A 57671-nucleotide genomic window follows, 5' to 3' on the forward strand; every position below is an offset into this window, starting at 1 on the left:
GCGACGCGCAACGCGGGATCGTCGCGAAAAGCCTTGAAGGTCTCGCCCATCAGCCGGCTGGTTGCGAGGTCAATCGCGTTCGCCTTGGGCCGATCCAGCGTAACCTCAAGGATCGCCCCGTCCCGGCGGGTCTTCACCACATCGCTCATTGATCTACTCCCTTGTCACCAGCAACGCGTCGGCGATCCAAGCGCCATCGCCTTCCGCGCATACGATCAGCGGGTTGATGTCCAGTTCCTCGATAAATGCCGCGTTATCGACCGCGAATGCGGCTATCCCGGCAACCGCATCCACGGCTGCGCCGAGATCCGCCTTCGCCCGCCCGCGATAGCCGTCGAGCAACGGAAAGAGTTTCAGGCCGCGTAGCGCCTGCTCGATCTCCGAGCGCGAGGCCGGCAGCAGCAGCGTCACCGAATCCTTCAGCAACTCCACCAACACTCCGCCAGTACCCACGGTCATCACCGGACCGAAAAGCGGGTCACGCGTTACGCCGACGATCAGCTCGCCGACACCGCCAGCAATCATACGCTCGACATAGACCTGGCCTGAGTGACGGAGCAGCTCGGCTGCAACCGTCTGCACCGAGCCGGAGTCGTTCAGGTTGAGCCGCACCGCACCATGTTCGCTCTTGTGCGCAAGCCCCAGAGCCTTCACCGCAACCGGATAGCCGATCTCGTTCGCGGCGGCGGAAGCTTCCTCCACTGTCGTGGCCGCCCGCCCGGCAGGCACCGGCAGTCCGCACGCGGCAAGCGCCGCCTTGGCTGCGGCTTCGTCGGGCTGTGATCCGGCAGGCGTTACCAACTGAGACGACGCAACCTTCGGTTCAACACTGCCAACCCTCGCCTGGTGAGTATGACAAATGGCCTGCGTGGTCGCGGGCGCAGGTATGTCGATGTGCAATCGCCCACCCCCAACAGGCGAATGCGCAGGCCGCCGCCATGCCTCCCCGATGAATGCGGCAGCCTCCGCCGCATCCAGCGCTTCGGCAATCCCCGAAAGCGGAACGATGCCGCGCGCGAGCAGCCCTGCGCAGTAGTCTTCCGGCAGGTTTTCCGGCAACGAGGCAACGATGGCGCCCGTTGCGCCGTTGGCCTTCAGTGCTGCCTCGAATGCGTTGACCGTTGGCCACCAGTCCGTGTCCGAGCAGCGGTCGACGCGCGGGAAGTCGAGCACCAGCATGTTGAGATCGAACCCACCGGCCACGAAAGCGGTGAACGCCGCCGACATGGCCGGTTCGTCGTTCCAGATGAAGGTGTGGTAGTCGAGCGGATTGGCGACCGCTACCAGCGGCCCCAGCGTGGCGCTGACTGCATCTTTATGCGCTGCCGACAACGGCGGAAACGAGATGGCACGGCCATGTGCGGCATCTGCCATGACCGAAGCTTCGCCGCCCGAGCAACTCATGGACGAGAGGCGGGGACCGGGAAGCGGCCCTGCCGCATGCAGCAGTTTCAGTGTTTCCAGGAAGGACGGGATCGTGTCGACCCGCGCGACCCCGAGCCGTTTCAGAAAGGCCTCGGACGCGGCATCCGACCCCGCAAGAGATGCCGTGTGCGACACCGTCGCCGCCCTTGCCTGTTCCGACCGGCCCACCTTCATCGCCACGATGGGCTTGCTGAGTTCGCGCGCTCGCGCCGCGAGCTCCTCGAAACCGGCAACCGAATCGAAGCCTTCGATGTGAAGGCCGAGCGCCGATACCCTGTCATCCTCGATGAGGCCCAGTGCAATTTCGGACAGGCCGGTCTGCGCCTGGTTTCCCGCCGTCATCAGATAGGCGATGGCCAGCCCCCGCCGCTGCATCGTCATGTTGATGGCGATGTTGGAAGACTGGGTGATGATCGCAACGCCACGCTCGCCATCTTCGAGCCTGCGTCCACCATGCTGGTCCGGCCACAAAGGCGCACCGTCGACGTAGTTGATGAGCCCGTAGCAATTGGGCCCGATCACCGGCATGTCGCCCGCCGCATCGATCAGCTCGCCATTGAGGCGCACGCCATCGGCATCGTCCGCCGATTCTTGAAGCCCGACGCGAAGCAGACCGCACCGCCGGCACCACGCAGGGCAAGTTCCTCCACCATCTCGACCGTCAGGTATCGGTTGACGCCGATGAACGCCGCATCGGGAGTGCCCGGCAGATCGGCAATCGAGCGATAGGCTACGATGCCGCCAACCTCGTCCTTGGAAGGATGGACCGGCCATATCGCGCCGGCGAAACCCATTTTCAGGCACTCGCGCACGACATTGGTGCCGAAGAAGCCGCCGCCGATCACGGCGATCGAAAGTGGCCGCAACAGGCGTGACAGATTTCGACTGCCAGCCCCCATCATGCCACCCCTTTCGCTTCTACTGCGCCCGCTTCCGGCAATTTCGAGGAAAGCCGTTCGATCTCCACCGCATAGGCGGTCAGCGCGCTGGAACCATTCGGGCTCAGCGCATAGATCCCGGTCTGGAGACGTTCGAACCATCCGTAGTGATTATCCGCCATCAGCCGTCGCGCATGGACGATGCCCGTCACCTGCGCGACTAACGCCGCCTTCGTCGGCCCCAGGCGATCGAGCAACGCGAGGCACAACAGCGCCTCCTGCCGGTAGGCGGTCACGAGATTGCGACGTGTCATACCGCCGGTGTTGGGGTCACCAACGAGCCGCGCGAACTCCCGCAGCAGGCGCGCCTTGCGTGGTTTCGACTGGCGCGGCCTGTAAGGTTCGGGATCGCAATGGACCTCGACGAACTCATCCTGCAGACGCACGGTGATAAGGCCCAGCCCCAGCCGGCGGCACAGTTTCCGGTTATCCGCTAACGCCTTCAGAAACGGGCGTCCGGACCCGCGCGGTACGGCGATATAGACGACATCCGTAATCGCCTGCCGCTCAATCGCCTGATGGAACAGCGAAAGAGAGAACCCCGCCTTGAGCTCGACGACGACCGGCTCCTCACCGTCGCGCATGGCGACCACATCGGCGGCGCCCACCTCACCCTTGACCGTATAACCCTGCCCTTCGAGCAGGCGCTTGACCGGCAGATAAAGGTCGCTCTCCCTGATGCCGCCTCGGGCCATTCCGTCTTTATCCCCCCACTTCGCGCAGCAGCGCCCGCGAAATGATGTGCCGCTGGATTTCGCTCGTACCTTCCCAGATACGTTCAACACGCGCATCGCGCCAGATACGCTCCAGCGGCAGCTCGTCCATAAGGCCCATGCCGCCATGGATCTGGATCGCCTCGTCGGCGACGAAAGCCAGCATCTCCGTCGCCTTTAGCTTGGCCATGGCCATGTCCTGATCGGTCACCGTACCTGCATCGTATTTCCAGCCTGCCTCAAACGTCAGCAGGTTCGCCGCCTTCAGCTCCAGCGCCATGTCGGCGAGCTTAAAGGAGACGCCTTGGAATTTGCCGATCTGCTGCCCGAATTGCTGGCGCTGCGCTGCATAGTCGATGGCGTGGCCAAGGGCCCGCTCCGCACGGCCGAGGCAGGTCGCAGCCACCTGGAGCCGCGTGGCGCCGAGCCAGGAGTTCGCGACATCGAAACCTTTGTGCACCTCACCGAGCACCTGGCTCGAGGGCAGCCGGCAATCGTCGAACTCAAGCACCGCGTTGGTATAGCCGCGATGCGAGACGTTGCGGTAGCCGTCGCGTACGGTGAAGCCGGGCGTGCCCTTGTCCACGAAAAACGCCGTGATCTTCTTGCGCTTGCCGCGTGGTGTGTCTTCCTCGCCGGTCGCCATGAACACGATGGCGAAACCGGCGATGTCGGCATGGGAGATGAAGTGCTTGGTGCCGTTGAGCACCCAGTCGTCGCCATCCTGCCGGGCCGTCGCCTTCATGCCCCGCAGGTCCGAGCCCGCGCCGGGCTCCGTCATGGCGAGACAGTCCCAAGTCTCGCCGCGCATGCATGGATAGAGGTATTTTTCGCGCTGCTCGGGCGTGCCGGCAAGCAGGATGTTGGACGGCCGCGCCACGCAGGTCCAGTGCAGCGCATAGTTGGCGCGCCCGAGCTCCTTCTCGTAGAGCAGCCACGTCAGCGTATCGAGCCCGGCACCGCCGACCTCCTCAGGCATGTTCGCGGCGTAGAGGCCGGCGCGAATAGCCTTTTCCTTGATCTCGTCGATCAGCTCTCGTCGCAGCACGCCGGTGCGTTCCACCTCGGCTTCATGCGGATAGAGTTCGTTTTCCACGAAGGCGCGCGTCGTCTCGACGATCGCGCGTTGTTCCTCGGTGAGGTCGAAATTCATGGCTTCACTTCTTCTTCGCCTTGTCGGCCTTTTTGGGCTTCGTGGCCTTGGCCTTCTCGGCCGCCTTCGAAGCCTTCGGCTTGCGGGCCAGCTTCGACAGCTTCCTCGTATAGTCGTTGTGGAGTTCGCCGGCGCCCCAGCCCTTGCCCTTGTTCTGCTTGCCGAGCGCTTCCATGATCGCGACCAGATTGTCGTCACGGATCTTTTCGAGCTCGCGGATCGACCAGCGGTCGGACTGATCGTCCGACTGAGTGGCAATCAGGTCGACCAGCTCGTCGTTGAATTCCGGCACATCCATCAGCTTCGTCCACGGCCAGGAGAGGCACGGTCCGAACTGTGCCATGAAGTGGCGCATGCCGGCCTCGCCACCGGCGATGCGATAGACCTGGAACATGCCCATCTGCGCCCAGCGGAGCCCGAACGAATAGCGCATGATGTCGTCCAGCTCCTCGACGGTGCAAATGCCGTCCTTGATGAGCCAGAGGGCCTCGCGCCACATCGCCTCCAGCAGCCGGTCGCCAACAAAGGCCTCGATCTCCTTGCGGATGACCACCGGCTTCATGCCGATCCCGGCATAGTGTTCGCGCGCGAGTTCGATCGCTTCCGGCCACGTCTGCTCGCCGCCGACGATCTCGACCAGTGGCAGCAGATAGACCGGATTGAACGGGTGCGCGACGACCAGCCGCTCTGGGTGCTTCTTCATCGCAACCGCCATATCGGTCGGCTTGATGCCCGAGGTGGACGACCCGACAATCGCCGATGACGGCGCATGCGCGTCGATTTCGGCCAGCACCCTGTGTTTCAGCTCCAGCCGCTCCGGCACGCTTTCCTGAACGAGACCGGCATCGGCGACCGCCTCCGCGATCGTCTTGGCGTAGGTGATTTTGCCTTCCTTCGGAAGCCCGTCGGGCAGCATCTTCCTGTAAGCCCGGCGCGCGCCTTTCAACACCTCGCCCACTTTGCGGTCGGCTTCGGGATCGGGATCGTAGATGGCGACGTCGATGCCGTTGAGCACCAGGCGGGCCACCCAGCCCGCGCCGATCACACCGCCGCCGATACATGCTGCCTTGTTGATGGTCATTTCATCGCTCCGAGCATCCAACGAACCATCAGGCGGCAACCGGCGCCCGCTTGGTGAGGTTCAGCTTCTCCCGCACTTCCTGCGGTCCGATCACGCGCGCGCCCATATTCTCGACCACGATCACGGCACGCTCGACAAGCTGCGCATTGGTCGCAAGCACGCCCTTGTCCAGCCAGAGATTGTCCTCAAGCCCTACGCGCACATTGCCGCCGGCCAGCACGGCGGCCGCTACATAGGCCATCTGATGACGGCCAAGCGCAAATGCCGAGAAGGTCCATCCCTTCGGAACGTTGTTCACCATCGCCATGAAGGTGTTGAGGTCGTCCGGCGCGCCCCAAGGCACGCCCATGCAAAGCTGCACCAGCGCATCGGGCTCGAGCACGCCTTCCTCGACAAGCTGCTTCGCGAACCAGAGGTGACCCGTGTCGAACGCCTCGATCTCTGGCTTGACGCCCATCTCCGTCATCATGCCGCCCATGGCGCGCAGCATGCCGGGCGTGTTCGTCATCACGTAGTCGGCCTCGGCAAAGTTCATCGTGCCGCAATCAAGCGTGCAGATTTCAGGCAGGCACTGGCGCACATGTTCCACGCGCTCCGAAGCGCCGGCCATGTCTGTACCGCCCGGCTTTAGCGGCAGCGGCTGCTCTGTCGAGCCGAAAACCATGTCGCCACCCATGCCGGCGGTGAGGTTGAGAACGACATCGACCTCGGCGTCCCGGATGCGCTCCGTCACCTCGCGGTAGAGCGCGATGTCGCGCCGCGGAGCGCCGGTCTCGGGATCGCGTACGTGGCAGTGCACGATTGCGGCACCCGCCTTCGCGGCATCGATTGCAGCATCGGCAATCTGCTTCGGCGATCGCGGCACATGCGGACTGCGGTCCTGCGTGCCGCCCGAGCCGGTCACGGCGCAGGTAATGAAGACGTCGCGGTTCATTGCCAGCGGCATTTGAGCCTCCCTTTTCGTTTCTCCACAGAATGCCCGACTTGCATCGAACCGCTTCACAATTTACGAAGTAAGATTGATGAAAAACGAACCGCAAACGATCTTTCAACCGGACACGCGCCCGCTGAAACTGACGTTCCTGATCTTTACGGGTTCGTCGATCATGTGCCTCGCATCCGCCATCGACCCGCTTCGCGCAGCCAACCGCATCGCGGGCGCGAGGCTGTTCGACTGGTCGATCGTCTCGGCCGATGGCGGAGCGCCGGTCACCACCGCCGGCTTGCCGGTCGCCGTCGAAGGCCGTTTCGACCCTGCCGCCAATTCTGATGTTATCGTGGTCATCGGGGTTTCGGTGCCCGCTTTCAGGCCAGCTCCACGCTCGTGGCCGCCCTCCGACGCGCCGCAGGCGCCGCGCGTGCAATCGGCGGGGTTGAGGCAGGCACATGGCTGCTCGGTCGCGCCGGCCTGCTGCAGGGTCGCGCCGCCACCACGCATTGGGAAGACCTGGAAGATTTCGCGGTCGCTTTTCCCGAATGCGATGTGCGGCCGGACCGCTATGTGATCGACGGTCCCATATTTACCGCCGGCGGAGCCTCGCCCGTTTTCGACCTGATGCTGCATCTCATCCGCACGCGCCTCGGCATCGCGGTAGCGCTCGATGTGGCGAGCGTCTTCATCTACGACCAGGCCCGCGCTGCGACCGATGCGCAGCCGCTGGTTTCGCTGGGCCGGCTAGACGGCTACGATCCGCGGCTCGCGCAGGCGATACGGCTGATGGAGGCCCATGTCGAGCGTCCGTTGACCGTGGCAGCCATAGCTAGGCGCGCAGGCGTCACAGCGCGAACGCTGGAGAAGGTTTTCGCAACCGCTATCGGCGAGACGCCTGGCGCCTACTATCTGCGGCTGCGTCTCAACGCCGCCCGGCGCCTCGTGCTCGATACGTCCGAGCCCATGACCGACATTGCCGCGCGTACCGGCTTCTCGAGCGCGGCCGCATTCAGCCGCGCTTTCTCGACCGCCTTCGGCAAGGCACCGAGTCGCATGCGCGCGGGCTAGTTGCCCGCGCTCGCCATGCGCCGGCCGCCGATCGCCTTCTCCAGCCAGCCAATTTCCATCTCGGGTACCGAGGAGAGCAGGAGGTCGGTATAATCGTCGAAAGGCGGCGCCAGCACCTCGCTCTTCGAGCCGTAGCGCACGACCTCACCGCGATACATCACCGCGATGGAATCGGCGATCGACTTCACCGTCGCCAGATCGTGGGTGATGAACAGGTAGGCGACGTCCTCCTCGGCCTGCAGGTCGAGCAGCAGCCGCAGGATGCCGTGCGCCACCAGCGGGTCGAGCGCGCTGGTCACCTCGTCGCAGATGATCAGCTTCGGCTTGGCGGCGAGCGCGCGGGCGATGCAGACACGCTGCTTCTGCCCGCCCGACAGTTCGGCCGGATAGCGGTCGGCGAACCCCTTGCCCATCTCGATCTTGTCGAGCAGTTCGGCCACCGCCGCGTCTCGCTCCCTGCCCCGCATGTTGAAGTAGAATTCCAGGGGCCTGCCGATGATCGTCGCCACGGTCTGGCGCGGGTTCATCGCCACGTCCGCCATCTGGTAGATCATCTGGAGTTCGCGCAGGTCGTCGCGGGTGCGCTCGCGCAGCGCGTTGGAAAGCGTGCGCCCGTTGAACGTGATCGACCCGTTCTTCGGAGGCAGCAGGCCGGTGATGGCACGGGCCAGCGTCGACTTGCCGGAGCCGGACTCGCCGACCACCGCCAGCGTCTGGCCGGGGTGGATGTCGACCGAAACGTTCTTGAGAACGTCCATCCCGCCGCCATAGCTCGCCGTCACGTTCTGCACCGAAAGTACCGGGCTGGCGCTCGGCGTCTTCTCCTGATGCTCGATCTCGTGCACCGACACCAGCTTGTTGGTATATTCCTGCCGCGGCTCCTTGATGATCTGGCGCGTATCGCCCCATTCGACCAGCTTGCCGTGGCGCAGCACCATGATCTGGTCGGCGACCTGCGCAACCACGGCAAGATCGTGCGTGATATAGAGCGCCGCCACGCCGGTATCGCGGATCGCGTCCTTGATCGCTGCCAGAACGTCGATCTGCGTCGTCACGTCAAGCGCGGTCGTCGGTTCGTCGAAGACGATGAGATCGGGTTCCGAACACAGCGCCATGGCGGTCATCACGCGCTGGAGCTGGCCGCCGGAAACCTGGTGCGGATAGCGATTGCCGATATTGTCCGGGTCGGGCAGGCTGAGCTTCCGGAACAGCGCACGGGCGCGCTTCTCGGCCTCCGCCCGCGTCGCCGTCCCATGTTCCACGGTCGCCTCGACCACCTGGTCCATCAGCTTGTGCGCCGGATTGAACGCGGCTGCGGCGGACTGCGCCACATAGCAGACCTCGCGCCCGCGTATCTTGCGGATGCCGCCTTTGCCGGCCTTGAGGATGTCGCGCCCATTGAGCACGACCTCGCCACCCGTGATCCGCACGCCGCCGCGCCATAGGCCATGGACGACAGCCCGATGGTCGACTTGCCGGCACCGGACTCGCCGATCAGCCCCAGTACCTTGCCACGCTCCAGCGTCAGGGAGACGCCGTGCACGATGGTCACGTCCTTGGGATCCTCGCCGGGCGGATAGACGGTCGCCTCGATCTTCAGATCGCGAATTTCGAGAAGCTTGCCGTCGTGCTGTTTCTTCACCGCTGCCTTGGCCATTATCCACGGCCTCCCTTGAGGCTCGTCGTACGGTTGAGCACCCAGTCGGCGACGAGGTTGACGGAGATGGCGAGCGCGGCGATCGCAGCCGCCGGGATCAGCGCGGCGGGAATGCCGAACACAATGCCCTCCTTGTTTTCCTTGACCATGCCGCCCCAATCGGCTTCCGGCGGCTGAACGCCGAGACCGAGGAAGGACAGCGCCGACAGGAACAGCACCGCGTAGATGAAGCGCAAGCCGAGTTCGGAGACCAGCGGCGACAGCGCATTCGGCAGGATCTCCCGGAAGATGATCCAGCCCATGCCCTCACCACGCAGTTTGGCGGCCTCAACGTAGTCCATGACATTGATATCGACGGCAACGGCGCGCGACAGGCGGTAGACGCGTGTAGAGTCCAGAACGCCCATGACGAGGATCAGTGTCAGAACCGTCGACGGCAGCACCGAAAGCACGACGAGACCGAAGATCAACGTGGGGATCGCCATCAGCAGGTCCACCAGACGCGACATGATCGTGTCGAACCAGCCGCCCGTCACCGCCGCCGCAAAGCCGAGGATGGCACCCAGCGAAAACGACAGCGCTGTCGCCATGGCCGCAATGAACACCGTGGTGCGCGCGCCGTAGATCATCCGCGAAAGCAGGTCGCGACCGAGATTGTCGGTGCCGAGCCAGTATTGCGACGACATCGGCTCCCACACGCCGCCGACGATCTGCGCCTTGCCGTAAGGCGCGATCCACGGCGCGAAGATCGCCGAGAAGACGAAGAGGCCGGTGACGATGAGACCGACCCATGCGCTCGGCGTGATATTCTTGAGATCAAACATGTCCGGCCCCGCTCACTTCGGATGCCGTAGGCGCGGATTGGCCACGATGGCCGCGATGTCGGCGATGATGTTGAGCCCGATATAGACGGCCGCGAAGATCAGCCCCACGGCCTGAACCACCGGCACGTCGCGCTTGGTGACGTGATCGACCAGATATTGACCCATGCCCGGATAGACGAAGATCACCTCGATCACGACGACGCCGACGACGAGAAACGCCAGATTGAGCATCACCACGTTCACAATCGGCGCGATCGCGTTCGGGAATGCGTGGCGGCGAATGATGTCGAGCTGCGACAGCCCCTTCAGTTCCGCAGTCTCGATATAGGCTGACTGCATGACGTTGAGGATCGCCGCACGCGTCATGCGCATCATGTGCGCGAGAACGACGAGGGTAAGCGCGGTTGCCGGAAGCGCGATCGCTTTCATCCTCTCCAGGAAGGGCATGCCGTCATAGACGGTCGAAATGCCAGGAAACCACTGCAGCTTAACCGCGAAGAAGAAGACCAGCAGGTAGCCGACGAAGAATTCCGGCAGCGAGGTCGAAGCCAGCGCGAAGCCGGAGATCGCCTTGTCGACCGGCCCGTTGCGATACCGAACCGCGAGCAGGCCGAGAATGATGGCCAGCGGCACCGAAACGGCCGCAGCCCAGAAGGCAAGGAACAGTGTATTCCAGAGCCGCCCTCCGATCGCCGTGGCGATATCCTGGCGACTGGTCATGGCCGTACCGAAGTCGCCGGTGACCACACCACCCAGCCACTGGAAATAGCGCACGATTGCCGGCTGGTTCAGCCCGAGCTCCTCGCGCAGGTTGGCGAGCGCTTCCGGCGTGGCCGACTGGCCGAGAATGGCCTGCGCCACATCGCCCGGCAGAATCTGCGTTCCGGCGAAGATCAGGACGGAAACGGCCAAGAGGAGAAGGATGCCCAGCGCGATGCGCTGGGCAATGAGTTTGAGAATGGGTGACCCCATGTGCCTGCCCCCGGTCAGGCCATCAGCCAGCACTTGGAAAGTGCATAACCACCCATCATTTCCTGGTTGCCGTCATTGACCCAGCCGCCGACCTTTTCGGACGTCGCGTCAATGAAGTCGTTGAACATCGGCACGATCACGCCGCCCTCTGCATTGAGCATGACGTTCATGTCACGGTAGATCGCCTTGCGCTTGGCTTCGTCGAGTTCCGAGCGCGCCGTGAACAGCATCTTGTCGAAATCGTCGCGGAAGAAGCGGGTGTCGTTCCAATCCGCGGTAGACAGATAGGCGGTCGTGAACATCTGGTCCTGCGTCGGCCGGCCACCCCAGTAGGATGCCGAGAACGGCTGGACGTTCCAAACTTCGGACCAGTAGCCATCACCCGGCTCGCGGCGGATGTCGATGGTGATGCCGGCGGCCGCAGCGCTCTGCTGATAGAGCTGCGCCGCGTCGACAGCGCCCGGGAACGCGACGTCCGAGGTCCGCAGCAGGACGGGACCCTCGTGACCCGACTTCTCGAAGTGGAACTTCGCCTTGTCCGGATCGTAGGTGCGCTGCTCGATATCGTCGGAGAACAGCGGATAGGACGAGTTGATCGGCGTGTCGTTGCCGATCGAGCCGTAGCCATGCAGGATCTTCTCGACCATCTCCTCGCGGTTGATGGCGTATTTCAGCGCCAGCCGCAGGTCGTTGTTGTCGAACGGTGCGGTGTTGCAGTGGGCGATGAACACGTAGTGCCCCTTGCCCGCCACGTTGCGGATTTCCACGCCGGGCACCCGGCTGATCATGCTGACGATGCGCGGCTCGACGCGGTTGATCATGTGCACCTGGCCGCCCTGAAGCGCGGAGGTGCGGGCCGTGGCGTCGTTGATTACGATGATCTCGATCTGGTCGGCAAAACCGCGATCCTCGCGCCAGTAGTTGGCGAACTTCTCGCCGACATGGCGCACGCCCGGCTCGTTCACGGCCACCTTGTATGGACCCGTGCCGACGCCTTCTGTCGGATTGTCCTTGCCGCCGTTCGGCTGGATCATCAGGTGGTAGTCGTCAAGCATGTACGGAAGGTCGGCATTGCCTTCCTTGAGTGTGATGATGACCTCGTTGCCGCTCGCGCGGACGTCCTCGATGCCGCGCATGATGCCGAGCGCACCGGACTGCGAGTCCTCGTTGGAATGCCGCTCGAGCGTGGCGACGACGTCTTCCGCCGTAACCGTCTTGCCGTTGTGGAACTCGACCCCCTGCCTGATCTTGAATGTCCACTGCTTGGCGTCATCGGAGGCGCCCCATTCCTCGGCGATGCAGGGCTCGACGGTGCCGTCGGGCGATAACTGCACCATCTGCTCGCCCCACTGGCGGCCGAACTTGTAGGGCACCTGGCTCTGCCAGGACGCGGGATCGAGGCTGTTGGTGGATTCGCCACCCTGCATGCCCGCCTTGAGCACACCGCCGCGAACCGGCTCCTGCGCATGCGCGGCGCTGGAAAGCAGCGAGCCGGCGAAGGCGGAGCTCACGCCCAGTGCGGCAGCACGCCCGAGGAAGTCACGACGGCTCAGCTTGCCGGCGGCAACCCTGCGGCTCAAATAGTCGAGTTCATTTGACATGTATTATGGTCCTCGCTCCTCTGGGGGTGTCGTTCTGATATCCGGGCATCACTGCACGTGCCCAGCTTTCGCCATAATGAGGGCAAGTCACGACATCCGACAAGACAATCTGCGACATTACTTGGCGCAATTGTTGCGCCATGACTGTCACAATGATGTGTGGGCATCAACCGAATCGATACCGGGCTGTTGGATCGCGCGGATTGGTTGCCGGGGTCAACCGCAAGGCACCAAAAGATATGAAAAGGGCCGCCGCGAAACGCGACGACCCCAACAAATTCAGCGGCTAAACTGCTTGTTTATCAGGCTTTTTCCAGAGCTACGGCAATGCCCTGCCCGACACCGATGCACATCGTTGCCAGCGCAAGTTTCCCGCCGCGCTCTGCGAGCTCGAGCGCAGCCGTACCCGATATGCGCGCGCCCGACATGCCGAGCGGATGGCCCAGCGCGATCGCCCCGCCATTCGGGTTTACGTGCTGCGCGTCCTCGGGGATACCGAGGTCGCGCAGCACGGCTATGCCTTGGGAGGCGAAGGCTTCGTTGAGTTCGATCACGTCGAAATCGGACGGCTTGATGCCGAGGCGGGCACACAGTTTCCTGGTCGCCGGCGCCGGGCCGATACCCATGATGCGAGGCTCCACACCGGCGGTCGCGCCCCCAGCACGCGCGCAATCGGCGTAAGTCCATACTTACGAATGGCAGCCTCGGAGGCGACGATCAGCGCCGCTGCCCCGTCATTGACGCCCGATGCATTGCCGGCCGTCACCGTGCCGCCCTCTTTCTTGAAAGGCGTCCCAAGCTTGGCCAGCGCCTCCACCGTGGTGCCGGCACGCGGATGCTCATCCTTGTCCACCACCACCGGGTCCCCCTTTCGCTGCGGGATCGTCACAGGCACGATCTCCTTCGCAAGCCGGCCGTTGGCCTGCGCGGCCACCGCTTTTTCCTGGCTGCGAACGGCGAATGCGTCCTGATCCGCCCGCGAGACACCAAACTGTTCGGCGACGTTTTCGCCCGTCTCGGGCATGGAATCGACGCCATACTGCTTTTTCATCAGCGGATTGACGAACCGCCAGCCGATCGTGGTGTCATAGATCTCGGCATTTCGCGAGAAGGCGGTGTCCGCCTTGGGCATGACAAAGGGCGCGCGGCTCATCGATTCTACGCCACCGGCGATCATCAATTCGGCCTCACCCGCTTTGATGGCACGAGCGCAGATCGTCAGCGCATCCATGCCGGACCCGCAAAGCCGGTTGACCGTCGAGCCGGGCACAGCTTGAGGCAGGCCCGCTAGCAGCAGCGCCATCCTTGCAACGTTGCGATTGTCCTCGCCGGCCTGATTGGCGCAGCCATAGATCACGTCGTCGACGGCTTCCCAGTCGATGCCGGCATTGCGCTCCATCAGCGCACGGAGAGGCACCGCGCCGAGATCGTCGGTGCGCACCGACGAAAGCGACCCGCCGAAACGGCCGATCGGAGTACGCACATAATCGCAGATATAGGCTTCGCTCATCTCACACCTCCGGAACGACAAGATCTTTGACTGTGCCTTCGACCGACAGGTCCGCCTCGGTCAAGGCCTGAAGTTCATCGAGGCTCATGCCTGGCAGCTTTTCGCGCAATACGAAGCAACCATCCCTGATGTCTACGACGGCAAGGCTGGTATAGACCGTCGTCACGCAGGCAACGCCGGTCAGCGGCAGGCGGCATTGCTTGAGCAGCTTGGGCGCGCCCTTCTTGGTCACATGGTCGGTGACGACCCACACCTGCTTGGCGCCGTGGACCAGGTCCATCGCGCCACCCACGGCCGGCACCGAACCGGGTCCCGTGCTCCAGTTGGCGAGGTCGCCGTTCTCGGAAATCTCGTAGGCGCCAAGCACGGCCACATCGAGATGGCCGCCGCGCACCATGGCAAACGAGTCGGCGTGGTGGAAGAACGATGCGCCGTCGTTGAGCGTAATCGCCTTCTTGCCGGCATTGATGAGGTCCCAGTCTTCCTGACCGGCCGGAGGCGCTTCGCCAAAATCGAGCACGCCGTTTTCGGTGTGATAGATGACCTCGCGCCCCTTTGGCTTGAACTTGGCGATCATCTCCGGAAAGCCGATGCCGAGATTGACATAGGCGCCGTCGGGCAGGTCCTGCGCCGCCCTCCATGCGATCTGGGCGTTGGAAAGCTTTGTCGTCATCAGTTCGCTCCCTCGCGCAGCATGGCCTCTTCCTGTTGGGGATTTGCCACCTCGACAACGCGGTTAACGAAAATTCCCGGTGTGACGATGTGCTCGGGGTCAATTTCGCCCGGCTCGACGATGCGGCTTGCCTGCACGATCGTCGTCTTCGCCGCCATCGCCATCAGCGGCGAGAAATTGCGCGCGGCCTTGCGGTAGGTCAGGTTGCCCTTGCGATCGGCCAGTTCCGCCTTGATCAACGCCACGTCGGCCTTGAGCCAGCGTTCCTGCACGTAGCTGCGCCCCTCGAATTCGGCCACCGGCTTGCCTTCGGCAACATCAGTACCGAAGCTCGACGGCGTGTAGAAGGCGGGAATGCCGGCACCACCTGCGCGAATGCGCTCGGCCAGCGTGCCTTGCGGCACCAGTTCGAGCCCGATCTCTCCGGCGAGATATTTGTCCGTGAAGGCCTTGGGATCGGACGAACGCGGAAACGAACAGACCATCTTGGCTACCATGCCGGCATAAATCATCGCCGCGATGCCGACAGCGCCGTTACCCGCATTGTTGTTGATCACGGTGAGCGAGCCCGGCGAGCCGGTCTTCTTGTAGATATCCACCAGCGCGTGAATGAGTTCGATCGGCGCGCCGGCACCGCCGAAGCCGCCGATCATGACGGCCATGCCGTCTTCTATCCCGGCCAGAGCATCGTCGATGCTCGGACTAATCTTGTTCATACCTGATCCTGCCCTTCGTCGGGCGCCGCTCCCCTGGATACGGTCACCAAGGTTCCCGCCAGATCCCGGAAGCACCGCCTGCCTCCAACAAAGTTCGCGTTGCGAACAAATGTTCTTTATGCGATACATCGATAGATGAAGCACGATGGTAAGTCAATCGAACGGGAAGCGGGGCGCGACATCGTCGGGTCCTTCGCGCGCGGTCTGGGCGTGATGGAGATACTCGCTGCCCACCCTGCAGGCCTGACGTTGACCGAGATGGCGGAACGGGCCGAATTGACGCGTGCCGGCGCGCGCCGGTTCCTGCTGACCATGGTGGCTGCCGGATACGCCATCCAGGACGGCCGAAAGTTTCTGCTTTCGCCGCGCCTGATCTCGGTTGCGCGGAGTTGGCTCTCCGGCTCGTCCCTGTGGACCTTCGCCGAGCCATACATGCGCACCGTTTCGCACGCGCTGAACGAATCGTGCTCGGCTGCCATTCTGGTCGACGAGGATGTCGTCTACGTCGCGCGTGTCGCCGGCAGGCGCATCGTTTCGGTCGGCCTTCATGTCGGCACGCGTCTGCCCGCCCATTGCACATCGATGGGCCGCATCCTGCTTTCGGGCCTGTCGCCGACGGAACTCGATGCCTTCATCGGCAAGGCGGCGATCCGCGCCAATACACCCAAGACCGTGACGGACCGCGCAGAACTTGCGCGGCTTATCCGGCAGGCGGGCGAAGACGGATACGCCGCAATCGATGAGGAACTGGAAATCGGCCTGCGCTCCATCGCCGTGCCGATCCGCGACCGGTCCGGCCGCGTCGTCGCTGCCATAAACGTCTCGACGCAGTCCGCCCGCACGCCCATGGAGGAGATGGAGGGCACCTTCCTGACGCACCTGCGGGAAGCAGCCGCCCGCATCGAGGACTTCTTCGTCGTCGAATAAGTTGCGACCGGTCCTGTCAGGAGAAACGGTCCCGGTAACGATTCGGGGTGGCGTCGAGGCCGCCTCCGTGCCAACCCTTCAGCGGTTTCCAGACGGCAAGGAATGACGATGACCCCCGATGCGGCAGAAATCTTCGTTCGCAGTTTCGAGGCAGCGTGGGCAAAGCGCGACGGCGAAGCGATGCGAGAGCTCTGGCACCCCGACGGCCTGCTGTTCACGCCAGTGGTCGACCGGCCTGTATCACCGCACGAGCTGCCGAAGCTCGTCGCGGCACAAATCCGTATCGCGCCGGACCTTGCCTGGCACCTGCTCGATTGGGCAGCGCGGAGATCACTCGTCTATGTGGAATGGCGCGTAACCCAGACAATTGCCGGCACACCGACTGAATGGCGCGGCATGGACCGTTTCCTGTTGGAGAACGGCAGGATCCGCGAGGAGCACGTCTTTGCCGACACGACGCCGATGCGGCTGATGGCGGCGCCAGATGCCGACCGCAACCGCTTGGCGGCCGCAAGCAAGTCAAGCGTGTCGCCCACACCGATGATCCGGCTCTAGATCTTCGAGAGTATTCCGGCTTACGCCGCGTCGCGCGTGGCGCTGTCTCGACCAGCTATGGTCGCCCGCATCTTGTGCGCGAGTGCTGCCTGGAAGCCACCGCTCATGGCGCGCCGCACCCTGTCCGGCTCGTTGCCGTTAGCCGCCTCATCGGCGAGCGCAAGCAACGCGTCGACGAACGAGCCGCCGGGGGCGACCAGCGCCTCGACAAGGGCGTCTTCGCGACCGTTTCCGGCGCTATGTGCTTCGATGCGTTCCATGGGCGCGAAAATACCGCGCCGCCCATGACGGAACGAAGACACGAAAAAGGCAATGTCGGGGCCGTTTGGAGACGTTTCTTCCTGGCTCCGACAATTTGGTAAACAGCGCTTCCAGCAGCCCGTCAGACGTAGCGGTTGACCACGTTTTCCAGCCACTCCTGCCGGCCGGAGCCCGGCTGCGGTTCGATGCCCTCGGACAGCACGCGCGCCGAGATGTCCTCCAGCGTCCGCTTGCCCGACAGCATCGCCTGGGCCTCTGCGTTGTCCCAACCTGCATAACGGTCGGCCAGTGGGCCGGACAGCGCCTTGTCCTCGATCATCCGCGCCGCCGCCTTGAGGCCGCGCGCGCAGCAGTCGATGCCACCGATATGGGCGACCAGCAGATCTTCCGGATCGAGCGACTGGCGGCGCAGCTTGGCGTCGAAATTCGTGCCGCCCGTGGTGAATCCGCCGGCAAGCAGGATCTGGTAATAGGCCAGCGCCATCTCCGGCACGTTGTTGGGAAACTGGTCGGTATCCCAACCGGACTGGTAGTCGTTCCGGTTCATGTCTATCGAGCCGAAGATGCCGAGCGCATTTGCAAGCGCCAGCTCGTGCTCGAAGGAGTGGCCGGCGAGGATCGCGTGCCCCTGCTCGATGTTGACCTTGACTTCGTTCTCCAGCCCATACCGCTTCAGGAAGCCGTAGACGGTGGCGACGTCGAAATCATACTGGTGCTTGGTCGGCTCCTGCGGCTTCGGTTCGATCAGGATCGCGCCCTTGAAACCGATACGGTGCTTGTAGTCGACCACCATCGACAGGAAGCGCCCCATCTGGTCGAGCTCGCGGCTCAGGTCGGTGTTCAGCAGCGTTTCGTAGCCCTCACGCCCGCCCCAGAGCACATAGTTTTCGCCGCTCAGCCGTTTGGTGACATCGATGCAGCTTTTCACCGTGGCTGCTGCATAGGCAAAGACGTCCGGGTCGGGGTTGGTCGCAGCACCTGCCATGTAGCGGCGGTTGGAGAACAGGTTTGCCGTACCCCAAAGCAGCTTGGTGCCGGTCTTCTCCATCTTACCGACAAAGTAGTCGGCAATCTCGTCGAGCCGCGCGATGCTCTCCTTGAGCGTATCGCCTTCAGGCCGCACGTCGGCATCATGGAAGCAGTAATAGGGGGTGCCGAGAGCCGAAAACATCTCGAAAGCAACGTCGGCCTTATGCTTCGCGAGTTCCATCGTGTCGCCGAACCAAGGGCGTTCGAAGGTCTGACCACCGAACGGATCACCACCCGGCCAGGTGAAGGAGTGCCAGTAGGCGACGGCGAAGCGCAGATGGTCCTCCAGCCGCTTGCCGAGCACCATTTCGTCGGGATCGTAATGGCGGTAGGCGAGAGGGTTGGTGGATTCCGGCCCCTCATATTTCACCCTGGCGATGTCGCCGAAAAATCCGGTGCTCACGATGAAACTCCTCTGATAGCAGGATAAAGCGCGCGGTAGCGCCGATACGCATCCTCATAGGCCTGCGACAGCCCCGCATCCGGCTCGATGGTCTCGGCCGTCGCGGGCGGCACGCAGACCGAAAGCGGGTCCGCCTTCTCCGCCGCGATCAGCCCGAGCCGGGCCGCGCCGAATGCAGCGCCGAAATCGCCGTCGGCGGGAATGTCGACAGGAATACCAAGCGCAGTCGCGATTGCCTTGAGCCAGTAACGCGAGCGCGAGCCGCCGCCGATCGCAGTCACCCGCGAGAGATAGGTGCCCGCGGCGTGGAGCGCTTCGAGGCTGTCGCGAAACGCGAAGGCCACACCTTCCACCATCGCCTGCGTGAGCGCCGAACGGCCAGACTGATGCGAGAGACCGGAAAAGGCGCCACGGATCGTGGCGTCGTTGTGCGGCGTGCGCTCGCCCGAAAGATAGGGCAGGAAGGTGACGCCGCTGGGCGCATGCAACTGCTCGCCGAGTTCGTCGGTCAGCTCCTTTGCGCTGCGGCCGGTGATGTCCTCCAGCCAGTTCAGCGAGTCTGTCGCGGACAGGATGACGCCCATCTGGTGCCAGGTTTCCGGCAGTGCGTGGCAGAACGCATGTACGGCGCTTTCCGGGTTCGGCAGATAGCGCGCATTGGCCGCAAACAGCACACCCGACGTGCCGAGCGACACGAATGCCTGGTTGCCGCGCACCGCGCCCATGCCGCAGGCCGAGGCCGCATTGTCACCTGCTCCGCCCGCGACGACCACATTGCCGCCCATACCCCAGCGCGCAGCAAGCGAGGCCTTCAGCGTTCCGGCCGGATCCGTGCCCTCCACGAGCGCCGGCATATGGCTTTCATCGAGATCGGTGGCGGCTAGCAGGTCGGCCGACCATGCGCGCGCGCCAACATCCAGCCATGAGGTTCCGGCCGAATCCGACATCTCGGAGATGAACTCGCCGGTCAGCCACAGTCTCAGATAGTCCTTGGGAAGAAGCACCTTGGCGACCCGGGCAAAAACATCCGGTTCGTTGTCCTTCACCCAGGCGAGCTTGGGTGCCGTAAACCCCGGAAAGACGATGTTGCCAGTGATCGCACGAAAGCGCGGATCGGAATCGAGCCGCGCGGCTTGTTGATAGCTGCGCGTATCGTTCCACAGGATGCAGGGACGCAGCACGGCGCCTGCTGCATCCAGCGGTGTCGCCCCATGCATCTGACCGGAAAGTCCGATACCCTTGGTGGCCGCAAGCTCGGCCGAATGCGAAGCCTTCAGCTTGCCCACCGCCTTTTCCGTTGCGCGAATCCATTCGGCCGGATCCTGTTCCGACCAGCCGTCATGCGGCCGCGACACGTCGAGCGCGGCAGTGGCCGAAGCGACGACCGCCTGATCACCATCTATCAGAAGCGCCTTGACGCCGGACGTGCCGAGGTCGAGCCCGAGATACATTGGAATGGTCCTCCCCGGTGGACTTCTTCATGGTCCGCCGAGTGGCACCATAGCGCGGAACCGATTTATTTCGCAATCCGCAAAAAATCGGTTCCCAACGCGATCAGGCCGCAATTAGCCCTGCGCGGCGGGCGAAGAGCTGCGACAACGGGCTATCGGGCCGGGCGTCACGGCGCTCTGCCGCAAGCGCTGCCGACAGCGCCTGGTTCCCGGCTCGAAACGCCGCCTCGATCAGCGTCAGATCAATCACGTCGCGCTGGGCGTGGCTGCCACCGAAGCGGTGGGCAATGCGGCGTATGGGCTTGAGAAGGCGCACCGTCTCGCCATAGTCGCCGTCGCCGAAGGCAAGAATGGCGCGCGTCACCGGCTGACCGACATCGCGGGTGAAGGCGGCGTTGTCGCCCTCCTCTCCGATCGCGGCATCCTGGGCCGCCAGCAGCCGCCGGGCGAGGTCGGACCGGCTGGCGCCCACGAAGGCCATCATCGCATGGGCGTCGTTGAAGGCGTAGTTGGCCGAGCCCGCATGCGGCTCCCAATTTGTCGCCAGTGCAGCCCACCGACCGCCTACATCGACGCTGACGAGATGAAGTCGCCACAGCAGCGCTGAGGCGTCTACCATGTTCAGCGCGATGGTCGATTGCGCGCCGAAGATCGGGCCGTCATAGAGCGATAGCACCTGATCGGCCTCGCCCAGTTCGAAATGATAAAGCGCCAGGTGCCACCAGTTATGCACTTGGAGGAAGCTGTCCTTCGTCCAGTTGTCGGTGTTGGTGCGCATCCAGGCGATGCCGTCGCGCTGCCGGCACTGCATTTCCATAACATGCGCCACCGCATGCTGCGCCCAGCCGTCGCGTGGTTCCAGATCCACCGCGCGGCGTCCCTGCGCTTCGGCCCTTGCATAGTCGGCTGTTTCCTCCAGCCCGAACGCATGCATGCCGAGCATGGCGTGATAGCCGGGCATCGTCTCGTCCCAGACGGGTAGAGCCCGCGCGATGCGGTCGCGCAGCATGCGCGCATTGCCGGTGAAGAAGTCGATCTGGTGTCCGGCCTGTAGCGCCAGCGCGTCGCGCGGCTCGTCAATCGTCAAATCCTCGAGCAGTTGCGAGGCCTTGTGCCAGCGCCCTGCCGACAACTCGCCGAGCGCGGCCACATGGCGCCGCTCCCGCTCGGTCGCCGGCAACGCACGCGCGGCCTCGAAACAGCCTTGCGTAACCGGCTGGGCGGCCCGCTCGGTCGACAGGCCGTAGAGATAACCCTTCAACACATGCGCCATGACGAAATCCGGATCGCTCGACAGCGCCCGGTCGAGCGCTGCGATCGGATCGCCGATGAAGCATTGAAGACCGCGCAGCGCCTCGTGATACGGCTCTAGGCTGGCAGCGCTCGCTCCGCTGAGGGAAAGGCCGAGATTATCCGTGATCGGCAAGGCATGCACTCCGGCTGATTGGCCAAGCACACTAGCCGAACATCCCGGTAGCGACCAAGTAGGTTCCGGAGCGTCGGCTGCGGTCACGCCGCAGCTAGCGGCACTCGACCCTGACGCGACCGGTCGCGGTTGCCATCGGTCCGCAGCTCACCGTGGAGGCCAATGGTTCAACCTGTGCCATCGACGACGTCGTCGTCCGCCGTGCGGCCCGATAAACGGGCGGCGGATTGAACGCTTCCGGCGGCGGTTCAGGCGAAGGCGCCGGCCTGTATCGCAGCGTATCGCTTGGCTGGTGCCGAACCGGCTCGAACATGACGACCGGCACCGGCCCTGCCCGGCCGATCGTCGGTGCGTAGCCCGGCTGGATACTACCGTCGGATGTCCGCACACAGCCGGTAGTCGCTGTCGCGAGCATCGCGGCACAAATGGGAGTCGTGAACCACAGCTTCATCTGCATTACCTGAACTGCAATCCCGCCCCACCGCCGTATCTGCGGCGGGAAAGTGGCGAGATTGTGCAAGCTGCAACGCTCGACTGCGGCTGCCATTTCGGATCATCAGGATAGTTGCAGAAGGCACACACTAGCGCAGAGCGAGGAGGCTACTGCTTGAATTTCGGAGATGGAAAATCTGGTACGCCCAAGGGGAATCGAACCCCTGTTTGCGCCGTGAGAGGGCGCCGTCCTGACCGCTAGACGATGGGCGCTTGCCAGAACCGGCGATATAGAGGGGAATTTTGGCGAATGCAACCTCGCCAAGTCCATTTCCTGTTGCAGCCGCTGATTTTTCGGTCGGGCGCTATTCCTTGGTCGCGGCTGCCGTGCGTGGCTCGATCAAGTCGAAGAGATTGCCGTAGAGATCGGCAAAGACGGCCACGGTGCCGTAAGGCTCGTGACGCGGTTCTTCCTTGAAAACAATGCCCTGGGCGATCATGCGGGCATGGTCGCGCGCAAAATCGTCGGTCTCGAAAAAGAAGCCCACACGCCCGCCGGTCTGGTTGCCGATACGGCTCTGCTGCACCTCGCCCGACGCCTTCGCAAGCAGGATGCGCGCGCCGGCGCCCGATGACGGCGCGACAACCACCCAGCGCTTGCCTTCGCCCATGTCGGTGTCTTCGACCACATCGAGGCCGAGCCGGTCGCGGTACCAGGCGACCGCTTCGTCATAATCGCGCACGACGATTGCGACGGTGGCGAGCCGGCCGAGCATAGGCCTACCGGCCCTTATGCTGCCGGCGCTCATTCCGCCTCGCGAACCGCAAAGCGGCCGACGGGTTCGCCACGGACCGTGTCGTAGAGCAGGATCGAGCGCCCTCCGTCGGGCAGCTCAAGCTGCAGGCTCAGCACACTGCCCGAAAGCGCGTGGCTGACGATGCGCGCGCCGCGCGGCAGCGCGATCTCGCCTTCGAGTACGGTGCCGTCCGCCGGCATCGGCAGTTCCGAGACGGCGGCGGATGCAGGCCCCTCAACGCGGCTGGCGCGGTAGACAATGGCGACCACCACCGCCATAAGGGCGAGAAACAGGAGCCCCAGATTGATCGCGACGAACCGCACAAGCTTGCGCCGGACCCTTTCGACCGCGGGTCGAGCGGCTTTTCCTGTTCGTCGTCTAGGGGGCGGCCATGGGCATGTCGGGTCCGGTTGATCGATGAGCGATCCTGATAACGAAGCCGAAGCCGCATTGAAAGAGTTCGTCGCCGATACAAGCGGCGAGCGCATCGATCAGTGGCTCGCCGCGCGCCTCGGCCCGGACCTTTCGCGCAGCCGCATCCAGGCGCTGATCCGCGAAGGTGCGGTCAGCGTCAACGATGCGCCCGTGGCCGAGCCCAAGCGTAAGCTGGCGATGGGCGACCGCGTCGTGCTGGCGATGCCCGAGCCGGAACCTGCCGCCCCCGAAGGCGAGGACATACCGCTCGACATCCTGTTCGAGGACGACGACCTTGTGGTCGTCAACAAGCCCGCGGGTCTTGTCGTCCACCCCGGAGCGGGCAACTGGACGGGCACGCTGGTCAATGCGCTCATCCACCACTGCGGCGCATCGCTGTCCGGTATTGGCGGCGTTCGCCGGCCGGGTATTGTGCACCGGCTGGATAAGGATACGAGCGGCGTGCTCGTCGTCGCCAAGAACGACCGAACCCACCGGGCACTGTCGGAGGCATTCGCCGACCACGGCCGCACCGGCGACCTCGAACGCGCCTATGACGCGCTGGTCTGGGGCTCGCCTGCGCGCGTCACCGGGACGGTCGATGCGCCGCTGGGTCGATCGGGAACGGATCGCACCCGACAGGCCGTGGTTCGCGAGACGGCACCCGACGCGCGCCATGCCGTCACCCATTTCACCATTCAGGAACGCTTCGGCGAGAAACCGGATGCCACCGCCATGGCGTCGCTGGTGGAATGCCGGCTCGAAACGGGGCGCACCCACCAAATTCGCGTTCACATGGCCCATATCGGCCACCCGCTGCTGGGCGATCAAGAATACGGCAAAGCCTTCTTCACCAAGGCCAACAAGCTGGAAGAGCCGCTCGGCAGCCTTGTCCGCGCCTTCCCACGGCAGGCACTTCATGCGCGACTGCTCGCCTTCCGTCACCCAACCACGGATGCGTTGATGCGTTTCGAGGCACCCCACCCGGTCGATCTCGCGGAACTCCTCGACGCTTTTCGCCGTTGGGACTTGAAGACCAAGGGTGGCAATACCTAAATCACGAGGGTTGCCCCGGCTGTTCAAGCCCGGGTGACACACTGTTTCCTGTGTTCACAGACCCTGATTTTGCCGCAAACACACCTATATTGAAGGTCTAACGGCGTTGTGCGCCAGAATGCGGCTGCGCCGGATGCCCGCCATACTTGGGGGCAGAACACGCAAGATGAGGGAGGGCGCTTCATGGCCCAGTCACTACCCAGTATCGTTTCCGGAGAAGGCGGACTTTCCCGCTATCTCGAGGAAATCAGACGTTTTCCCATGCTCCAGCCGCAGGAAGAGTACATGCTCGCCAAGCGGTACCATGAGCATGAAGACACCGGCGCCGCTCACAAGCTGGTGACAAGCCATCTGCGCCTCGTGGCCAAGATCGCCATGGGCTATCGCGGCTATGGGCTGCCGATCGGCGAGGTCATTTCGGAAGGCAATGTCGGCCTCATGCAGGCCGTCAAGAAGTTCGAGCCCGAGCGCGGCTTCCGCCTCGCGACCTATGCCATGTGGTGGATCAAGGCATCGATCCAGGAGTATATCCTGCGCTCGTGGAGCCTCGTGAAGATGGGCACCACCGCCAACCAGAAGCGGCTGTTCTTCAACCTGCGTAAGGTGAAGGGCAAGATTCAGGCGCTCGACGAGGGCGATCTTAAGCCGGAGCAGATCACCGAGATCGCCACCCGCCTCAACGTTTCCGAGGAAGAGGTCGTCTCGATGAACCGCCGCCTCTCGGGCGATGCGTCGCTTAATGCCCCGATCCGGGCATCCGAAGGCGAATCTGGCGAGTGGCAGGACTGGCTCGTGGACGATCACGAAAGCCAGGAAGCCATGTTGATCGAGCAGGACGAACTGGACAATCGCCGCGACATGCTGGCCGGCGCCATGTCTGTGCTGAACGACCGTGAGCGCCGCATCTTTGAGGCTCGTCGTCTCTCGGAAGAGCCGATGACGCTTGAAGAGCTGTCGTCCGAGTTCGACATCAGCCGCGAACGCGTGCGCCAGATCGAGGTTCGTGCCTTCGAGAAGGTTCAGGACGCGGTCAAGGCCGCGGCGCGCCGTCAGGCCCAGTCGCTGCGCACCATTGATGCGGAGCCTGCCCACTGACGGTGGCGCGGTAGCGTGACAATCAAAAGCCGCCGGGTCGCAAGATCCGGCGGCTTTTCTTTGGTTCAAACTGAAAACAGAAGGTTCAGCCGCTGCTGGCCTCATCCCACGCGCGCAGGACGTCCTGGAAGACGCGGTCGCCCGGAATGCCCTTTTCAAGTGAAAGCAGCGCGCGGCGACCGGACTGGTACACGATCGGAATATCGACCCAGCTCTGCCGACGCAGCAGCGTCGTGTTGGCCTCGACCTCGGCGGGCGCATCCCCGAGCGCGATCAGGAAAAAGCCGTCGGCGATCTTTGCCGGAATGCCGATCAGCGGATTACCCGGCGCCTGTTCCGTTTCCTTGAAGGCGATGCGCGAGACATTCGAGATCGCGCCGCCCTCGAAACCTTCCGGGGTCAGGAAAATCATCTCGATGATATGGCTTGCCGGCAACGTTTGGTCGCCATTGCGGCGGATCGTCATGCGAAGCTGGATGTCCTTGCCGGGGATCGTCGCTTCAGCGCGGATGGCCGGCTCCGGCGGCAGATCCCCGCCGGGCGATTCCTGCACCGTCGACCAGACGATCGATCCGGCCTCTGCCGAGCCCTGTGCCGCGCTGGTGCGTTCCTCATAGAAGATCGCCCGCTGGCCGACGGCGACCGAGGGCTGCGCGGACTGCTCGCCGCCTTGTTCGCTGGACTCGGCTGCGGTCTGATTTTCACCAGCCTGTGCCGGCTCGGAAGGACCGGCCTCCGGCTGGGCCACCGATGCAATGGACGTTCCCTCGCCGACAGTCGGCTCGCCACCGGCCGGACCTTCATCGACTTCGCTGCCATCGGGCATCAGACGCTGGGTGAACTTCTCCGGCTCGCTGTCTGTCGTCGGCTGCTCGGCCGGTGCCGGTGATGTCTCCGGCTCCTCCGCAGCAGGAAGATTCGCGACGTCTTCTTCGGCAGCGGGTTCTTCAGGCGGTGTCTGGTTGAGTTCCTCTGGGGTCTCCGCACCTTCAGGCGCGGCTGCCTGCTGCTCGTCCTGGCCCGCATCCGTGCTGACTACCGTCGACAGGTCGTCACGGTTCATCCACACGGCATAGCCAGCGCCCGCAACCAACAGCAGAAGGACCAATGCTCCAATCATCAGGCCCGTGCGGTTTCTGGATGCGCTAGGCGCGCTGCGCTCCCGCGCCGGTGCAGCAAAGGTCTCAGGCTTATCGGAAGCTTCTGGCGTTACATCATCTTGTGGTGCGAAATCATCGGCGGCAGGATCGACGGCAGACGACGCTGCGGCAGGCCGCTCTCCGGCCAGGGGACGGTCGGGCGCCGCTGTGGAAACTGGCGCGACCACGGGCTTGGCCGCCTCAGCTTCTGGTACAGCAGCCGACGCGGATGTCGCGGGAGCCGGCGTGCCTATGCCTTCAAGGGTCGCGAAAGCGTCGTTGAGGCTGTCGTCATCCTCGCTGTCATCTGCCTCGGCATAGTCGGCGCGAAGAACGGCTATCGCGTCCTCCAGCGCCTTCCGCTGCCGGTCAACTACGGCCGCAGGCGGCGGCGGGTTGATCGCCGCCAGCTTCGCTTCGATGGTGGCGCGGGCCTTGTCATAGACTTTCTCGCGCATCTCGGGTGTGTTGTCGCCGAGCGCGTCGATCGTCTTTCTCAGAACCGCAACGAAATCCGCCATTCTCTGTATCGTCCTCGCATGTTTCCGGGTCGGCAGAGGACCAAATCAACGGTCCCGGAAAGGGTTGCCAAACCTAGTCTTGAAACGGGTCCGTAACAAGTATCGTATCCTCGCGCTCGGGGCTGGTCGACAGCAGCGCCACCGGCGCGCCGATCAGTTCCTCGATGTAGCGCACATATTTTACGGCCTGTGCTGGCAGGTCGTTCCAGCTCCGCGCGCCGGCCGTCGTTCCTTCCAGCCCTCGAGCGTCTCGTAGATCGGCTCGACGCGCGCCTGCGCGCCCTGGCTTGCCGGCAGGTAGTCGATCGTCTCGCCATCGAGCCGATAACCGGTGCAGACCCTGATTTCGTCCAGTCCGTCCAGCACGTCGAGCTTGGTCAGCGCGATGCCGTCGATGCCGTTGACGGCGACGGCCTGGCGCACCAGGACGGCGTCGAACCAGCCACAGCGGCGCTTGCGCCCCGTCACCGTGCCGAACTCGTGGCCGCGCGTGCCAAGGAACTCGCCAACCTCGTTATCCTGCTCGGTCGGAAACGGCCCTTCGCCGACGCGCGTCGTATACGCTTTGGTGATGCCCAGAACATATCCGATCGCGCCCGGACCGACACCGGAACCGGTCGCGGCCTGTCCGGCGATCGTGTTCGACGAGGTGACGAACGGATAGGTGCCCTGGTCAATGTCGAGAAGCGTACCCTGCGCACCCTCGAACAGTATTCGCTCGCCAGCCCGGCGCGCGTCGTCGTCGAGGATTTTCCACACGCGATCCATGTAGGGCAGCACCTGATCGGCCACCGAGGTCAGTTCCTGCATGATGGTTTCATGTGCGACCTCGCCATGGCCCAGTCCGCGCCGCAGGGCGTTGTGGTGGGTCAAGAGCCTGTCGACCTTGGTCGGCAGCGTTTCCATGTCCGCGAGATCCATGACCCTGATTGCCCTGCGCCCGACCTTGTCCTCATAGGCAGGGCCAATGCCGCGCCGTGTGGTTCCTATCTTGGTGCCGGAATTCGAGGCAGCATCCTCGCGGAACCCGTCAAGTTCACGATGAAGCGACAGGATAAGAGCGGTGTTTTCGGCTATTTTCAGGCGATCCGGGCCGATATCGACCCCAAGTTCGCGGATTCGCGACAATTCGGCCACAAACGCGTGCGGATCGAAGACGACGCCGTTGCCGATCACCGACAGCTTGCCCTCGCGTACGACGCCGGAAGGCAGCAGCGACAGCTTGTAGACCTTGCCGTCGACCACCAGCGTGTGGCCGGCATTGTGTCCGCCCTGGAAGCGCACGACCACGTCGGCGCGCTGAGACAGCCAGTCGACGATCTTGCCCTTGCCTTCGTCGCCCCACTGCGAACCGACGACCACCACATTGGCCATGGAAACTTCCCTTCTGATGAGGCCGGGCGGCCCTGCCCGGCAAAATGACAGGCCTCTATAACGTCAAGTCTTTCGATACGCGACCCCCACTTGCCGCGTTCGCTCACGACTTTGCCGCGATTTATCCGTCCTTGGCACATTGCGCCCGCGGGCACGGGCGGCTAGGCGGGGTCCCAGTTCAGCATTCTGCTCCGGCCGGCCGCATCCATGTTCCGCAATGCCTATCTGCTCCTCATCCTGACCACCCTGTTCTGGGGCGGCAACGCGATTGCGGGAAAGCTGGCCGTCGGTCACATATCCCCGATGTTGCTTACGACACTGCGCTGGGCGCTAGCCGTGCTTGTCATCGCAGCGATAGGACTGCCGCAGCTTCGCCGCGACTGGTCCGTGGTAAAACGTAATCTGCCGCTTCTCTTTCTGCTAGGCACGGCGGGCTTCACCATGTTCAACGCGGCGATGTATTCGGCGCTCACCTTCACCACTGCAATCAACGTGTCGATCGAGCAGGCCGGCATGCCGATGTTCATCTTCCTCGCCAACTTCCTGCTTTACCGAATGGGCGTCTCGCCTGGCCAGATCGTCGGCTTTACCCTGTCCCTGGTGGGGGTGGCGCTGACAGCGAGCCACGGCGACCTGACGAGGCTGGCCGAACTCGACGTCAATTTCGGCGATGCGCTGATGCTCGCGGCGATCGTGCTTTACGGCGGCTACACCGTGGCGTTGCGGTACAAGCCGGCGATCCACTGGAAGAGCCTCATGCTCGTCATGTGCTTCGCCGCCTTCCTGTCCTCGATCCCGTTCGCGGCGTGGGAAATCACGACCGAGCGGGTAACCTGGCCGGACACCGGCGGATGGATGATCGTGGTCTACACAGCCATCCTGCCCTCCATCGCCTCGCAGGCCTTCTACATGCGCGGCGTCGAACTGATCGGCGCCAACCGCGCGGGTCTGTTCATCAATCTGGTGCCGATCTTCGGCACGCTTCTGTCGATCCTGATTCTTGGCGAAGCCTTCCATCTCTACCATGCGATCGCGCTGGTGATGGTGCTGGGCGGCATCTGGCTGGCCGAACAGAGCGGCAGGAAACGGGCCGCCGGTTCCTGATCTATCATCTGCCAGCCACACGTCTGGCCCAGCGTCTCACCGCTTCGCCGAAGCAGTCGTGCAGGGAATCGGTGGCAATCACGGACCCGTTGGCGAGCCTGCCCAGCAGCGAAAGGCCCTCCACCGGCTCGCCGTTTGCATCGATGATCCTTCCGTCCGGTCGGACCGATGCACCGAGCCCCTTGCCAAGCTGCGAGACAAACCCGTGCTCACGCAAACCGGCTATCAAGGGTGAAGACACTTTGGCGATGTTCGGCCCAGCGAGGACAGAATCCACCATCGCCGTTGCCACATCCGCCCCTCCGTTCTCGGCAATACGCCAGCCGCCATCGGCTAGTTCGATATCGGGATCGTCCACCCGACGTAGTGTCAGCTTTCCCGCGTCGATGAGAGCCAATAGCCTCGCGGTGGCCGCGGCCGGAGGCCCGTACGAGAACCGCTTCAGGCCATCGTCGAACGGTATCAGCGCTTCAGCGACCGCAGCGGTTTTAGGCGCCGGGTTGTAGGCGATGCGCAGATCGTTCTGCAGGTGCCGCCAGACCTGCCCGGTAACGTAGCCGACAGAGGGCTTAGCCTTGCCCAGCGCCATCGCGAGATAAAGCCTCATCGCCTCCGCCGGCTGCTCATCGTCCGGCACATCGGGGTCGTCCTCGGCGCCGTCGCGCAGCCAGGCAAGCACCGCGCCCTTGTCGTGTTCCGGCAGCCGTGCGCCGGCCATCGCCGCCAGAATGTCGAAAATCGGCTCCAGATCGCCGTCAGCCAGTTCCATCACGCTGGCAACCGCATCGCGGAAGGCAAGCCGCTCACGCTCCTCGACGATGTAGGGCTGATCTGCTGTCGCAGTTGCCGGCTTCGGCGCCGGCGGAATACCGTTAAGCGAAAAAGGCACCAGCTTTGCCGGTTCACGACCGCTGGCGATGTAGGTCAGTCGGCCATCACTTTCGGTCTCGAACCGCCCTCCCAAGCCCTCTGTCAGCACTCTCGTGACATCGATCATCGCAAGGCCGAAGCCACGGATCGCAACAGTCCTGCCTTGCCAATCCGTCGCCGCCAACAGGGCCGCACTGGGATAGGCTTCGCACAATACCGCATCTGCCTCGCACACATGTTCGCGCCAGCGCTTTATCTGCCGGTCCTTCACCGGCTGATGGCCTGGGCACAGGAGCACCTCGTCGAACGGGCCGTGATCGATTCCCGCGTCCGTGCGCAGCAGCCAACCGGCCTTCCCCGGCTCGCAGGCTACTACGTGGTGACCGATGACCTCCATCGGCAACCTTTCACGCAGGGCCGCAAATCGAGCCCGCAGATAAGCCCCGATCACCGCACGGGGCGGATAGTCATCAGGGCCATACGCTCCGTCCAGCCAGGCATCGAATGACTGGCCGTGCTTCGGCACAGGCAGGTCAATCGCGCGCAAGGGAATGTTGAGAAGGTTGAGCGGCGTCTGCTCCGGCGCATAATTGGGTCCGGCGCCCAGCGCCGCGTGCGTCTCAAACACTGTCACGGCGGCCGTGCGATCACGCATATGGTCCGCCAACGCCTCGACAGCCGCCAGCCCGCGCGGCCCGCCACCGACGATCGCGACACGCAGCGCCTGCGCTGAAATCTTGCCGGAATTCACGACACCCCCAACATAAAGGAACGCCCGCGCTTTCGCACGAGCGTTCAAGATAAGCCTTGGGAGGCTGGTTTGGTTCCTTTGGCGCCTTAAGCTGCCACGTCGAAATGCAGCGGCTTGGCCGACTCGATCTTGGGATCGGCGCGTAGCTCCGCCAGAACGTCCTGCGGGAACGGTGCGTCGAGATAGAGCAGCGCAATCGCGTCGCCGCCCGGTTTGTTGCGGCCAAGCTGGAAGTTGGCGATGTTGACGCCCTTCGAGCCGCAGATCGATCCCAGAAGACCGATTATCCCCGGTACGTCGGCATTGGTGGTGTAGAGCATGTGCTCGCCCACCTCGGCGTCGAGATTGATGCCCTTGATCTGGATGAAGCGCGGCTTGCCGTCCGAGAAGCAGGTGCCAGCGATCGTGCGCGTCTTGCTCTTGGTCTTGACCGTCAGCTTGATGTAGCCGTCGAACACGCCGGACTTGTCGCGCTTGACCTCCGACAGGATCACGCCCCGCTCCTTAGCCATGATCGGGGCCGAAACCATGTTCACGTCGGCAACCTGCGGACGGATCAGCCCGGCCAGCGTTGCAGACACCAGCGCGCGGGTATTCATTTCGGCCGTCAAGCCGTCGAACAGAATCTCGACCTCCTGGATCGGCTCTTCGGTCACCTGGCCGACGAATGCGCCAAGTACCTCGGCGAGCTTGATGAAGGGCTTCAACCGCGGCGCTTCCTCCGCCGTGATCGACGGCATGTTGATCGCGTTGGAAACCGCGCCCTTAACGAGGTAGTCCGACATCTGCTCGGCAACCTGCAGGGCCACGTTTTCCTGCGCCTCGGAGGTCGACGCGCCGAGATGCGGCGTACAGACCACGTTCTCCATGCCGAACAGCGGGCTGTCGGTGGCCGGCTCGGTCTCGAAGACGTCGATGCCGGCGCCCGCAACCTTGCCGCTTTTCAGCGCTTCGATCAGGTCTGCCTCGACGATCAGGCCGCCGCGCGCGCAGTTGATGATGCGCACACCGTCCTTCATCTTGGCGAAGGCCTCCTTGTTGATGATCCCGCGCGTGCGGTCGGTCATCGGCGTGTGCAGCGTGATGAAGTCCGACCGCGCGAAGATGTCTTCCAGCTCGACCTTTTCGACGCCCAGCTCGGATGCGCGACCTTCCGAAAGGAACGGGTCGTAGGCGATCACGTGCATCTTCAGGCCGACGCCACGCATGGCGACGATAGAGCCGATATTGCCGCAGCCGATCACGCCCAGCGTCTTGCCGGTGATCTCGACACCCATGAAGCGGTTCTTTTCCCACTTGCCGGCATGGGTCGACGCATTGGCCTCGGGAAGCTGCCGCGCCACCGCGAACATCAGCGCGATCGCGTGTTCGGCGGTCGTGATCGAATTGCCGAAAGGCGTGTTCATCACGATGATACCGCGACGCGATGCAGCCGGAATGTCGACATTGTCGACGCCGATACCGGCGCGGCCCACGACCTTGAGATTGGTCGCGGCCGCGATCAGCTTCTCGGTCACCTTGGTGGCGGAGCGGATCGCAAGGCCGTCATACTGCCCGATCACCTCGAGCAGCTTTTCCTTGTCCTTGCCGAGATCCGGCAGGTAGTCGACCTCGACGCCACGGTCCTTGAATATCTGGACCGCAGTCGGGGAGAGTTTGTCGGAAACGAGTACGCGGGGCGCCATGATGGCCTCCTTCGTCATGTCTTGGAAAACGGGAATGGAAGGCCGCTTGGCGCGGCCTTTGAATGGCGTCAGGCAGCCGCCTTGAGCGCAGCCTTCTGGGTCGTGAAAGCCCAGTCGAGCCATGGCATCAGCCGCTCGAGATCAGTTGTCTCGACGGTCGCCCCGGCCCAGATGCGCAGTCCGGGAGGCGCGTCCCGATAATGGCCGATGTCATAGGCGACACCTTCCTTGTCGAGCAGCGACACCATGCTCTTGGCAAACGCAGCCTGCGCTTCCTTGTCGAGGGCGACAATGTCTGGATCGACGATGGACAGGCACACCGAGGTGTTGGAGCGCGTTGACGGCTCGACGGCCAGATGGCCTAGCCAGGGGCTCTTTGCGACAAAGGCGTCGATGACCGCGAAATTGGCGTCGGCCCGCTGCACGAGCCCATCAAGCCCGCCGACGGAGACAGCCCATTCGAGCGCGTCGATATAGTCTTCGACGCACAGCATCGACGGCGTGTTGATGGTCTCGCCCTTGAAGATGCCTTCGATCAGCTTGCCGCCCTTGGTGAGCCGGAAGATCTTCGGCAGCGGCCATGCCGGCGTATAGCTTTCCAGCCGCTCGACGGCGCGCGGGCTGAGGATCAGCATCCCGTGCGCGGCTTCGCCGCCCAGCACCTTCTGCCAGGAGAAGGTCACCACATCGAGCTTCGAGAAGTCGAGCGGCTGGGCAAAGGCGGCCGAGGTGGCATCGCAGATCGTCAGGCCCTCGTGGTCCGCCGGGATGAAATCCGCATTCGGCACGCGCACGCCGGACGTCGTTCCGTTCCAGGTGAAGACCACGTCGCGGGAGAAGTCGATCTGGTCGAGATCGGGCAGTTCGCCGTAGCTAGCCTCGATCTTGCGGGCGTCGGCGAGCTTGAGCTGTTTGACCACGTCGGTCACCCAGCCGGAGCCGAACGATTCCAGGCGACCATGTCGACGCCGCGCTCGCCGAGCAGCGACCAGAGCGCCATTTCGACGGCGCCCGTGTCGGAAGCCGGCACGATGCCGATACGCCAGTCGGCCGGCACGCGCAGAACGTCGCGGGTGAGTTCGATCGCCCGTTCGAGCCTCGCCTTGCCGATCTTGGCCCGATGCGACCGTCCGAGCGGCGCATCGGCGAGTGCTTCAAGCGTCCAGCCAGGGCGCTTGGTGCAGGGTCCGGAAGAAAAATTGGGATTGGCCGGACGCACGTCCGGCTTGGCAAATGTCGTCATTGTGGTTCTACCCTTTCAGATAGCACGCCCCTCGTTGGGGAGGGGTGGCCCACGGACGGCGATATGCCTTCAGGCTTGCGGCGTCAAGAGCAAAATAAACGTCGCAGTCGAGCTACCCACTTCGTGCTCGCGGGTCGGCAAAACGCAAAACGGCGGGCCGGAGCCCGCCGCGGTTGCCTGAGATGAGCGGCTCACTACCAGAGATCGTAGCGCAAGCCAACCTTGATCTGGTGCTGCTTGACGCCTTCCGCAATCGTGAAGGTGTCGGTGTCGAGATATTCCATCCCCGCCGTGTGCAGGAACTGGTATCCGACATCGATGGAGGCGTTCTGAGAAACCTTGTAGCTCGCGCCTGCCATCAACGCATAGGCAAAGTTCGTTTGCCTGTCCGACCATTCGTCGAAGACGCCGAGCGTCGGCGAATCGATGTTCACATGATGCTTCGAGTAGGTCGCGCCGACGCCGGCGCCGACATAGGGCGTCACGCCCATCACGGTCGCGATGTCCCAATAGCCGTTCACGAGACCGCTCCAGGCCGTGTGGGATGCTTCGCCGAAATCAAAGCCGTCATCGTAGCGGTAGCGGTCACTGCCGAGATAGGCCAGCGTCGCGTCAACGCGGAAATTGTCGGTCAGGTGATAACCCACACCGACGCCGCCACCGAAACGGCGGTTCGAGGTGGTTTCGCCCAACAATTCGAAGTCGTAGACCGGATCGCCTAAATTGTAGCTGACGTCGCCGCGCAGATACCAGCCCGAGCCGATCTCGACGGGCACCCATTCCGGCGCCTGCTCGATGATGATCGGCGGATCGTAGTCGGCAGCAAGACCCTGCGCGGCCGGAAGTACGGCAAAGGCGGCGCAGGTGGCGATGAGGCGTTTTCTGATGCTCATGAATCACACTCCACAGGGCGCGGCCCCCGCTGCGGCCGCTGGTGTCGTCATGAGCATTCTTAACCATCTTGGTTAAGCCACGGTTAAGGATAACAGAGAGTTAGCGCGCGGGTTGGCCGAAAACTGCGACAAAGAAAAAGCCCGGCGGAACCGGGCTTTTTCGTTGGTCTGGCTTGCTCGAATTCTAGTTGAGCGCGTAGCGCACGCCGAGCTTGAAGTCGTGCGAGGTGATGTCGCGGAAGTGCATCGGGTTGTCGATCAGGTTCTGCCCGTCATAGGTGACGATATCGCCCGTCCGTCCGTCACCCAGATTGACGAAGCTGTAGCCGAGATCGATGGTCATGCGGTCGGTGGCCTTGAAGCCGACACCTGCATGCAGGGCCCAGGCGAAGTTCCACTTCGAAGCCGCGTCGGCATAAGCGAGCGTCGGCGCACCGGACGGGTCGATGCCGGCATCGCGGAACGAATGAATGGTGACGCGGCTGGCACCGACACCGGCGCCGACATAGGGCACGAAGCCGCCGAAATCGCCGAGATCGGCATAGGCGTTGGCCATCAGCAGCCATTCCGACTTCTTGCCGGTGTAGTTGTTGAAGCGGTTGTTGCCGTCATCGTCAACCCAGGTGTCGAGGCCATGGAAGCCGACCTCACCGCGATATTCGACCATACCATCAAGGCGCAGATAGTCGTTGATCTGGTAACCCGCGCCGACGCCGAAGGTCGGGCCGGACTCGAAGTTCTTGTCGACGACCGCGAAGTTGTTGTCCGGTCCCATATCGTCGAACAGCACGTTGTAGAGGCTTTTGACGCGCTGGTTGGACATGCCGAGATGGCCGCGCAGATACCACCCACCATAAACCGGTACCGGCTCCGGCTCGTAGGTGATGACCGGTGGCTCGTAGAGATCAGCAGCAGCGGCAGGCAGTGCCGTGGTGACCAGCAATGCGGCTCCTGCCGCGGCAGGCATAAGGTATTTCAGCATGAGGTCCGCCCTCCAGGATTCGGCAACGACAGACGCGTAAGGCGTCGGCTAAGTCGAGATGGATAATGCAGGGTAAAGGTTAAGTGCTGATTAACCTTGAGGATTAACTACGTTCCGGCTAATTTCCAGCAGCAGATGCAAAAAGGCCCGCTCGCGCGGGCCTCGAAAACTTCACGTATTGCCGATGAATCAGGCGGCGCTTTTGACATCGGCAATGACGCCGATGATGTCGTCGACCACCTGCTCTACAAGCACCTTGTCGTCGGCCTCCGCCATCACGCGGATCAGCGGCTCCGTACCCGAGGGCCGGATGACCAGCCTGCCCTTTTCGCCCAGACGGGCTCGGGCGTCGTCGATGGCGGCCTTTACCGACTTGTCCTCCAGCGGAGCGCTGCCGCCGCTAAAGCGAACGTTCTTGAGCACCTGTGGCACCGGCTCGAACTTGCGGCACACCTCGCTTACCGGTTTGTCGGCGCGCTTGATGCAGGCCAGCACCTGCAACGCGGATACCAGCCCGTCACCCGTGGTCGAGAAGTCAGACAGAACGACATGGCCCGACTGTTCGCCGCCGACATTGAAGCCGTGAGCGCGCATATGCTCGACCACATAGCGATCGCCGACCTTCGTGCGGTGAAGCGAAAGGCCGAGGTCGTCCATATAACGCTCGAGGCCGAGATTGGACATCACGGTCGTCACCAGGCCGCCGCCGGCCAGACGGCCGTTACGATGCCAGCTTTCGGCAATCATGGCCATGAGCTGATCACCGTCGACTATGGCGCCGGTCTCATCGACGATCACGACACGGTCGGCATCGCCGTCAAGCGCGATGCCGATATCGGCGCGCACCTCGTGAACCTTCTTCGACAGGCCCAGCGGATGCGTGGAGCCGCAATCCTCGTTGATGTTCAGGCCGTTCGGCTCGCAATTGATCGCGATCACTTCCGCGCCCAGTTCCCACAGGGCGGCAGGCGCGACCTTGTAACCGGCACCGTTTGCGCAATCGACGACGATGCGAAGGCCCGACAACGACATCGACCGCGGCAGCGTCCGCTTGGCGAACTCGATATAGCGATCATGCACGCCGTCGACGCGCTTGGCGCGACCCAACGCATCCGCATCGGCCAGCGCAATGTCGACGTCACGGTCCAGCAGCTGCTCTATGCGCGCCTCGATCTCGTCGGAAAGCTTGTAACCGTCGGGTCCGAACAGCTTGATGCCGTTGTCGTAATACGGGTTGTGCGAGGCGGAAATCATGACGCCTATGTCGGCACGCAGCGAGCGCACCAGCATGGCTACGCCTGGCGTCGGGATCGGGCCGAGCAGGAACACATCCATGCCCGCCGCGCAGAACCCGGCAACCATCGCGTTTTCGATCATATAGCCTGAAAGTCGCGTGTCCTTGCCCAGCACGACCCGGTGGCGGTGGCTTCCACGCTGGAAAGACATGCCGACGGCCATGCCCACACGCATTGCCACCTCGGCGGTCATCGGAAGCCTGTTTGCGCGCCCCCGGATACCGTCGGTTCCGAAATACTGCCTGGTCATTCTTGCTCTAGAGTCCCCAGTCTTACTTACGCCCGAATAAGGTCTGCCACGAGAATTCACCGCGTAGGTATCACAATATATTAGTAACGGTTACGAAATGCTGTCCGCGTGGTAAACCCGTGCAAATGCAGTATCCACACGCCAACCACCAGTCGGCATTCCCCATTTGGCTGGCTGGAAAGCGACGTCATGCTCCCCAAATGTGGCAGAGCGTAGGCTATAGCAACGATCGTATCAGCAACCGCGGGCCAAGCCTCAGGGCCTTTGTAGCGCTAGCGCAGGCTTGAAACCCACTCCCGCAGAAGCGCGGCCGCGGCGGTATCCTCGCGCGCACGGCCCAGTTCCGGCATCATGATGCCTGGTTCGGTGCTCTCAACGCGAAAGTTCAGGATAGAGCCATCCGGCTCCCCGGCGCTATGTCGAAAAGCCTGCCGCCGGAGCCCCGCCCGGCTGCAACGGGGCGCTTGTGGACGCCGAGTGCCGGACCGATCGCCTCACCCCAGGTTAGATAGAGCCCCGAATTGCTGGCAGGCCCCTCCCGGCGGTGGCAATGCGCGCAATTCACATCGAGCCATGCTCTTGCGCGTGCATTGAGGTCCGCGCTCTCGTCGCGCCAATCTGGCACCGCGTCGATCGCGGCGATATCCTCCGGCAGACCCTCCAGCAGGCCTGCCTCCCGCCAGCGTTCGAGCTGGTTCGCCGGTCCGTCGTCATACTGGAACTCGAAGTTGAGATTGCGTGCCTTCGGCCCCAGCGGCACGATTTCTCCGGCAAGCTGATGGCAGCCCTTGCACTGGTTCTTGTTCGGCACGGAATAAGTGAATGAGACGGGCTCCCCGCTTTCATCGATCGTTGCGACGTCGACCTTCGCGCCGGCAATCTTGATCTCTGCGTCGCTCTGCTCCTCGTTCCAGAGATAGGCCCAACTCTGCCAGCCGTCCTCGTGCAGCAGCATCACCCGCGTTTCGATAAGCCGGACTTTTTCATAGGGGGTGCGGAAATCGGCCGGAAAGGCAAAGCTCTTGATCAACGCCGATCCGACCGGAAACACGAACGCCTCGTCGGCAACATAGCGCGCAGCCTCGCCTTCCGGCACGTAGACGAAACGAAACTTCAGCGCGCCATCCGAAAACAGCGCGGTATGTGGCTCGAACGGCACGACACCTTCTGTCGGCACCTGCGCGCGCGCATCCGAGAAAAACCCGAATTCCGACAAAAGCTTCGGCGGTTTGTCGGCCATGATCGCCGTGTCGGAAGGGGCAGCAGCGGCGGCACAGCAATAGAGTAACAATGCGACCGCAGCGCCGCCCAGCCGTTCGACGGCAAGGCTCAATTGCCGCATTTCGCTTACACGCCCTTGTCCTGCGGGAGCGTCACCGGCTCCGGCTCCGGCAGGGAGCCCTTGTAGCCGGCAATGTCCTTGTCCGGCCACCAGCCCCACGGCAGGAGCATCTGCGAGATCATCTTGAGATTGGCGAAGGTCGTGTCGTCCGCTTCGTCGATATAGATCCGGTCCGCAGCCGACACCCATGAGAAATATTCCGGGATCCGCGTCACCCCGTCCCAGACGATGTCCGGCACCGGCGTTCCGGAGACGTCGGAAATGATCTTGCCGACTTCGCCATCCGGCTCGCCGCCGCCCTCGCCATAGGTATTGCCGTGCACATAGACGCCGCGCGGCACGAACATGTAGGCGTCGTCTTCATAGTCGTTCGGGTAGGCCGCGATCAGCACATGGGTCGTGCCGTTGCGGTCGAACCGGTTGCCGAAGACGTGCACGTTGCGGTTGGCCATCACCATCACGCCCATGCCCTTTGGCACGATCCCGACGATGTTGCCTTCGGGCGCGAAATTGGGCGTGTCGTTGTCCATCACGTCGTTGTCGAAGACGCGTATGTCGTGCCCGCCCTGAACAGGCAGGTTCGGCAGGTCGAAAATGAGGATGCCGCCGGTGTTGTGGCGCGCGGTGTTTCCGTAGACGTCAGCCCTGTAGGAATTCTCGATCTCGATGCCCGCAACATTGTATTCGGCAACCGAGTTGCGAACGATGATGTCTTCGCTCTGTCCGACATAGATGCCGGCATCGGATGCGCCGCGAACCGTCACGCCCTCGATCAGCACGTTGCTGGAGGAAACGGGATAGACCCCATAGGCACCGTTTTCGGGCTTTGGTCCGCCCGTCCACTCGACGCGCAGGTTGCGAAAGGTGATCTGATCCGAGCCCTTCGACTTGACGCCGTCGCCCTTGGTGTCCTCGACAGCGAAGTCCTCCAGCACAACCCGGTCAGATGTTACCAGCAACCCCTCGCCAGCGCCGGCCTGCCCCTTGAATGAGAGGACTGTTCGGTTGGCGCCTTCGCCGCGAACCGTCACCTCGTCGACGTCGAGCGATAACCCATCGACCAGATCATAACGCCCCGCCGCAATGGTCACGGTATCGCCCGGTTCTGCCAGAATAAGCACTTCAATGAGCTCTTCATTTGCGTTCGGCCCAGGCATCACGCGGTGATCCGCAGCGTATGAAGCGAACGTAAGACAGGACAGTATCGCAGTTGCCGCAAGAGATTCTTTGACAAATCGCATGGCGCATCCTCCCCTTTACCATCACGATGATCGTACTATTGCATTAAGTCAATAAAGATGAAACGAATTCATATATGAAGGAAGACACCGCTCCGAAGGGTGCGCGGCCACGGCAGCAGCGGGCTATCGAGACCCGTGCAAGCCTGCTTTCGGCTGTGGAGACGATTGTCGCCCAAGAAGGCACTCAGGCGGTCACCACGACGCGTGTGGCCAGCGACACCGGCGTGGCCGTGGGCACGATCTATCGTTACTTCGCCGACCGCGACGCGATGCTGCTGGCAGCCTACGACACGACGGTCGCCAGGCTGATCGATACATGCCACGCAGCACTCGAGGATCTAGAGGATGGGACGCCGATCGAAGATGCGGCGCGGCATCTGCTTGGCGTTTACCTGGAAGCTGCGGAGGCTATGCCCGCGCATGCCGGGCTGCTTGCAACGATGCGTCTGCTGCGTCCGATCGAGGTTGATCGCACTTCAACCGGCGACCGTGTCATTACCGATCTTGTGGCCCCATTCTTCGAGCGTTTCTCGCGCGATACGGAAGTGAACCCCCTCCAGATGCAGCTTCTGGGTGCTGCACTTGGCACGATGGTGGACCTTTACCTCGTAGCGCCAACCCAGGCGGATCGGGCACTGGTGCGTGCCGAGACAGAGGCGTATCTGCTTTTCATGGTCGAGCGCATCGTCGAGGAGCGCTAGTTCGAACCGCCCCTGTTCAATCGGGCCGGGTTGTTCTATGCCGCATTCCAACCATGATCGCCCGCCATTGAGGCGCAATCGCAGGTATCCGATGAATCCGACAGAAGCACCCTCGCGTTGCCGTATAGTGCTCATCGCGCCGCCCCAAATTGAGGCAGGCCGGCTTATTGCTGCGCTTGACGGGGGCGATGTCGCATCCCTCATCCTGCCGGGCTGGGAAATGGACGACGATGCGTTCCAGCTTTACGCGGAACGCGTCGTGCCAGCCGCCCAGGAACACGGCGTTGCCGTGGTGATCGGCGAGAGCAGCCGTGTCGCCATGCGCACCGGCGCGGATGGCCTTCATGTCGAGACCGACCGGCGCGAACTTGAGGAAATCATCGCCAAGCATCAGGCCAAGCTGATGATCGGGACCGGCGGCGCCACAAATCGCGACGATGCGCTGGAACTTGGCGAGGCGCGGCCCGACTATCTCTTCTTCGGCCGGTTCGGCTACGACAACAAACCGGAGCCCCATCCGCGCAATCTGAAGCTCGGCCAATGGTGGGCGGAGATGGTGCAGGTCCCCTGCATTGTCGCCGGCGGCGTGGAGTTGGATAGTGCATTGACGGTCGCAGCCACCGGCGTCGAATTCGTAGCCCTGTCCGAGGCGATCTTTTCCGGCGACCGCGATCCCGACGAGAGCGTTGCCACGGTCAACGCCGCGTTGGACGCGCAGGCTCCACAGCTGGAGGGCTGAGTTGTGCGCAGGCCAGCCTTCATCCTGATTGCGGGCCTGTCGATGATCATGCCCGCTCTGGCCGAAACCACCGGCCCGGATGGCGGCAGGGTCACGACTCCAGCCCCGGAGGCAGTCGATCCCGACCGCTTTTCCGAGCGGCCGGCAGACGTCGCTTACGGCGCCTTCCAGCGGGGGCTCTATAAGACAGCACTCAATCTGGCGACGCCGCTCGCACTCGAGGGCAATCCGGCAGCGCAGACCCTCGTTGCCGAGATCTACTCGCGCGGGCTGGGCGTCCGGCAGGATGTCGTGACCGCGATGGAATGGTACGAGAAGGCTGCCGAGCAGAAGGTGCCCGAGGCGGTTTTCCAGCTCGCCATGATCCTGCTCGACGGCGGTGCGGAAATCGGCGATCCGGATCGTGCCTACACGCTTCTGAAGGAGGCTGCCGACGCGGGCAACAGGCTGGCTCAGTTCAATTTCGCGCAGATGACGAACAGCCGCGATCAGTCGCCGGAAGGCATGAAGACGGCTGCCGCCTATTACGAGAAAGCCGCCGAGGCCGGCCTTGCCGATGCCCAGTACGCCATGGCGCAGATTTACGAGCAGGGCTTCGGCGGCAAGCCGGTCGACATGAACGAGGCGCGGCGATGGCTGGAACTGGCGGCAGCGCAGAATTTCGATACCGCGCAGATCCAGCTCGGCACATGGCTGGTGGAAGGGATTGGAGGCGAGCGCGACCGGGAAGCCGGTTTTGCCTGGCTGCTGCGTGCGGCACGGGCCGGCAACCCCGCAGCCCAGAACCGCATCGCCAAGCTCTATCGCGCCGGCATCGGCGTCGAACCTGATCGGGTGACGGCCGCCGCATGGTATCTGCGCGCGCGGCGGGCGGGCCTAGTCGACATGGTCATGGAAGACCAGTTGAACGGCCTCACGGAAGATGAGATGCAGCTCGCCAGCAGGCGCGCCGCCGTACTCTGACGGAAGGCTCTCGCGAAAGCCGGCGCCGGCTCTCTTGCCTCTCCGGCCGTTTTGTGGTCTTGGAGCGCCGATAAGCGCGCCCCTTGCGGCGCGGCACGCACAAATTCCGGAACCACACAATGGCTAAGATCAACGGCAACGAAATCCGTCCCGGCAACGTCATCGAGCACGATGGCGGCCTGTGGGTGGCGGTCAAGACGAACGCGGTGAAGCCCGGCAAGGGCGGCGCCTACAACCAGGTCGAACTCAAGAACCTCATCAACGGCACCAAGCTGAACGAGCGCTTCCGCGCTGCGGAAACCGTCGAGAAGGTCCGCCTCGAGCAGAAGGATTTCACCTTTCTCTACGAACAGGGCGACGCGCTGGTGTTCATGGACGATGAGAGCTACGAGCAGCTCGAACTCGACAAGGAATTCGTCGGCGAGCGCGCGGCGTTCCTGCAGGACGGCATGAAGGTGACCGTCGAGCTTCACGAGGAGCGCCCGATCGGCATCTCCCTGCCCGACCAGGTGACGCTGACCATCACCGAGGCCGACCCTGTGGTGAAGGGCCAGACGGCCGCGTCCTCCTACAAGCCGGCAGTGCTGGAAAACGGCATTCGCGTCATGGTTCCGCCCTTCATCTCGTCCGGCGAGAAGATCATCATCGACACCAACGAGATTACCTACATCAGCCGCGCCTGAGCGGCTGACACCTGACCTTCGGAGACTGTAAATGGCGCGTTCGGCGATCATCAACGTCATGGTACAGGCTGCCATGAAGGCCGGCCGCTCGCTCGCGCGCGACTTCGGCGAGGTGCAGAACCTGCAGGTCTCGCTCAAGGGGCCTGGCGACTATGTCAGCCAGGCCGACCGCAAGGCCGAGGAGATCATCCACGCCGAGCTTTCCAAGGCCCGGCCCGGCTATGCCTTCCTGATGGAGGAACGCGGCGCGGTCGAGGGCGACGACGACCAGCATCGTTGGATCGTGGACCCGCTCGACGGCACCACGAACTTCCTGCACGGCATTCCGATCTTTTCGATCTCCATCGCGCTGGAGCGCCAGGGCCAGATCGTCGCCGGTGTCATCTACAATCCGGCGATGGACGAGCTCTATACCGCCGAGCGCGGTGGCGGCGCGTTCATGAACGATCGCAGGCTGCGCGTTGCGGCCCGCTCGAAGCTGTCCGACGCGGTGGTCGGCACCGGGATCCCCCATCTCGGCCGGGGTCACCACGGGCGCGCGCTCGTCGAGTTGAAGAACGTGATGGGCGAGACGGCCGGCATTCGCCGTCTGGGCTCGGCCGCACTCGATCTTGCCTACGTCGCGGCCGGCCGTATGGACGGCTTCTGGGAAAACTGGCTGGCGCCCTGGGACCTCGCCGCCGGCATTCTGATGGTGCGCGAGGCGGGCGGTTTTTGCTCCGACCGTGACGGCGGACAGGCGATGTTCGACAGCGGCACCATCGTCGCCGGCAACGAGGCGATACACAAAGCCCTGTTGAAGACGATCCAGCAGAAGAGCTGATCGACCAGAAGCGGGGGATGGCTGAATGGCGGCGAATGACACAACGCGCTCGCCGCACGCCACTCTCGACTGGCGCCCGCTCGACGGCCTCGGCTGGAACGAAATCGCCGAAGCTTTCCGGCTCTGCTACGATGGCTACCTGATCCCCATACGCATGACCGCGCCGCAGATGGCAGCGCGTTTCGCGGCCGAAGATCTCGACATGCAGGCAAGCGGCATCGCGTTCGCCAAAGGCGAGGTGGCCGCCATTGGCCTCGTTGCGCGGCGCGGTCGTTTATCACGTCTTGCCGCCTTCGGCGTCAGCACCGGCTTTCGCGGCAAGGGCGTGGCCTCACAGGTTCTGGACAGGCTCGTGCACGAGAGCACGGCGCGTAGCGATGCCCGCATGGAGCTTGAGGTGTTCGAGCATAACCATCCGGCGGTGAAGCTCTATGAACGTTTTGGTTTCGCTCGCATCGACAGGCTCGTCGGCTTCGAGAAGCCGGTGCCAAACGCACAGCTAGACCCAGCTACGCCGGAACTTTCCTCGCCCGACATCCTTGTAGAACTGATGCACGAGGAAAAGACCGACGACCTGCCCTGGCAACTGCAACCCGTTACCTTGGCCCGCCTTGAGGCGCCATGGCAGGTGATCTGCAACGGAGACGCCGTCGCGCTCGTCAATCTTTCCCAAGAGACCGCGATCGAGGTCAGGATGATCTATGTCCACCCTGGATCGAGACGGCAAGGGCACGCTCGCGCGCTTCTATCCATTATCGAAGGGCTGGCCGGCGAAAGGCCGATCCGCGTCCCGCAGCTCATTCCCGCGAGATATCAAGCCTTTGCAGAAGCGCTCGGTTTCACGCAGCTCGAGCACTACCAATTCAGAATGGCGCGATGATGCGCAACGCACCCAACACGTCACCTTTCAATTTAGTCATAATTCCGTTTAGAGTCGCCATCACCTTGATGCCGAAATCAATACAGAGGCGCGCCAATGGCATTTCTCAGAACCCTGGGAGCTGACGACGGTCTCAGCGAGGGCGCGGAATACGATCCGCGCAACCTGTCGAGCCCCCAGGTCTTCCTGCTGTCGATGCTCATATTCCTGGCCATCGTGGGCTTCGTCGCGGCCATCCTCTATCGCCAGATTTCGACCGCCTTCCAGACCAATCCTGGCCTCAACGGGCTGATCCTCGGCGTGCTGGTGGTCGGCATCCTGCTTGTCTTCGGGCAGGTATTCCGCCTCGTGCGCGAGGTTCGCTGGGTCAATTCCTTCAGGGCCGGCACGCAGGCGCGCGATCCTGTATTGCTGGCCCCCATGAAGGCACTACTGGGACGCTCGTCCACCATGACGTTGTCGACCAGTTCCATGAGGTCGATCCTCGATTCAATCGCCACGCGCCTCGACGAGAGCCGCGACATCTCGCGATACCTGACCGGCCTGCTGATTTTCCTCGGACTGCTTGGCACGTTCTGGGGCCTGCTGCAGACCATCGGCGCGATCGGCACCACCATCCAGACGCTCGATCCCGGCTCGGGCGACGTCAACGACGTGCTGGATACGCTGAAGGCGGGCCTTTCGGCGCCGCTTTCCGGCATGGGCACTGCGTTCTCGTCCTCGCTGTTCGGCCTTGCCGGCTCGCTGGTGTTGGGCTTTCTCGACCTTCAGGCAGGTCGCGCCCAGACGCGTTTCTACACGGAACTGGAAAACTGGCTGTCGTCGGTTACGGATGTCGGCTCGGACTTTGCCGTCGGCACGGATGCCGCAAACACGTCGGAAGAACTCAAGGCGTTGTCGGAGCGCCTGCGCACCATGCAGGAAGGCGACGGCACCTCCAATCCCCGCATCGCAGCCTCCATGGCCAGCCTTGCCGATGGTATCAGCGGTCTGGTCAAGAACATGCGTTCCGAGCAGCAACTGATGCGCGACTGGGTGGAGGCTCAAGCCAACGAGCAGAAGGCAATGCGCGTGACGCTCGACAAGCTCACCGACGCCATCCGCAAGCAGGAGAAGGGCTGAGATGGCGCTGGCGCGCAGGCGCAACAATCGCAGCGTCGATTACTGGCCGGGCTTCGTCGATGCCCTGTCGTCGCTGCTGCTTGCCATCATGTTCCTGCTGTCGGTCTTCGTACTGGCGCAGTTCCTGCTCAGCCAGGAGATCACCGGCCGCGATGCGGTACTCACCCGGCTGAACTCCCAAATCAATGAATTGACCCAGCTTCTCGCCCTCGAACAGTCGAATTCGCAGGATCTCGAGGACATGCTATCCAACATGCGTGCCTCGCTGTCACAAGCGGAAAGCGAGCGGTCGCGTCTCGAGCAGCTCTTGGCGACTGGAGCAGGCGCCGGTGCGGAAGCCGAGCAGCGCGCATCGCAGCTTTCGGGCGAGCTTGACGAGGAGCGCCAACTCAGCCAGCGCGCACTCAGCCAGGTCGAACTGCTGAACCAGCAGATAGCCGCATTGCGCAGCCAGATCGGCGCGCTTGAGGCCGCACTGGAGGTCTCGGAGGCGCGTGATCGCGAATCCAACACCAAGATCGCTGACCTTGGCCGCAGGCTCAACGTAGCGCTGGCCCAGCGCGTCCAGGAATTGAACCGCTATCGGTCCGACTTCTTCGGCCGTCTGCGTGAAATCCTGTCCGACCGCGAAGGCATCCGCGTCGTCGGCGACCGCTTCGTCTTCCAGTCCGAGGTGTTGTTCCCCTCCGGTTCGGAAGTGATCAATGACGCCGGCCGCGAGGAGATGGCAAAGCTGGCAGAAGCAATCCTCGAACTGCAGCGCGAGATCCCGCCGGAAATCAACTGGGTACTGCGCGTCGACGGCCACACCGACAACATCCCGCTATCGGGCACGGGCCGCTATCGCGACAATTGGGAGCTCTCAAGCGCCCGCGCCACGTCCGTGGTCAAGTTCCTGATCGAGAACGGGGTGCCGCCCGAGCGACTGGTCGCAGCCGGCTTCGGCGAATTCCAGCCGCTCGACCCGGCCGACACGCAGGAAGCGCGCGACCGCAATCGCCGTATCGAGCTGAAGCTGACCGAGCGCTAGATGCCGATCCACAATGCCAGAAGGGCCAGCGCTGCGGGCACCGCCTGAACGTAGAGTATCCTCATGCTGGCAGTCGCAGCGCCGTAGAGCCCCGCGACCAGCACGCAAAGCAGGAAGAATACCTTTACCCCGAGATCCCGCCTCGCCGAGCCAGAGCCCCCACGCGAGCCCCGCAACGAGGAAGCCGTTATAGAGCCCCTGGTTGGCAGCAAGTACTTTTGTCGATGCTGAAAACTCCGGCGTCGTGCCAAAGGCGGCACGGCCCGCGGCGTATCCCACAGCACCATTTCCAGCACGACGATGTAGACGTGGATCAGGGCGACCAGCCCGATGAGAATGGTGGCGATCATCGCGGTTTCCCTCTACTTGCCTCGACACCGCTGTTTCAGCACCGATCCAGTGCGATGCGCAAGCAGTTTGCTGCGATGGTTCCGAGCTTCAGGCGAACCGCTTCGCTCCCGCCACGCATAGAACCACGAGAGCCGTGACCGCGATCATGCTCCAGGCGACCGGTTCGCCAAGCAGCAGACCCGCCAGCGCCAGCCCGAAGAAGGGTTGCAGCAACTGAAGTTGACCGACGCCGGAAATACCGCCCAGCGCCAGCCCACGATACCAGAACACGAAGCCGACCAGCATGCTGAACACCGACACGTAGGCGAGCCCGATCCATGCCGGCATCTGCACATCGGCAAGCGTATCCGGCAACGTTGCCAGCGCAAGAACGGCCATCACCGGCAACGACAGCAGCAGGGCCCAGGAGATGACCTGCCAGCCACCCAGGCGGCGAGACAGGGTGGCGCCATCGGCGTAACCCAGCCCGCAAAGCAGGATGGCCCCGATCATCAGCAAGTCGCCCGTCAGGGAGCCGTTTCCGCTCTCGCTCAAGGCGAAGCCCGCCACCAGAGCGCTGCCGGCTATCGAAAACAGCCAGAAAGCCGGCTTCGGCCGCTCACCGCCGCGAAGGACGCCGAATATCGCGGTGCAAAGCGGCAGCAGGCCGATAAAGACGATCGAGCGCGCCGCGCTGATATGTTGCAATGCCAGCGCCGTCAGCAAGGGGAAGCCGACCACGACGCCGAGCGCAACGACGGCAAGAGAGCCCAGATCGCTTCGCGCCGGCCGCTTCTGCCGCAACGCGACCAGTAGCGCCATCCCGAGCAAGGCGGCGATCACCGCGCGCACCGACGTCAGGAACAGTGGCGAGAAGCCGCCGATCGCAACCCGCGTCGCCGGCAGCGATCCGCTGAAGATGATGACGCCCAGAAGCCCGCTGCCCCACCCCGCCGTTTCCGCTTTCATGATCCCTCCTGCAAAGCTGGGTTCGTAGCTGGCAAGGGCTGGCACGGACAGCGACAGTACGATACAATTTGGCAAAACTGTATGGTACCGATCGACAATACAATCGAGGCATCGCATCTTGCAGGATCGTCAGACGCGTACCGAGGAAGTAATGGAGGCGATCCGCGCCAGGGTCGCGCGCCGGGCGCTCGGCACCGGCGATCGCCTGCCCTCCATCCGCGCCTTTGCAGCCACGATGGCGGTGTCGCCGTCTACGGTTGTCGAAGCCTATGACCGCCTCGCCGCCGAGGGGCTTATCCGCGCCCGGCAGGGTTCAGGCTTCTACGTTGCCAGCGCGCCACCGCCGCTGACACTGACTGAAATCGGCCCGAAGCTCGACCGGGCGCTAGATCCATTCTGGGTTTCCCGCCAATCGCTGGATGCCACCCCCGCGGTCGCGAAGCCCGGCTGCGGCTGGCTGCCCGCCGACTGGATGCCCAACGACGCTATCCGGCGCGCCTTACGCAAGGTAGCGAGAACCGACGCTGCAATTCTTTCGGACTATGGCGCAACGCGCGGCCCCTTGGCCTTGCGACACCTGCTGGCCAGACAATTCGCGACGGAAGGTGTTGACGCAGGACCAGACGGTATCCTGCTGACGGGGTCGGGAACGCAGGCGATCGACTTGATCTGCCGCTTTCTCGTCAGGCCGGGCGAAATCGTGCTTGTCGATGATCCCTGCTATTTCAATTTCCAGGCCCTTCTGCGCGCCCACCAGGCGACAATTGTCGGCGTTCCCTACACGCCGAACGGCCCGGACATCGAGCGGTTCGCGGACGTGGTCGCGCAACATCGGCCGCGGCTCTACATCACCAATTCGGCACTGCATAACCCCACCGGGGCAACGCTGTCGCCGCAGGCCGCCCATCGCATCCTCAACATTGCGACCGAACAGGGCATGACGATCGTCGAAGACGACATCTTCGCCGATTTCGAGCCGGAACCGTCGGCGCGTCTCGCCACACTCGACGGCCTGTCATCTGTGATCCGCATCGGCAGTTTCTCCAAGACTCTCTCCGCATCCATCCGCTGCGGCTACATCGCCGCCCGCGGGGACTGGATCGACGCCTTGATCGATCTGCAGGTCGCCACGAGTTTCGGGGGCGTCAGTCCTGTCGCCGCCGAGCTGGTTTTCGCATCGTTGAGCGACGGCAGCTACCGCAAGCATCTGGAGGGTGTGCGGCGCAGGCTGAACCACGCCCGGCGCGACGTGGCGAACAAGCTGGAAAGGTTGGGTATTTCTCCCTGGATGATGCCGCGTGGGGGCTTCTACCTGTGGTGCAGCCTGCCCGACGGGTGCGATTCAGCCGAGATTGCACGCGCTGCGCTGAACGACGACGTGGTGCTGGCGCCAGGCAATGTCTTCAGTGTCTCGCAAAACGCCTCCCGCTACATGCGCTTCAACGTGGCTCAAATGGGCGAGCCGCAGATCTTCGAAGTGCTGGCACGGGCGCTGGCCGCCACCCCTGACTAGACTTCAGCGCTTTGCTGGCTCTTGCAAGCAGCTATGCCTTCGTGTCCCCTTCACCATCATCGCAATCGGGAAATCCGCATGTCCTTCCAGAAACTCGACGAACTGGGCCATCGGCTCGAAGCCCTCGGCCACGCCCTTGCCATCCTCGGCGCCGACGAGGCCACCCAGATGGCAGTCGGCGGTGGCGAGGCGCGCGCCGAGGCGATGGCCACGCTGGCCGGCATGCATCACCGCATGGCGACGGCGCCGGAAATTGCCGACTGGATCGAAGCGGCCCAAGACGAGGCGCTCAACGAGGATCAGGCGGCCGCACTGCGCGAGTTCAGGCGCCAGCATCTGAACCTGACCTGCCTGCCGCCGGAATTCGTCGAACGCCAGATGCGCACCCGCATGCGCTGCGAGCATCTCTGGCGCGACCTGCGTGCCCGCAACGATTGGGCCGGCTTCCAGCCGGCGCTCGGAGGTGTGGTCGACCTCGTGCGCGAGGAAGCGCAATTGCGTGCCGAAGCGTTGAAGCTAGACCCCTACGACGCGCTGATGGAACAATTCGACCCGGGCAACCGCGTCGCCGATGTCGGGCCGGTTCTGGAAGAGCTGAAGACGTTCCTCGTCGACTTCGTGCCGCGCGCCATCGACGTGCAAGAGAAGCGGTTGGCCAAGCGACCGCTGAAAGCGCTCTCCGGCACCTATCCCGTCGACAGGCAGCGCGAGCTGGGGCTGGCGCTGATGGCCGCTGTCGGCTTCGATGTCACGCATGGCAGCCTCTCGGTCTCGCACCACCCATTCTGCGGTGGCGTGCCCACGGACGTGCGCATCACCACGCGCTACCGCACGACCGAATTCCTGTCGGCGCTGATGGGCGTGCTGCACGAGACGGGCCATGCGCTCTACGAACAGGGCCTGCCGCGCGAGTGGGCACATTGGCCGCTTGGCAAGGCGCGCGGCATGGCGATCCACGAAAGCCAGAGCCTGTTCGTGGAAAAGCAGATCGGCCGCAATCCGGCCTTCTGGACTTGGGCACTGCCGATGGTCGAGCGCCATCTTGGCGAGGACTGGTCGCTGGACGACATCCTGCCGCACGTGCACCGGGTCGAGCGCGGGCTGATCCGTGTCGATGCCGACGAGGTCACCTATCCGCTGCACGTCATCCTGCGCTTCGAGCTGGAGCAGGATCTGGTTGCCGGCCGCCTCGAGGTTGCCGATCTACCGGAAGCCTGGGATGCGCGCATGCAGGCTTATCTCGGCCTTTCCACCATAGACAATCCCGCCGACGGCCCCATGCAGGATGTCCACTGGCCGTCCGGCGCATTCGGCTATTTCCCCTCCTATACGCTCGGCGCCATGATCGCCGCGCAGCAATGGACGGCTATCGAGCGCGAGCATCCCGACGTATCGGCAGACTTTGCCGAAGGGCGCTTCGATCGCGTCAACGATTGGCGACGCGAGCGTATCTGGTCGCAGGGTTCGCGCTGGTCGACGCCGGAATTGATCGAACGCGCCACCGGAGAACCGTTGAACGCGGACCATTTCCGCCGGCATCTCGAAGCCCGGTATGGCGGCTGAACAGAAAAAATCACGTTCAAAAAAATTCAACCATGCCGCGAAGTTATTGAATTTCCGAGGTTTCGTGAGCCGTCTCATCAATTCTGACCGCCTATGCTTACGTTAGGTAAGTTTGAACCGTCCAGACGGTACACCTATTCTTCGTCGTGGCCGGAACCTGCCGGCGGCGTTTTGGGAAGGACGCTGTGACAAGGCAGGCTCAGACGGCCAAGATCTGACCACTGGCTCCCAACAGTCGGTCAAGGAATGGACGAAAGAAAATGCGTAACCTTACTCTCAAGACCACCCTTTCCGCGCTTCTGGTTTCCGTGCCTCTGGCAGGTGCCTTTGCTGAGGACGACGCAACGCGTGGCCTCCCGAACGTGGATGCAATGTACACTTCCTCGATCTCGCTGCCGCAGACGTCTTATGCAAGGCAGCTCGATGCAGCCCTGGTTGCAGCTCAGACCAACCTGCAGGCCGGTGACCGCTCGACCGCTGTCGACGCCGGCAGCGCGGCCCAGGTCCGTGCGCAGATCGACGCCGTAAGGCAGGCCGCTGCCCAGGAGAAGGCCACCAATGGTGGCGACCTGAGCGCCGCCTCCTATCAGGCGCTCTCCGGCCAGGTCCGCGGCATCCAGCAGACCATTCACGGCCTCCAGAACGGTAGCTGATCCCGTTTGACCTCCGTTGAATTGCTTAGAAGGCCGCCGTTTTCGGCGGCCTTCTTAGTTTGTGCATCCCCTTTTTGCCGCCCGTTGACCATCCGCTCCAAACAACGGCAATCTTGCGGCCGGAAAACAAACCCTAGGGAGGGGATCATGGCCGACGAGGCGGACGCCATCGTCATCGGCGGCGGACTTGCCGGCCTTGTCGCAGCCGCAGAGCTTGCCGACGCCGGCCGATCGGTCGTCATCCTGGAACAGGAAGGCAGCAATGCGCTGGGCGGCCAGGCTTTCTGGTCGTTGGGCGGCCTGTTCTTTGTCGACAGCCCAGAGCAGCGCCGCATGCGCATCCGCGACAGTCGCGAACTTGCCGTGCAGGACTGGATGGGTTCCGCCCAGTTCGATCGCGAGGAGGATTACTGGCCACGCTGCACGGCCGAAGCCTATGTCGATTTTGCTGCCGGCGAGATGCGCCCCTGGCTTCACGCGATGGGTATGCGCTGGTTTCCGGTCGTCGGCTGGGCCGAACGCGGCGGCGCGCTGGCCGATGGCCACGGCAATTCCGTTCCGCGTTTCCATATCACATGGGGCACCGGCCCCGGCGTGCTGGCGCCCTTCATCCGCCGCGTCGGCGAACATGAGCAGGCAGGCCGCATAAAGATCAGGTACCGCCACCAGGCGAGTCGACTCGTCACCACCAATGGTGCGGTCACAGGCGTCGCCGGAGAAGTGCTCGAACCATCGACCGCCGAACGCGGCCAGCGCTCCGGGCGAGGCGTGATCGGCGCCTTCGAACTCTCCGCTCCGAAGGTCATCGTCACCTCTGGTGGCATCGGCGGCAATTTCGACCTGGTGCGCGCCAACTGGCCTGTCGAGCGCCTCGGACCCGCACCACAAACCATGGTTGCCGGCGTGCCGCACCATGTAGACGGCCGCATGGTCGCCATTGCTCAGGACGCCGGGGCGGCGCTCATCAATGCCGACCGCATGTGGCATTACACAGAGGGCGTGCAGAACTGGGTGCCGATCTGGCCGGACCACGGCATCCGTATCCTGCCGGGGCCATCGTCCATGTGGTTCGACGCACTGGGTGACCGCCTCGCTGCGCCCTGCATGCCGGGGTTCGACACACTGTCGACGCTGAAACGCATTCTTTCCACCGGCTATGACTATTCCTGGTTCGTGCTCACCCAGAGCATCATCAAGAAGGAGTTCGCCCTGTCGGGTTCCGAGCAGAACCCCGACCTGACCTCAGGCAAGTGGCTGAACGTGCTCAAGACCCGCCGGGGCGCGGGCGCGCCGCCGCCGGTCGAGGCCTTCAAGAAGCACGGCGCCGACTTCATCGTCCGCGATACCCTGCCCGAGCTCGTCTCGGCGATGAACACGATGACCGGCGAGAACCTGCTCGACCCTCAGCGGATCGCGGCGCAGATCCAGGCCCGCGACCGCGAGATCGAGAACCCGTTCTCCAAGGATGCGCAGGTAACAGCCATTCGCGGCGCACGCGCCTATCTTGGCGACAAGCTCATCCGCACGGCCAAACCACACCGCATCCTCGATCCCGCCCACGGCCCGCTGATCGCGGTACGCCTGCACGTCCTGACCCGCAAGACACTGGGCGGGCTCCACACCAATCTCGACGGACAGGTTCTTGACGCCACCGGCGCCACGTTGCCCGGCCTTTATGCGGCCGGAGAGGTGGCGGGCTTCGGCGGCGGCGGTTATCACGGTTACAACGCGCTGGAAGGCACCTTCCTCGGCGGCTGCATCTTCTCCGGCCGCAATGCCGGTCGCCACGCAGCCGCCAGCGCCTGAACGGACACGAAAAAGACGGAGACATCATGACCCTCACCAACCAGGACATCGCCGATCTGGTCGAGTTCCGCCGCGAATTGCACCGGTTCCCGGAAATTTCCGGCGAGGAGGCCGAGACGGCGCGCCGGGTTGTGGGGTTTCTGGACGATACGCAGCCCGATACGGTGCTCACCGGGCTCGGCGGTCACGGCGTCGCTGCCGTCTATGACAGCGGGCTACCTGGTCCGACCGTGTTGTTCCGCTCCGAGCTCGACGCACTGCCCATCGAAGAGCTTTCCGACGCGCCGCACCGGTCGACGATTGCAGGCAAATCCCACATGTGCGGCCATGACGGCCACACCACCATCCTCGCCGCTCTCGGCCGCCAGCTTGGGCGGCAGCGCCCTGCGCGCGGCCGCGCGGTGTTGATGTTCCAGCCGGCAGAGGAGACCGGCGCTGGTGCCGCCGGCGTGGTTGCCGATCCCCGCTACGAGGCGATCCGACCGGACTTCGCCTTCTCGCTTCACAATGTGCCCGGCACGCCGTTCGGCCACGTCCGTCTCAAGCCCGGCGTCGTCAACTGCGCCTCGCGTGGCATGCGTATCGTACTGGAAGGCAAGACGGCCCATTCCTCGATGCCCGAGACCGGCACCTCGCCGATGCTCGCCGTCAGCCGGCTGATGCCAGCGCTGGCGAAACTCGGCGGCGGCAGTTTCGAGAACGACGATTTCGGCATGGTCACCGTCACGCATGCGGAAATGGGCGAAGCCGTTTTCGGCATCGCGCCCGGCCGCGCCGAGGTGTGGTGCACCCTGCGCACGCGGCTCGACGAGCGCATGGCCGATCTCTGCGCGGCCGCGGAAGGTTTGGCGCGCGAAATCGCTGCGCAGGACGGATTGCGCTTTGCCGTCGACTATCATGAGATTTTCGTTGCCAGCCTGAACGCACCTGAGGCGGTCGATCACCTGCGCGCAGCACTCGACGCGGAAGGTATCACCCACGACGAGGAACAGCTTCCGATGCGCGCCTCGGAGGATTTCGGCCTGTTCGGGCACACGTCGAAGTCGGCGATGCTGTTCCTTGGAGCCGGCACCGACCTTCCCGAACTGCACAACCCGGACTACGACTTCCCTGATGACCTGATCGCCATCGGTTCGCGGATCTTCATGCGGACGGCGCGGTCATTGCTTGGCTGAAGAGAAAAATAACCACACCCAAGCTGGTGCCGTAAATGGGCCCAAGCTTTACTCGGCCGCCTTGCCGAAGGCCTCGGCACCGTGGTCAAACTGCAGCCGCGCCAGCCGCGCATAGGTGCCGCCGCGCGCCACCAGGCTCTGGTGCGTGCCCTCCTCGACGATCCGCCCCTGATCCATCACCAGGATGCGATCGGCCTTGAGCACGGTCGCCAGCCGGTGCGCGACAACGATGGTGGTCCGCCCCTCCATCAGCCGCTCGAGTGCCGTTTGCACCAGCGTCTCGCTTTCGGCGTCGAGCGCGGAGGTCGCTTCGTCCAAGAGCAGGATCGGCGCATCGCGCAAAATGGCGCGGGCGATTGCCACCCGCTGCCGCTGGCCACCGGAAAGGGTCACGCCGCGTTCGCCGAGCGCGGTCTCGTAGCCATCCTCCAGCTTCGAGATGAAGGTATCGGCATGAGCGTCGCGGGCCGCCGCCTCGATCGCCGCGCGGCTCGCCCCCGGCCGCCCGAAGGCGATGTTGTCGGCGGCGCTCGCGGCAAAGATCGTCACGTCCTGCGGCACGATGGCGATACGGCTGCGTACGGCTTCCGGGTCTGCATCGCTGATGTCCACGCCATCAATAAGCACCGCCCCGGATTGCGGATCGTAGAAACGCATCAGCAGCGAGAACACGGTGCTTTTGCCCGCACCCGACGCGCCGACGATCGCCACCGTCTCCCCGGTGCGATGCTGAAGGAAAGCCCATGGAGCGCCGACTGCCCCGGCCGTACCGGATAGGCGAAGCACACGTCCCGGAACTCGATCGCGCCGCGCGCGGGTTCAGGCATCGACAGAGGCGACAAAGGCGCGGTCACCGTCGGTTCCTCTGCCAGCAGTTCGGTCAACCGTTCGGCGGCTCCCGCCGCCTGACTGAGTTCGCCCCACACTTCCGACAAGGCGCCGAGAGCGCCGGCCGCCAGCACGGCGTAGAACAGGAACTGGCCCAGCGTGCCCGGCGAGATTGCGCCTGAAAGCACGTCGTAGGAGCCTATCCAAAGCACCGCCACCACGGAGGTGAAGATCGTGAAGATGGCAAAGAAGGTGAGGAAGGAGCGCGCGAACACCGAAGCCCGCGCCGCGGAAAACGCAGTCTCGACCGCCGCCGAAAACCGTTCCGTCACGAGCCTTTCGTTGGTGAACGCCTGCAGCGTCCGCACCGCGCCGATCTGCTCGCTCGCATAGGCAGTGGCATCGGCCAGAGTATCCTGCGCGATCGCGACTTGCGCCGCACCGAGCGGCCGAAGGCGACCAACGGCAGAACGACGATGGGGATCGCGGCGATGACGAGGCCCGAGAGCTTCGGACTGGTCACGACCATCATCGCGAGCGCGCCGAGCCCCATGATGAGATTGCGCAGCGCGACAGATGCGGTCGCTCCCACGGCAGACTTGATCTGGGTGGTGTCGGCCGTCAGCCGCGAGACGATCTCGCCCGACTGCACCGTGTCGAAGAAACCGGGCGACAGGCGCGTCACATGCGCGAAGACGTCGCGGCGGATGTCGGAGACCACCCGCTCGCCCAAGGTGATGACGAAGTAGTATCGGGCGGCCGACGCCAGCGCCAGAATCCCGGCCAGCACCGCCAGCATGGAAAAGTAATTGGCGATCAGCGCGGAATCGGAATCGCTGAAACCGAAGTCGATCATGCGCCGCACGGCGATCGGCAAGGTCAATGTCGTCAATGCGGCGGCAAACAGCGATATGACCGCACCGACGACCAGCCGGCGATAGGGCAGGATGTAGGGAAACAACCGGCGCAGCGGCTGCAGCGAACGGTCGCGCCCTCCCCGTTCTGGTATCAGATCCGCCATCAGCCCTTTCCTGTCGCCGCCTTCGGGCGAATTTGCCGGCCAGTCGGCCTTGTGGTTTTCCGCCGGCTCATGTATAGGCCAGCCCGACCGTTTTGGAGCCGCGGCCTTTCCATAGCTGCGGCTTCAGGTTTTGATAGTGGGCGCATCGCCGCAGCGTAGCGCCGCGCGACAGCCCCGAAAGCCAGGACGACACCGATGAAAGCCGATATCCATCCCGACTACCACACCATCAAGGTCGTCATGACCGATGGCACCGAATACACGACCCGCTCGACCTGGGGCAAGGAAGGGGACACGATGAACCTCGACATCGACCCGACCACGCACCCGGCCTGGACCGGTGGCCAGCAGACGCTGCTCGACCGCGGCGGCCGCCTGTCCAAGTTCAAGAAGCGCTACGAAGGCCTCGGCATCTGAGCCTTGCGTCAGATCAAGCAGAAGTGAAAAACCCGCCGAAAGGCGGGTTTTTTCTTGGCCGCATGTCAGGATTGGAGCCAGAACACAGGGTCAAACCAGGACAAGCGCCGCGACGTGTTGCCGGGCCAATTGAGCCCTCAATCCTTCCGGTCGGAATGACCGAGGTCACGCTCCGGCCATACACGGTCGCGCACGAGCTGCTTCAACACCTTGGCTTCCGGAAAGCCCCCGTCGCGCTTGCGCTCCCAGATCAGCTCGCCGTCGAGCGCGATCTCGTACGCACCGCCGGTGCCGGGCACAAGCGCCACCTCGGCAATATCCGCTCCGAAGGTCGACAACAGCTCCTGCGCCATCCAGGCTGCACGCAGCAGCCACTGGCACTGCGTGCAGTAGGTGATCGTGATGCGCGGGCGCGGTGCCCCGCCCGAGCCGACCGTCATGCCGCGCTCAGCTTGGCCAGCGTCTCGTCGTCGACCTCGAAATTTGCGTAGACGTTCTGCACGTCGTCGTCGTCTTCCAGCGTCGCGATCAGCTTGAGGATCGATTGGGCGCGGTCCTCGTCAACCGGAGTGGAGGTCTGCGGCTTCCAGATAGTCTTGACCGATTCCGCCTCTCCCAGGGCCTTCTCCAGCGCCGAGGTGACGTCGCCGATGTCCT

General features: G+C 63.6%; 45 protein-coding genes, 1 tRNA gene and 9 pseudogenes (1 of these 55 running past the window's edge). 20 read left to right on the top strand and 35 right to left on the bottom strand.

The window, feature by feature from the left end; translation table 11 throughout:
- From HK436_RS31900 to bcoG, 6 genes and pseudogenes are all read right to left on the bottom strand, one after another.
- Nucleotides 1-149: pseudogene (locus HK436_RS31900) on the bottom strand (carnitinyl-CoA dehydratase); the annotation flags it as partial.
- Between the two features lie 4 nt (nucleotides 150-153).
- A pseudogene (locus HK436_RS25935) lies at nucleotides 154-2324 on the bottom strand (acetate--CoA ligase family protein).
- Nucleotides 2324-3154, bottom strand: a complete 831-nt coding sequence (locus HK436_RS25940; RefSeq protein WP_244649456.1) for a DUF2161 domain-containing phosphodiesterase — start codon at nucleotides 3152-3154, stop codon at nucleotides 2324-2326. The pseudogene HK436_RS25935 and the gene HK436_RS25940 overlap by 1 nt, the downstream one beginning before the upstream one ends.
- Complete coding sequence (locus HK436_RS25945; protein WP_173194579.1) at nucleotides 3066-4229, bottom strand: acyl-CoA dehydrogenase family protein; 1164 nt, start codon at nucleotides 4227-4229, stop codon at nucleotides 3066-3068. The genes HK436_RS25940 and HK436_RS25945 overlap by 89 nt, the downstream gene beginning before the upstream one ends.
- A gap of 4 nt (nucleotides 4230-4233) precedes the next feature.
- On the bottom strand, nucleotides 4234-5310 hold the full coding sequence (locus HK436_RS25950; protein ID WP_173194580.1) for a 3-hydroxyacyl-CoA dehydrogenase NAD-binding domain-containing protein: 1077 nt from the start codon (nucleotides 5308-5310) through the stop codon (nucleotides 4234-4236).
- Nucleotides 5311-5338: 28 nt separating this feature from the next.
- Nucleotides 5339-6256, bottom strand: coding sequence for a 3-dehydrocarnitine:acetyl-CoA trimethylamine transferase BcoG (gene bcoG / locus HK436_RS25955; RefSeq protein WP_173194581.1), 918 nt, complete (start codon nucleotides 6254-6256; stop codon nucleotides 5339-5341).
- A 76-nt stretch (nucleotides 6257-6332) separates the two neighbouring features.
- On the opposite strand from bcoG, the pseudogene HK436_RS25960 reads away from it, so the two are divergent.
- A pseudogene (locus HK436_RS25960) lies at nucleotides 6333-7309 on the top strand (GlxA family transcriptional regulator).
- Here the strand turns inward: HK436_RS25960 and HK436_RS25965 are convergent.
- The 7 genes and pseudogenes from HK436_RS25965 to HK436_RS25995 form a co-directional block, all read right to left on the bottom strand.
- A pseudogene (locus HK436_RS25965) lies at nucleotides 7306-8966 on the bottom strand (ABC transporter ATP-binding protein). The pseudogenes HK436_RS25960 and HK436_RS25965 sit on opposite strands and share 4 nt — an antisense overlap.
- The gene (locus tag HK436_RS25970; RefSeq protein WP_173194582.1) at nucleotides 8966-9790 is read right to left on the bottom strand and encodes an ABC transporter permease; all 825 of its coding nucleotides are present in this window, start codon (nucleotides 9788-9790) and stop codon (nucleotides 8966-8968) included. Before HK436_RS25970 ends, HK436_RS25965 begins: the two are co-directional and overlap by 1 nt.
- 12 nt (nucleotides 9791-9802) lie before the next feature.
- Nucleotides 9803-10762, bottom strand: coding sequence for an ABC transporter permease (locus tag HK436_RS25975; protein ID WP_173194583.1), 960 nt, complete (start codon nucleotides 10760-10762; stop codon nucleotides 9803-9805).
- Nucleotides 10763-10776: 14 nt separating this feature from the next.
- On the bottom strand, nucleotides 10777-12363 hold the full coding sequence (locus HK436_RS25980; protein WP_173194584.1) for an ABC transporter substrate-binding protein: 1587 nt from the start codon (nucleotides 12361-12363) through the stop codon (nucleotides 10777-10779).
- A gap of 302 nt (nucleotides 12364-12665) precedes the next feature.
- Nucleotides 12666-13873, bottom strand: a pseudogene (gene pcaF, locus HK436_RS25985) (3-oxoadipyl-CoA thiolase).
- Between the two features lies 1 nt (nucleotide 13874).
- Entirely contained in the window at nucleotides 13875-14546 is a 672-nt protein-coding gene (locus tag HK436_RS25990) for a 3-oxoacid CoA-transferase subunit B (protein ID WP_173194585.1), read from the bottom strand.
- Nucleotides 14546-15262, bottom strand: a complete 717-nt coding sequence (locus HK436_RS25995) for a 3-oxoacid CoA-transferase subunit A (RefSeq protein WP_173194586.1) — start codon at nucleotides 15260-15262, stop codon at nucleotides 14546-14548. The genes HK436_RS25990 and HK436_RS25995 overlap by 1 nt, the downstream gene beginning before the upstream one ends.
- Before the next feature lie 135 nt (nucleotides 15263-15397).
- On the opposite strand from HK436_RS25995, the gene HK436_RS26000 reads away from it, so the two are divergent.
- Nucleotides 15398-16189 (top strand): IclR family transcriptional regulator domain-containing protein, encoded by a 792-nt coding sequence (locus HK436_RS26000; RefSeq protein ID WP_173194587.1) that lies wholly within the window; start codon nucleotides 15398-15400, stop codon nucleotides 16187-16189.
- A gap of 108 nt (nucleotides 16190-16297) precedes the next feature.
- Entirely contained in the window at nucleotides 16298-16744 is a 447-nt protein-coding gene (locus tag HK436_RS26005) for a nuclear transport factor 2 family protein (protein ID WP_173194588.1), read from the top strand.
- A 20-nt stretch (nucleotides 16745-16764) separates the two neighbouring features.
- On the opposite strand, the gene HK436_RS26010 is transcribed toward HK436_RS26005, so the two are convergent.
- The 7 genes from HK436_RS26010 to HK436_RS26040 all read right to left on the bottom strand — a co-directional run bounded on the left by HK436_RS26010 (nucleotide 16765) and on the right by HK436_RS26040 (nucleotide 22866).
- Nucleotides 16765-17004, bottom strand: coding sequence for a hypothetical protein (locus HK436_RS26010; protein ID WP_173194589.1), 240 nt, complete (start codon nucleotides 17002-17004; stop codon nucleotides 16765-16767).
- Nucleotides 17005-17126: 122 nt separating this feature from the next.
- Nucleotides 17127-18437: a xylose isomerase gene (gene xylA / locus HK436_RS26015; protein WP_173194590.1), complete on the bottom strand. Its 1311-nt coding sequence runs from the start codon at nucleotides 18435-18437 to the stop codon at nucleotides 17127-17129.
- Complete coding sequence (xylB, locus tag HK436_RS26020) at nucleotides 18434-19888, bottom strand: xylulokinase (protein WP_173194591.1); 1455 nt, start codon at nucleotides 19886-19888, stop codon at nucleotides 18434-18436. The genes xylA and xylB overlap by 4 nt, the downstream gene beginning before the upstream one ends.
- Before the next feature lie 103 nt (nucleotides 19889-19991).
- Nucleotides 19992-21308, bottom strand: coding sequence for a tetratricopeptide repeat protein (locus HK436_RS26025; protein WP_376769224.1), 1317 nt, complete (start codon nucleotides 21306-21308; stop codon nucleotides 19992-19994).
- A 636-nt stretch (nucleotides 21309-21944) separates the two neighbouring features.
- Nucleotides 21945-22019: transfer RNA gene (locus tag HK436_RS26030), tRNA-Glu, on the bottom strand.
- A gap of 92 nt (nucleotides 22020-22111) precedes the next feature.
- The gene (locus HK436_RS26035; protein WP_206680591.1) at nucleotides 22112-22555 is read right to left on the bottom strand and encodes a VOC family protein; all 444 of its coding nucleotides are present in this window, start codon (nucleotides 22553-22555) and stop codon (nucleotides 22112-22114) included.
- On the bottom strand, nucleotides 22552-22866 hold the full coding sequence (locus HK436_RS26040; RefSeq protein ID WP_312860762.1) for a fimbrial protein: 315 nt from the start codon (nucleotides 22864-22866) through the stop codon (nucleotides 22552-22554). The genes HK436_RS26035 and HK436_RS26040 overlap by 4 nt, the downstream gene beginning before the upstream one ends.
- A 94-nt stretch (nucleotides 22867-22960) precedes the next feature.
- Here HK436_RS26040 and HK436_RS26045 point away from each other — a divergent pair, with 94 nt between their 5' ends.
- Nucleotides 22961-24013: an RluA family pseudouridine synthase gene (locus HK436_RS26045; protein ID WP_173194593.1), complete on the top strand. Its 1053-nt coding sequence runs from the start codon at nucleotides 22961-22963 to the stop codon at nucleotides 24011-24013.
- 183 nt (nucleotides 24014-24196) lie between these two features.
- Nucleotides 24197-25108 (top strand): RNA polymerase sigma factor RpoH, encoded by a 912-nt coding sequence (rpoH, locus tag HK436_RS26050; protein WP_173194594.1) that lies wholly within the window; start codon nucleotides 24197-24199, stop codon nucleotides 25106-25108.
- Nucleotides 25109-25193: 85 nt separating this feature from the next.
- On the opposite strand, the gene HK436_RS26055 is transcribed toward rpoH, so the two are convergent.
- Complete coding sequence (locus HK436_RS26055; protein WP_173194595.1) at nucleotides 25194-26768, bottom strand: hypothetical protein; 1575 nt, start codon at nucleotides 26766-26768, stop codon at nucleotides 25194-25196.
- A 73-nt stretch (nucleotides 26769-26841) separates the two neighbouring features.
- Nucleotides 26842-28142, bottom strand: a pseudogene (locus HK436_RS26060) (adenylosuccinate synthase).
- 207 nt (nucleotides 28143-28349) lie between these two features.
- On the opposite strand from HK436_RS26060, the gene HK436_RS26065 reads away from it, so the two are divergent.
- Nucleotides 28350-29246, top strand: coding sequence for a DMT family transporter (locus tag HK436_RS26065; RefSeq protein WP_173194596.1), 897 nt, complete (start codon nucleotides 28350-28352; stop codon nucleotides 29244-29246).
- A 4-nt stretch (nucleotides 29247-29250) separates the two neighbouring features.
- On the opposite strand, the gene HK436_RS26070 is transcribed toward HK436_RS26065, so the two are convergent.
- From HK436_RS26070 to HK436_RS26105, 8 genes and pseudogenes are all read right to left on the bottom strand, one after another.
- The gene (locus HK436_RS26070; protein WP_173194597.1) at nucleotides 29251-30867 is read right to left on the bottom strand and encodes an FAD/NAD(P)-binding protein; all 1617 of its coding nucleotides are present in this window, start codon (nucleotides 30865-30867) and stop codon (nucleotides 29251-29253) included.
- Between the two features lie 86 nt (nucleotides 30868-30953).
- Complete coding sequence (gene serA, locus HK436_RS26075; protein ID WP_173194598.1) at nucleotides 30954-32552, bottom strand: phosphoglycerate dehydrogenase; 1599 nt, start codon at nucleotides 32550-32552, stop codon at nucleotides 30954-30956.
- A gap of 68 nt (nucleotides 32553-32620) precedes the next feature.
- A pseudogene (locus HK436_RS26080) lies at nucleotides 32621-33795 on the bottom strand (phosphoserine transaminase).
- Nucleotides 33796-33989: 194 nt separating this feature from the next.
- On the bottom strand, nucleotides 33990-34688 hold the full coding sequence (locus HK436_RS26085) for an outer membrane protein (protein WP_173194599.1): 699 nt from the start codon (nucleotides 34686-34688) through the stop codon (nucleotides 33990-33992).
- 184 nt (nucleotides 34689-34872) lie between these two features.
- Nucleotides 34873-35670, bottom strand: a complete 798-nt coding sequence (locus tag HK436_RS26090) for an outer membrane protein (RefSeq protein WP_173194600.1) — start codon at nucleotides 35668-35670, stop codon at nucleotides 34873-34875.
- Nucleotides 35671-35859: 189 nt separating this feature from the next.
- Nucleotides 35860-37215 carry a phosphoglucosamine mutase gene (gene glmM / locus HK436_RS26095; protein WP_173194601.1) on the bottom strand — a complete coding sequence of 452 codons (1356 nt, stop codon included), beginning with the start codon at nucleotides 37213-37215 and terminating at the stop codon, nucleotides 35860-35862.
- A 385-nt stretch (nucleotides 37216-37600) separates the two neighbouring features.
- The gene (locus tag HK436_RS26100; protein ID WP_173194602.1) at nucleotides 37601-38548 is read right to left on the bottom strand and encodes an SO2930 family diheme c-type cytochrome; all 948 of its coding nucleotides are present in this window, start codon (nucleotides 38546-38548) and stop codon (nucleotides 37601-37603) included.
- 14 nt (nucleotides 38549-38562) lie between these two features.
- Nucleotides 38563-39678, bottom strand: coding sequence for a parallel beta-helix domain-containing protein (locus HK436_RS26105; RefSeq protein ID WP_206680592.1), 1116 nt, complete (start codon nucleotides 39676-39678; stop codon nucleotides 38563-38565).
- Between the two features lie 194 nt (nucleotides 39679-39872).
- Between HK436_RS26105 and HK436_RS26110 the strand changes: the two genes are divergently transcribed.
- The 8 genes from HK436_RS26110 to HK436_RS26145 all read left to right on the top strand — a co-directional run bounded on the left by HK436_RS26110 (nucleotide 39873) and on the right by HK436_RS26145 (nucleotide 46739).
- Complete coding sequence (locus HK436_RS26110; protein WP_173194604.1) at nucleotides 39873-40499, top strand: TetR/AcrR family transcriptional regulator; 627 nt, start codon at nucleotides 39873-39875, stop codon at nucleotides 40497-40499.
- A 91-nt stretch (nucleotides 40500-40590) separates the two neighbouring features.
- Complete coding sequence (locus HK436_RS26115) at nucleotides 40591-41238, top strand: thiamine phosphate synthase (protein ID WP_173194605.1); 648 nt, start codon at nucleotides 40591-40593, stop codon at nucleotides 41236-41238.
- Nucleotides 41239-41241: 3 nt separating this feature from the next.
- Nucleotides 41242-42201 (top strand): tetratricopeptide repeat protein, encoded by a 960-nt coding sequence (locus HK436_RS26120; protein ID WP_312860763.1) that lies wholly within the window; start codon nucleotides 41242-41244, stop codon nucleotides 42199-42201.
- 119 nt (nucleotides 42202-42320) lie between these two features.
- Entirely contained in the window at nucleotides 42321-42884 is a 564-nt protein-coding gene (efp, locus tag HK436_RS26125) for an elongation factor P (protein ID WP_173194606.1), read from the top strand.
- A gap of 31 nt (nucleotides 42885-42915) precedes the next feature.
- The gene (locus HK436_RS26130; RefSeq protein WP_173194607.1) at nucleotides 42916-43707 is read left to right on the top strand and encodes an inositol monophosphatase family protein; all 792 of its coding nucleotides are present in this window, start codon (nucleotides 42916-42918) and stop codon (nucleotides 43705-43707) included.
- Nucleotides 43708-43732: 25 nt separating this feature from the next.
- Nucleotides 43733-44587, top strand: coding sequence for a GNAT family N-acetyltransferase (locus HK436_RS26135; RefSeq protein WP_173194608.1), 855 nt, complete (start codon nucleotides 43733-43735; stop codon nucleotides 44585-44587).
- A 96-nt stretch (nucleotides 44588-44683) separates the two neighbouring features.
- Complete coding sequence (locus tag HK436_RS26140; protein WP_173194609.1) at nucleotides 44684-45709, top strand: MotA/TolQ/ExbB proton channel family protein; 1026 nt, start codon at nucleotides 44684-44686, stop codon at nucleotides 45707-45709.
- Nucleotide 45710: 1 nt separating this feature from the next.
- Nucleotides 45711-46739, top strand: coding sequence for a peptidoglycan -binding protein (locus tag HK436_RS26145; RefSeq protein ID WP_173194610.1), 1029 nt, complete (start codon nucleotides 45711-45713; stop codon nucleotides 46737-46739).
- On the opposite strand, the gene HK436_RS26150 is transcribed toward HK436_RS26145, so the two are convergent.
- On the bottom strand, nucleotides 46736-47089 hold the full coding sequence (locus tag HK436_RS26150; protein ID WP_376769216.1) for a DUF1304 domain-containing protein: 354 nt from the start codon (nucleotides 47087-47089) through the stop codon (nucleotides 46736-46738). The two genes, HK436_RS26145 and HK436_RS26150, sit on opposite strands and share 4 nt — an antisense overlap.
- An 88-nt stretch (nucleotides 47090-47177) precedes the next feature.
- Complete coding sequence (locus HK436_RS26155) at nucleotides 47178-48038, bottom strand: DMT family transporter (RefSeq protein ID WP_173194611.1); 861 nt, start codon at nucleotides 48036-48038, stop codon at nucleotides 47178-47180.
- 151 nt (nucleotides 48039-48189) lie between these two features.
- Here HK436_RS26155 and HK436_RS26160 point away from each other — a divergent pair, with 151 nt between their 5' ends.
- From HK436_RS26160 to HK436_RS26180, 5 genes are all read left to right on the top strand, one after another.
- A complete protein-coding gene (locus tag HK436_RS26160) occupies nucleotides 48190-49551 on the top strand; it encodes an aminotransferase-like domain-containing protein (protein ID WP_173194832.1) in 1362 nt (453 codons plus the stop codon).
- A gap of 78 nt (nucleotides 49552-49629) precedes the next feature.
- Nucleotides 49630-51114 carry a carboxypeptidase M32 gene (locus tag HK436_RS26165; RefSeq protein WP_173194612.1) on the top strand — a complete coding sequence of 495 codons (1485 nt, stop codon included), beginning with the start codon at nucleotides 49630-49632 and terminating at the stop codon, nucleotides 51112-51114.
- Between the two features lie 260 nt (nucleotides 51115-51374).
- A complete protein-coding gene (locus tag HK436_RS26170; protein ID WP_173194613.1) occupies nucleotides 51375-51767 on the top strand; it encodes a hypothetical protein in 393 nt (130 codons plus the stop codon).
- A gap of 147 nt (nucleotides 51768-51914) precedes the next feature.
- The gene (locus tag HK436_RS26175) at nucleotides 51915-53573 is read left to right on the top strand and encodes an FAD-binding dehydrogenase (RefSeq protein WP_173194614.1); all 1659 of its coding nucleotides are present in this window, start codon (nucleotides 51915-51917) and stop codon (nucleotides 53571-53573) included.
- A gap of 26 nt (nucleotides 53574-53599) precedes the next feature.
- The gene (locus tag HK436_RS26180) at nucleotides 53600-54748 is read left to right on the top strand and encodes an amidohydrolase (protein WP_173194615.1); all 1149 of its coding nucleotides are present in this window, start codon (nucleotides 53600-53602) and stop codon (nucleotides 54746-54748) included.
- 48 nt (nucleotides 54749-54796) lie between these two features.
- Here the strand turns inward: HK436_RS26180 and HK436_RS26185 are convergent.
- Nucleotides 54797-56597 (bottom strand): annotated as a pseudogene (locus HK436_RS26185) (ABC transporter transmembrane domain-containing protein).
- 195 nt (nucleotides 56598-56792) lie between these two features.
- Here HK436_RS26185 and rpmE point away from each other — a divergent pair.
- The gene (gene rpmE, locus HK436_RS26190) at nucleotides 56793-57014 is read left to right on the top strand and encodes a 50S ribosomal protein L31 (RefSeq protein ID WP_173194616.1); all 222 of its coding nucleotides are present in this window, start codon (nucleotides 56793-56795) and stop codon (nucleotides 57012-57014) included.
- Between the two features lie 137 nt (nucleotides 57015-57151).
- Here rpmE and HK436_RS26195 read toward each other — a convergent pair whose 3' ends face one another.
- Both HK436_RS26195 and HK436_RS26200 read right to left on the bottom strand, forming a co-directional pair.
- The gene (locus HK436_RS26195; protein WP_173194617.1) at nucleotides 57152-57454 is read right to left on the bottom strand and encodes an Rdx family protein; all 303 of its coding nucleotides are present in this window, start codon (nucleotides 57452-57454) and stop codon (nucleotides 57152-57154) included.
- Nucleotides 57451-57671 (bottom strand): annotated as a pseudogene (locus tag HK436_RS26200) (YebC/PmpR family DNA-binding transcriptional regulator) (it continues 527 nt past the right edge of the window). Before HK436_RS26200 ends, HK436_RS26195 begins: the two are co-directional and overlap by 4 nt.

Source organism: Neoaquamicrobium sediminum, assembly GCF_013240295.1.
GTDB classification, from domain to species: Bacteria; Pseudomonadota; Alphaproteobacteria; order Rhizobiales; family Rhizobiaceae; genus Aerobium; species Aerobium sediminum.

What these genes read in the sequence shown, in the direction of transcription:
- HK436_RS25940 (WP_244649456.1), bottom strand. Translation starts at nt 3,154, where the DNA reads ATGCGCGTGTTGAACGTATCTGGGAAGGTACGAGCGAAATCCAGCGGC.
- HK436_RS25945 (WP_173194579.1), bottom strand. Translation starts at nt 4,229, where the DNA reads ATGAATTTCGACCTCACCGAGGAACAACGCGCGATCGTCGAGACGACG.
- HK436_RS25950 (WP_173194580.1), bottom strand. Translation starts at nt 5,310, where the DNA reads ATGACCATCAACAAGGCAGCATGTATCGGCGGCGGTGTGATCGGCGCG.
- bcoG (WP_173194581.1), bottom strand. Translation starts at nt 6,256, where the DNA reads ATGCCGCTGGCAATGAACCGCGACGTCTTCATTACCTGCGCCGTGACC.
- HK436_RS25970 (WP_173194582.1), bottom strand. Translation starts at nt 9,790, where the DNA reads ATGTTTGATCTCAAGAATATCACGCCGAGCGCATGGGTCGGTCTCATC.
- HK436_RS25975 (WP_173194583.1), bottom strand. Translation starts at nt 10,762, where the DNA reads ATGGGGTCACCCATTCTCAAACTCATTGCCCAGCGCATCGCGCTGGGC.
- HK436_RS25980 (WP_173194584.1), bottom strand. Translation starts at nt 12,363, where the DNA reads ATGTCAAATGAACTCGACTATTTGAGCCGCAGGGTTGCCGCCGGCAAG.
- HK436_RS25990 (WP_173194585.1), bottom strand. Translation starts at nt 14,546, where the DNA reads ATGACGACAAAGCTTTCCAACGCCCAGATCGCATGGAGGGCGGCGCAG.
- HK436_RS25995 (WP_173194586.1), bottom strand. Translation starts at nt 15,262, where the DNA reads ATGAACAAGATTAGTCCGAGCATCGACGATGCTCTGGCCGGGATAGAA.
- HK436_RS26000 (WP_173194587.1), top strand. Translation starts at nt 15,398, where the DNA reads ATGAAGCACGATGGTAAGTCAATCGAACGGGAAGCGGGGCGCGACATC.
- HK436_RS26005 (WP_173194588.1), top strand. Translation starts at nt 16,298, where the DNA reads ATGACCCCCGATGCGGCAGAAATCTTCGTTCGCAGTTTCGAGGCAGCG.
- HK436_RS26010 (WP_173194589.1), bottom strand. Translation starts at nt 17,004, where the DNA reads ATGGAACGCATCGAAGCACATAGCGCCGGAAACGGTCGCGAAGACGCC.
- xylB (WP_173194591.1), bottom strand. Translation starts at nt 19,888, where the DNA reads ATGTATCTCGGGCTCGACCTCGGCACGTCCGGCGTCAAGGCGCTTCTG.
- HK436_RS26035 (WP_206680591.1), bottom strand. Translation starts at nt 22,555, where the DNA reads ATGAGCGCCGGCAGCATAAGGGCCGGTAGGCCTATGCTCGGCCGGCTC.
- HK436_RS26045 (WP_173194593.1), top strand. Translation starts at nt 22,961, where the DNA reads ATGAGCGATCCTGATAACGAAGCCGAAGCCGCATTGAAAGAGTTCGTC.
- rpoH (WP_173194594.1), top strand. Translation starts at nt 24,197, where the DNA reads ATGGCCCAGTCACTACCCAGTATCGTTTCCGGAGAAGGCGGACTTTCC.
- HK436_RS26055 (WP_173194595.1), bottom strand. Translation starts at nt 26,768, where the DNA reads ATGGCGGATTTCGTTGCGGTTCTGAGAAAGACGATCGACGCGCTCGGC.
- HK436_RS26065 (WP_173194596.1), top strand. Translation starts at nt 28,350, where the DNA reads ATGTTCCGCAATGCCTATCTGCTCCTCATCCTGACCACCCTGTTCTGG.
- serA (WP_173194598.1), bottom strand. Translation starts at nt 32,552, where the DNA reads ATGGCGCCCCGCGTACTCGTTTCCGACAAACTCTCCCCGACTGCGGTC.
- HK436_RS26085 (WP_173194599.1), bottom strand. Translation starts at nt 34,688, where the DNA reads ATGAGCATCAGAAAACGCCTCATCGCCACCTGCGCCGCCTTTGCCGTA.
- HK436_RS26090 (WP_173194600.1), bottom strand. Translation starts at nt 35,670, where the DNA reads ATGCTGAAATACCTTATGCCTGCCGCGGCAGGAGCCGCATTGCTGGTC.
- glmM (WP_173194601.1), bottom strand. Translation starts at nt 37,215, where the DNA reads ATGACCAGGCAGTATTTCGGAACCGACGGTATCCGGGGGCGCGCAAAC.
- HK436_RS26110 (WP_173194604.1), top strand. Translation starts at nt 39,873, where the DNA reads ATGAAGGAAGACACCGCTCCGAAGGGTGCGCGGCCACGGCAGCAGCGG.
- HK436_RS26115 (WP_173194605.1), top strand. Translation starts at nt 40,591, where the DNA reads ATGAATCCGACAGAAGCACCCTCGCGTTGCCGTATAGTGCTCATCGCG.
- efp (WP_173194606.1), top strand. Translation starts at nt 42,321, where the DNA reads ATGGCTAAGATCAACGGCAACGAAATCCGTCCCGGCAACGTCATCGAG.
- HK436_RS26130 (WP_173194607.1), top strand. Translation starts at nt 42,916, where the DNA reads ATGGCGCGTTCGGCGATCATCAACGTCATGGTACAGGCTGCCATGAAG.
- HK436_RS26135 (WP_173194608.1), top strand. Translation starts at nt 43,733, where the DNA reads ATGGCGGCGAATGACACAACGCGCTCGCCGCACGCCACTCTCGACTGG.
- HK436_RS26140 (WP_173194609.1), top strand. Translation starts at nt 44,684, where the DNA reads ATGGCATTTCTCAGAACCCTGGGAGCTGACGACGGTCTCAGCGAGGGC.
- HK436_RS26145 (WP_173194610.1), top strand. Translation starts at nt 45,711, where the DNA reads ATGGCGCTGGCGCGCAGGCGCAACAATCGCAGCGTCGATTACTGGCCG.
- HK436_RS26150 (WP_376769216.1), bottom strand. Translation starts at nt 47,089, where the DNA reads ATGATCGCCACCATTCTCATCGGGCTGGTCGCCCTGATCCACGTCTAC.
- HK436_RS26155 (WP_173194611.1), bottom strand. Translation starts at nt 48,038, where the DNA reads ATGAAAGCGGAAACGGCGGGGTGGGGCAGCGGGCTTCTGGGCGTCATC.
- HK436_RS26160 (WP_173194832.1), top strand. Translation starts at nt 48,190, where the DNA reads ATGGAGGCGATCCGCGCCAGGGTCGCGCGCCGGGCGCTCGGCACCGGC.
- HK436_RS26165 (WP_173194612.1), top strand. Translation starts at nt 49,630, where the DNA reads ATGTCCTTCCAGAAACTCGACGAACTGGGCCATCGGCTCGAAGCCCTC.
- HK436_RS26170 (WP_173194613.1), top strand. Translation starts at nt 51,375, where the DNA reads ATGCGTAACCTTACTCTCAAGACCACCCTTTCCGCGCTTCTGGTTTCC.
- HK436_RS26175 (WP_173194614.1), top strand. Translation starts at nt 51,915, where the DNA reads ATGGCCGACGAGGCGGACGCCATCGTCATCGGCGGCGGACTTGCCGGC.
- HK436_RS26180 (WP_173194615.1), top strand. Translation starts at nt 53,600, where the DNA reads ATGACCCTCACCAACCAGGACATCGCCGATCTGGTCGAGTTCCGCCGC.
- rpmE (WP_173194616.1), top strand. Translation starts at nt 56,793, where the DNA reads ATGAAAGCCGATATCCATCCCGACTACCACACCATCAAGGTCGTCATG.
- HK436_RS26195 (WP_173194617.1), bottom strand. Translation starts at nt 57,454, where the DNA reads ATGACGGTCGGCTCGGGCGGGGCACCGCGCCCGCGCATCACGATCACC.